Annotated in this window: 55 protein-coding genes, 1 tRNA gene, 1 pseudogene and 1 other annotated feature (1 of these 58 cut by a window edge); of the genes and pseudogenes, 22 read left to right on the top strand and 35 right to left on the bottom strand. The window is 56.3% G+C overall.

Annotated elements, in window-relative coordinates:
* The 9 genes from pfkA to DW724_RS02115 all read right to left on the bottom strand — a co-directional run.
* Positions 1-769: the 5' portion of a 6-phosphofructokinase gene (pfkA, locus tag DW724_RS02155; RefSeq protein ID WP_117751128.1), read on the bottom strand. Its footprint begins 206 nt before the window's first position; only the first 769 of its 975 coding nucleotides appear in the window; it begins with the start codon at positions 767-769; the stop codon falls past the left edge of the window.
* 130 nt (positions 770-899) lie between these two features.
* Positions 900-4418: a DNA polymerase III subunit alpha gene (locus tag DW724_RS02150; protein WP_118760488.1), complete on the bottom strand. Its 3519-nt coding sequence runs from the start codon at positions 4416-4418 to the stop codon at positions 900-902.
* Position 4419: 1 nt separating this feature from the next.
* On the bottom strand, positions 4420-5313 hold the full coding sequence (gene whiA / locus DW724_RS02145; RefSeq protein WP_118564269.1) for a DNA-binding protein WhiA: 894 nt from the start codon (positions 5311-5313) through the stop codon (positions 4420-4422).
* Between the two features lie 52 nt (positions 5314-5365).
* Positions 5366-6223: an RNase adapter RapZ gene (gene rapZ / locus DW724_RS02140; protein ID WP_118729577.1), complete on the bottom strand. Its 858-nt coding sequence runs from the start codon at positions 6221-6223 to the stop codon at positions 5366-5368.
* A gap of 60 nt (positions 6224-6283) precedes the next feature.
* Complete coding sequence (murB, locus tag DW724_RS02135) at positions 6284-7198, bottom strand: UDP-N-acetylmuramate dehydrogenase (protein WP_110437063.1); 915 nt, start codon at positions 7196-7198, stop codon at positions 6284-6286.
* Positions 7199-8442: 1244 nt separating this feature from the next.
* Positions 8443-9786: an AI-2E family transporter gene (locus DW724_RS02130; RefSeq protein WP_243105673.1), complete on the bottom strand. Its 1344-nt coding sequence runs from the start codon at positions 9784-9786 to the stop codon at positions 8443-8445.
* A gap of 54 nt (positions 9787-9840) precedes the next feature.
* Complete coding sequence (locus DW724_RS02125) at positions 9841-10146, bottom strand: hypothetical protein (RefSeq protein ID WP_116705103.1); 306 nt, start codon at positions 10144-10146, stop codon at positions 9841-9843.
* Positions 10143-10811 (bottom strand): 3'-5' exonuclease, encoded by a 669-nt coding sequence (locus DW724_RS02120; protein WP_118361488.1) that lies wholly within the window; start codon positions 10809-10811, stop codon positions 10143-10145. Before DW724_RS02120 ends, DW724_RS02125 begins: the two co-directional genes overlap by 4 nt.
* Positions 10808-11509, bottom strand: coding sequence for a DUF2461 domain-containing protein (locus tag DW724_RS02115; RefSeq protein WP_118760487.1), 702 nt, complete (start codon positions 11507-11509; stop codon positions 10808-10810). Before DW724_RS02115 ends, DW724_RS02120 begins: the two co-directional genes overlap by 4 nt.
* Positions 11510-11760: 251 nt before the next feature.
* On the opposite strand from DW724_RS02115, the gene pyrE reads away from it, so the two are divergent.
* On the top strand, positions 11761-12423 hold the full coding sequence (pyrE, locus tag DW724_RS02110; protein ID WP_116705106.1) for an orotate phosphoribosyltransferase: 663 nt from the start codon (positions 11761-11763) through the stop codon (positions 12421-12423).
* Positions 12424-12620: 197 nt separating this feature from the next.
* On the opposite strand, the gene DW724_RS02105 is transcribed toward pyrE, so the two are convergent.
* The 6 genes from DW724_RS02105 to ilvB all read right to left on the bottom strand — a co-directional run bounded on the left by DW724_RS02105 (position 12621) and on the right by ilvB (position 19690).
* Complete coding sequence (locus DW724_RS02105; protein ID WP_116705107.1) at positions 12621-13802, bottom strand: pyridoxal phosphate-dependent aminotransferase; 1182 nt, start codon at positions 13800-13802, stop codon at positions 12621-12623.
* Positions 13796-14284, bottom strand: coding sequence for an Lrp/AsnC family transcriptional regulator (locus tag DW724_RS02100; RefSeq protein WP_118361494.1), 489 nt, complete (start codon positions 14282-14284; stop codon positions 13796-13798). Before DW724_RS02100 ends, DW724_RS02105 begins: the two co-directional genes overlap by 7 nt.
* A gap of 154 nt (positions 14285-14438) precedes the next feature.
* A complete protein-coding gene (gene ilvD, locus DW724_RS02095; protein ID WP_256372131.1) occupies positions 14439-16100 on the bottom strand; it encodes a dihydroxy-acid dehydratase in 1662 nt (553 codons plus the stop codon).
* Positions 16101-16386: 286 nt separating this feature from the next.
* On the bottom strand, positions 16387-17382 hold the full coding sequence (gene ilvC / locus DW724_RS02090; protein WP_110437072.1) for a ketol-acid reductoisomerase: 996 nt from the start codon (positions 17380-17382) through the stop codon (positions 16387-16389).
* 153 nt (positions 17383-17535) lie between these two features.
* Positions 17536-18012, bottom strand: coding sequence for an acetolactate synthase small subunit (gene ilvN, locus DW724_RS02085; protein WP_118760486.1), 477 nt, complete (start codon positions 18010-18012; stop codon positions 17536-17538).
* A gap of 13 nt (positions 18013-18025) precedes the next feature.
* Positions 18026-19690, bottom strand: coding sequence for a biosynthetic-type acetolactate synthase large subunit (gene ilvB, locus DW724_RS02080; RefSeq protein WP_118760485.1), 1665 nt, complete (start codon positions 19688-19690; stop codon positions 18026-18028).
* 107 nt (positions 19691-19797) lie between these two features.
* Positions 19798-20047 (bottom strand) — a binding site (T-box leader).
* A gap of 185 nt (positions 20048-20232) precedes the next feature.
* Between ilvB and DW724_RS02075 the strand changes: the two genes are divergently transcribed.
* Both DW724_RS02075 and DW724_RS02070 read left to right on the top strand, forming a co-directional pair.
* Complete coding sequence (locus tag DW724_RS02075) at positions 20233-20910, top strand: DUF421 domain-containing protein (RefSeq protein WP_158574711.1); 678 nt, start codon at positions 20233-20235, stop codon at positions 20908-20910.
* Entirely contained in the window at positions 20907-21245 is a 339-nt protein-coding gene (locus DW724_RS02070; RefSeq protein ID WP_118760483.1) for a DUF4363 family protein, read from the top strand. Before DW724_RS02075 ends, DW724_RS02070 begins: the two co-directional genes overlap by 4 nt.
* On the opposite strand, the gene DW724_RS02065 is transcribed toward DW724_RS02070, so the two are convergent.
* Positions 21242-21601 carry a VOC family protein gene (locus DW724_RS02065; RefSeq protein WP_110437077.1) on the bottom strand — a complete coding sequence of 120 codons (360 nt, stop codon included), beginning with the start codon at positions 21599-21601 and terminating at the stop codon, positions 21242-21244. The two genes, DW724_RS02070 and DW724_RS02065, sit on opposite strands and share 4 nt — an antisense overlap.
* A gap of 298 nt (positions 21602-21899) precedes the next feature.
* On the opposite strand from DW724_RS02065, the gene DW724_RS02060 reads away from it, so the two are divergent.
* Together DW724_RS02060 and DW724_RS02055 are read left to right on the top strand one after the other, a co-directional pair.
* On the top strand, positions 21900-22325 hold the full coding sequence (locus DW724_RS02060; RefSeq protein WP_118760482.1) for a MarR family winged helix-turn-helix transcriptional regulator: 426 nt from the start codon (positions 21900-21902) through the stop codon (positions 22323-22325).
* Positions 22326-22403: 78 nt separating this feature from the next.
* Positions 22404-23741 carry an MATE family efflux transporter gene (locus DW724_RS02055; protein WP_243105672.1) on the top strand — a complete coding sequence of 446 codons (1338 nt, stop codon included), beginning with the start codon at positions 22404-22406 and terminating at the stop codon, positions 23739-23741.
* A gap of 305 nt (positions 23742-24046) precedes the next feature.
* Here DW724_RS02055 and DW724_RS02050 read toward each other — a convergent pair whose 3' ends face one another.
* On the bottom strand, positions 24047-24886 hold the full coding sequence (locus tag DW724_RS02050; RefSeq protein WP_118760480.1) for an undecaprenyl-diphosphate phosphatase: 840 nt from the start codon (positions 24884-24886) through the stop codon (positions 24047-24049).
* 195 nt (positions 24887-25081) lie between these two features.
* On the opposite strand from DW724_RS02050, the gene tsaE reads away from it, so the two are divergent.
* The 5 genes from tsaE to DW724_RS02025 all read left to right on the top strand — a co-directional run bounded on the left by tsaE (position 25082) and on the right by DW724_RS02025 (position 28325).
* Positions 25082-25507 carry a tRNA (adenosine(37)-N6)-threonylcarbamoyltransferase complex ATPase subunit type 1 TsaE gene (tsaE, locus tag DW724_RS02045; protein ID WP_110437081.1) on the top strand — a complete coding sequence of 142 codons (426 nt, stop codon included), beginning with the start codon at positions 25082-25084 and terminating at the stop codon, positions 25505-25507.
* The gene (tsaB, locus tag DW724_RS02040; protein ID WP_117487885.1) at positions 25504-26205 is read left to right on the top strand and encodes a tRNA (adenosine(37)-N6)-threonylcarbamoyltransferase complex dimerization subunit type 1 TsaB; all 702 of its coding nucleotides are present in this window, start codon (positions 25504-25506) and stop codon (positions 26203-26205) included. The genes tsaE and tsaB overlap by 4 nt, the downstream gene beginning before the upstream one ends.
* Before the next feature lie 234 nt (positions 26206-26439).
* Positions 26440-27069 (top strand): uracil phosphoribosyltransferase, encoded by a 630-nt coding sequence (upp, locus tag DW724_RS02035; RefSeq protein ID WP_118361519.1) that lies wholly within the window; start codon positions 26440-26442, stop codon positions 27067-27069.
* Positions 27070-27144: 75 nt separating this feature from the next.
* On the top strand, positions 27145-27510 hold the full coding sequence (locus DW724_RS02030) for a hypothetical protein (RefSeq protein WP_118760479.1): 366 nt from the start codon (positions 27145-27147) through the stop codon (positions 27508-27510).
* 230 nt (positions 27511-27740) lie between these two features.
* On the top strand, positions 27741-28325 hold the full coding sequence (locus tag DW724_RS02025) for a GNAT family N-acetyltransferase (protein ID WP_158580184.1): 585 nt from the start codon (positions 27741-27743) through the stop codon (positions 28323-28325).
* A gap of 276 nt (positions 28326-28601) precedes the next feature.
* On the opposite strand, the gene nrdG is transcribed toward DW724_RS02025, so the two are convergent.
* From nrdG to DW724_RS16210, 5 genes and pseudogenes are all read right to left on the bottom strand, one after another.
* Positions 28602-29111, bottom strand: coding sequence for an anaerobic ribonucleoside-triphosphate reductase activating protein (gene nrdG / locus DW724_RS02020; protein WP_118760477.1), 510 nt, complete (start codon positions 29109-29111; stop codon positions 28602-28604).
* Positions 29111-29251: pseudogene (gene nrdD, locus DW724_RS02015) on the bottom strand (anaerobic ribonucleoside-triphosphate reductase); the annotation flags it as partial. The gene nrdG and the pseudogene nrdD, both read right to left, overlap by 1 nt.
* Positions 29252-29326: 75 nt before the next feature.
* Complete coding sequence (locus tag DW724_RS02010) at positions 29327-31660, bottom strand: anaerobic ribonucleoside triphosphate reductase (RefSeq protein ID WP_117488118.1); 2334 nt, start codon at positions 31658-31660, stop codon at positions 29327-29329.
* Positions 31661-32076: 416 nt separating this feature from the next.
* Positions 32077-33045, bottom strand: a complete 969-nt coding sequence (gene fba / locus DW724_RS02005) for a class II fructose-1,6-bisphosphate aldolase (protein WP_117487900.1) — start codon at positions 33043-33045, stop codon at positions 32077-32079.
* Between the two features lie 55 nt (positions 33046-33100).
* On the bottom strand, positions 33101-33229 hold the full coding sequence (locus tag DW724_RS16210) for a hypothetical protein (protein ID WP_256372130.1): 129 nt from the start codon (positions 33227-33229) through the stop codon (positions 33101-33103).
* Positions 33230-33305: 76 nt separating this feature from the next.
* Here DW724_RS16210 and DW724_RS02000 point away from each other — a divergent pair, with 76 nt between their 5' ends.
* From DW724_RS02000 to DW724_RS01990, 3 genes are all read left to right on the top strand, one after another.
* On the top strand, positions 33306-34547 hold the full coding sequence (locus DW724_RS02000; protein WP_118760476.1) for a 6-phosphofructokinase: 1242 nt from the start codon (positions 33306-33308) through the stop codon (positions 34545-34547).
* 103 nt (positions 34548-34650) lie between these two features.
* A complete protein-coding gene (locus tag DW724_RS01995) occupies positions 34651-35331 on the top strand; it encodes a hypothetical protein (protein WP_118760475.1) in 681 nt (226 codons plus the stop codon).
* A gap of 17 nt (positions 35332-35348) precedes the next feature.
* A complete protein-coding gene (locus tag DW724_RS01990; protein ID WP_118760474.1) occupies positions 35349-36008 on the top strand; it encodes a hypothetical protein in 660 nt (219 codons plus the stop codon).
* A gap of 114 nt (positions 36009-36122) precedes the next feature.
* Here DW724_RS01990 and DW724_RS01985 read toward each other — a convergent pair whose 3' ends face one another.
* From DW724_RS01985 to DW724_RS01950, 8 genes are all read right to left on the bottom strand, one after another.
* Positions 36123-37781, bottom strand: coding sequence for a glutamine--tRNA ligase/YqeY domain fusion protein (locus DW724_RS01985; RefSeq protein ID WP_118760702.1), 1659 nt, complete (start codon positions 37779-37781; stop codon positions 36123-36125).
* A 167-nt stretch (positions 37782-37948) separates the two neighbouring features.
* Entirely contained in the window at positions 37949-39601 is a 1653-nt protein-coding gene (gene gltX / locus DW724_RS01980) for a glutamate--tRNA ligase (protein WP_118760473.1), read from the bottom strand.
* A 991-nt stretch (positions 39602-40592) separates the two neighbouring features.
* Positions 40593-40925 (bottom strand): hypothetical protein, encoded by a 333-nt coding sequence (locus tag DW724_RS01975; protein ID WP_118760472.1) that lies wholly within the window; start codon positions 40923-40925, stop codon positions 40593-40595.
* A gap of 50 nt (positions 40926-40975) precedes the next feature.
* Positions 40976-41491, bottom strand: a complete 516-nt coding sequence (locus DW724_RS01970; protein WP_118760471.1) for a Gx transporter family protein — start codon at positions 41489-41491, stop codon at positions 40976-40978.
* A 12-nt stretch (positions 41492-41503) separates the two neighbouring features.
* Positions 41504-41875 (bottom strand): NusG domain II-containing protein, encoded by a 372-nt coding sequence (locus tag DW724_RS01965; RefSeq protein ID WP_118760470.1) that lies wholly within the window; start codon positions 41873-41875, stop codon positions 41504-41506.
* The gene (locus DW724_RS01960; RefSeq protein ID WP_158580183.1) at positions 41865-42914 is read right to left on the bottom strand and encodes an FAD:protein FMN transferase; all 1050 of its coding nucleotides are present in this window, start codon (positions 42912-42914) and stop codon (positions 41865-41867) included. Before DW724_RS01960 ends, DW724_RS01965 begins: the two co-directional genes overlap by 11 nt.
* Before the next feature lie 374 nt (positions 42915-43288).
* A complete protein-coding gene (locus DW724_RS01955) occupies positions 43289-43729 on the bottom strand; it encodes an HIT family protein (RefSeq protein WP_227108968.1) in 441 nt (146 codons plus the stop codon).
* Positions 43730-43809: 80 nt separating this feature from the next.
* Positions 43810-44874 (bottom strand): FkbM family methyltransferase, encoded by a 1065-nt coding sequence (locus DW724_RS01950; protein WP_118760468.1) that lies wholly within the window; start codon positions 44872-44874, stop codon positions 43810-43812.
* 315 nt (positions 44875-45189) lie between these two features.
* On the opposite strand from DW724_RS01950, the gene DW724_RS01945 reads away from it, so the two are divergent.
* Together DW724_RS01945 and DW724_RS01940 are read left to right on the top strand one after the other, a co-directional pair.
* On the top strand, positions 45190-45663 hold the full coding sequence (locus DW724_RS01945; protein WP_117487925.1) for a hypothetical protein: 474 nt from the start codon (positions 45190-45192) through the stop codon (positions 45661-45663).
* Positions 45663-46520, top strand: coding sequence for a hypothetical protein (locus DW724_RS01940; RefSeq protein WP_118760467.1), 858 nt, complete (start codon positions 45663-45665; stop codon positions 46518-46520). The genes DW724_RS01945 and DW724_RS01940 overlap by 1 nt, the downstream gene beginning before the upstream one ends.
* An 82-nt stretch (positions 46521-46602) precedes the next feature.
* Here DW724_RS01940 and DW724_RS01935 read toward each other — a convergent pair whose 3' ends face one another.
* The 3 genes from DW724_RS01935 to DW724_RS01925 all read right to left on the bottom strand — a co-directional run bounded on the left by DW724_RS01935 (position 46603) and on the right by DW724_RS01925 (position 50123).
* Positions 46603-47580, bottom strand: a complete 978-nt coding sequence (locus DW724_RS01935) for a TPM domain-containing protein (protein WP_118760466.1) — start codon at positions 47578-47580, stop codon at positions 46603-46605.
* 13 nt (positions 47581-47593) lie between these two features.
* A complete protein-coding gene (locus DW724_RS01930) occupies positions 47594-48700 on the bottom strand; it encodes a hypothetical protein (protein ID WP_110437103.1) in 1107 nt (368 codons plus the stop codon).
* A gap of 163 nt (positions 48701-48863) precedes the next feature.
* Complete coding sequence (locus tag DW724_RS01925) at positions 48864-50123, bottom strand: SPFH domain-containing protein (RefSeq protein ID WP_118760465.1); 1260 nt, start codon at positions 50121-50123, stop codon at positions 48864-48866.
* 255 nt (positions 50124-50378) lie between these two features.
* On the opposite strand from DW724_RS01925, the gene DW724_RS01920 reads away from it, so the two are divergent.
* The 7 genes from DW724_RS01920 to DW724_RS01885 all read left to right on the top strand — a co-directional run bounded on the left by DW724_RS01920 (position 50379) and on the right by DW724_RS01885 (position 55816).
* Positions 50379-51092: a tetratricopeptide repeat protein gene (locus DW724_RS01920; RefSeq protein WP_118760464.1), complete on the top strand. Its 714-nt coding sequence runs from the start codon at positions 50379-50381 to the stop codon at positions 51090-51092.
* 102 nt (positions 51093-51194) lie between these two features.
* Positions 51195-51404 carry a hypothetical protein gene (locus tag DW724_RS15395; RefSeq protein ID WP_117752055.1) on the top strand — a complete coding sequence of 70 codons (210 nt, stop codon included), beginning with the start codon at positions 51195-51197 and terminating at the stop codon, positions 51402-51404.
* 255 nt (positions 51405-51659) lie between these two features.
* Positions 51660-52709 (top strand): FUSC family protein, encoded by a 1050-nt coding sequence (locus tag DW724_RS01910; protein WP_118760462.1) that lies wholly within the window; start codon positions 51660-51662, stop codon positions 52707-52709.
* A gap of 140 nt (positions 52710-52849) precedes the next feature.
* Complete coding sequence (locus DW724_RS01905) at positions 52850-53419, top strand: biotin transporter BioY (RefSeq protein ID WP_117487942.1); 570 nt, start codon at positions 52850-52852, stop codon at positions 53417-53419.
* A complete protein-coding gene (locus tag DW724_RS01900) occupies positions 53416-53805 on the top strand; it encodes a DUF1284 domain-containing protein (RefSeq protein WP_118760461.1) in 390 nt (129 codons plus the stop codon). The genes DW724_RS01905 and DW724_RS01900 overlap by 4 nt, the downstream gene beginning before the upstream one ends.
* A gap of 438 nt (positions 53806-54243) precedes the next feature.
* Positions 54244-54666, top strand: coding sequence for a BlaI/MecI/CopY family transcriptional regulator (locus tag DW724_RS01890; protein ID WP_118564293.1), 423 nt, complete (start codon positions 54244-54246; stop codon positions 54664-54666).
* Between the two features lie 52 nt (positions 54667-54718).
* A complete protein-coding gene (locus DW724_RS01885) occupies positions 54719-55816 on the top strand; it encodes a M56 family metallopeptidase (RefSeq protein WP_158580182.1) in 1098 nt (365 codons plus the stop codon).
* A gap of 136 nt (positions 55817-55952) precedes the next feature.
* Here the strand turns inward: DW724_RS01885 and DW724_RS01880 are convergent.
* Together DW724_RS01880 and efp are read right to left on the bottom strand one after the other, a co-directional pair.
* Positions 55953-56028: transfer RNA gene (locus DW724_RS01880), tRNA-Val, on the bottom strand.
* 42 nt (positions 56029-56070) lie between these two features.
* Positions 56071-56637: an elongation factor P gene (efp, locus tag DW724_RS01875; protein WP_110437112.1), complete on the bottom strand. Its 567-nt coding sequence runs from the start codon at positions 56635-56637 to the stop codon at positions 56071-56073.
* Positions 56638-57174: the final 537 nt, after the last annotated feature.

Raw genomic sequence — 57174 nt, 5'->3', positions numbered from 1 at the left:
GCTGGATGTGACCGAGGATCGTTACACGGGTGTCAATGCCGGTCGCCTCGTGGATCTGGTCTGCAACGTCCTGTGCGGAGCCATAGCCCTCGGCTACGATGATGATATGGTGGTTGCGGCCCTTGATACGGCCGATGCGCATTCTCTCTACGATCTCGGTGTCGAAATCCAGCTGACGCTCGGGCAGGCAGATCGCGGTCGCGCCGACTGCACAGCCAACCTGCAGTGCCAGATGACCTGCACGGCGGCCCATAACCTCTACAACAGAGCAGCGCTCGTGGGACTGCATGGTGTCACGCAGCTTATCAATGCACTCGATCGCGGTATTGCAGGCGGTGTCAAAACCGATGGTGTAATCCGAGCAGCCGATATCATTATCAATGGTACCCGGAACGCCGATGCACGGAACTCCCTTGCGGGAAAGCGCCTGTGCACCGCGGAATGTACCGTCACCGCCGCAGCAGATCAGGCCGTCAATGCCAAGGTAGCGGCAGGTGTCAGCCGCCTTCTGCAGACCTTCCTCAGTCAGCATTTCCTTGCAGCGTGCGGTGTACAGCATGGTGCCGCCCTTGCGGATAATGCCGTCTACACTGCGGGCACCCATCTCGATGATGTCACCGTTGATGAGACCGCTGTAGCCGCGGCGAATGCCAAGAACGGAAATATCGTGTGCGCTTGCGCTGCGGACTACCGAGCGAATAAGTGCGTTCATACCGGGTGCGTCGCCGCCGCTGGTAAGTACGCCGATTCTGCGAATTTGTTTATCCATGATAAAGCCTCCCTGTTGTCGGGTCTGTTTTCTTTCTTAGCGGCACAGTCGATGCCGCACTGACCTCTGTATTGCAGTTCTGTTTCCCTCTGCGGAAACCGTCTCTCTCCCTACGGATAAACACAGTCTCCTATTGTATTATAACATCTTCCTCGCGCAAGAGAAAGCGTAATTTTGTTAAAAATGCAATATCCGGTTTGCACCAGTACCGGCGGGCAGCGAGCGTCTTTTTCTTCGTGTCCATCGGGTAGAGATAGACCGGCGTATCGCCGGGCTGCGTGCGCAAAACCTCTTTAATCTGCGTCCATTCATCACCCTGCAGACTGGAAATACGCAGAAACAGCTTTTGCGGCGCCAGCTTTGCCGCCTGTGCATCGGTGTAGACCGATTTCTGCGTGCCCTTTTTCGGCTGCTGCAGGCTCTCCACCGCACTCTCGGTGAGCGGCTGCGCTTCGTTCAGCAGCACCTTGGGCGCCTCATCCTCCCGGGCGTCGATCTTACCGGTGAGCAGGACTGCGCTGTCCTCGGTGAGATATGCGCCGCACTGCTGCAGCGAACGCGGGAACACGACAAGCTCAATCGCCGCTGTGTCATCCTCTGCGGTGACATATGCCATCATCGAGCCGTTCTTGGTCGATTTCAGACGCACCGCCGTGATAACACAGGCAAGCCGTACGGTCATGCCGTCCTTGTAGACCGGCTGGCTGCTCTCGCCCGTCAGGTCGTCGATGATCTGCTTGACGGAGGCCGCCTGTGCCTTCTGCGTCAGGCTGCGGTACTCGTCCATCGGGTGACCGGAGAGGTACAGACCGGTGGTCTCCTTCTCCATCGCCAGCAGCTCCCGCTTGGGTACTTCCGGAATGTTCGGCATCGCAATCTGCGTGTCGCGCACCTCGTCGTTGCCCATGCCGAATAGGTCCATCTGCCCCTCGATGTTCTTCTTGCGGTTCTGGGCAATGGCATCTACCACGGGATTGACGATTTTCAAAAGCTGACTGCGGTAGTAGTGCATGGAATCGAACGAGCCTGCCTTGATGAGACTTTCAAGGGCTCTGCGATTGAGTTCGCGGTCGTACATGCGCTCGCAGAAATCCTGGAACGAGGTAAACAGGCCGTTCGCCTCTCGCTCCTCGACAAGCTGCTTCATAAACGAGCGTCCCACACCCTTGACGGCTGCCAGACCGAAGCGGATATTCTCGCCCGCAACCGAAAACTCATCGTAAGACTCGTTTACGTCCGGCGGGAGCACCGCGATGCCCATATCACGCGCCGCCTGAATATACTCGGAGATCTTGTCCGAAACATCCAGAACGCTCGTCAGCAGCGCCGCCAGATACTCGCGCGGGTAGTGGCATTTGAGGTACGCCGTGCGGAACGACACGACCGCGTAGCAAACCGCGTGTGCCTTGTTGAACGCATAGTTTGCAAAATCCATGATCTCGTCAAACAGACTTGCCGCAACTGCTTCGGGCACGCCGCGCTTGATAGCGCCGTCAATGCCCAGCTCCTCGTTGCCGTAGATGAAGTTAACGCGCTCCTTTTCCAGCTCCTTCATCTTCTTTTTACTCATGGCGCGGCGCACCATATCTGCCTTGCCGAGCGAATATCCCGCAAGGCTCTGGAACACCTGCATGACCTGTTCCTGATAGATCATACAGCCGTAGGTGACGCTTAAAATCGGCTCGAGCAGCGGATGCTTGTACGTCACCTTTTCCGGATGGTGGCGGCACTCAATGTAGCGCGGAATGGACTGCATCGGACCAGGTCGGTACAGTGCAACGACTGCGGTAATATCTTCGATGGACTGCGGGCGCAGACCGGTAACGACGTTGGTAATGCCCGCGCTTTCCAGCTGGAACACGCCCATGGTCGAGCCCTTGCCGAGCATCTCGTAAGTCGCGGGGTCGCTCATATCCACGTTCTCGATGGAAAAATCCGGCGTGTGACGGCGAATCAGCTTTTCCGCGTCCGCGATAACGGTCAGGTTGCGCAGGCCGAGGAAGTCCATCTTGAGCAGACCAAGTTCCTCGATGGTCACCATCGTAAACTGCGTTACCATCTGGTCGCCGTTGCGCGAAAGCGGAACGTAGGTGTCCACGGGGTTTTTGGTGATAACCACGCCTGCGGCATGCGTCGATGCATTGCGCGGCATGCCCTCGAGCGCACGCGCAGTGTCGATCAGCTCGCGCACCTGCGGCTGCTCGTCATACATTTTCTTGAGTTCCGCGTTGATGGTCAGCGCCTTGTCGATCGTAATGTGCAGTTCGTTCGGCACCTGCTTGGCAACCGCGTCAACGTCGTTGTACGGGATGTTGAGCGCACGGCCGACGTCGCGGATGGCACCGCGGGCAGCCATCGTGCCGAACGTGACAATCTGCGCCACGCGGTCCTTGCCGTACTTGCGGGTAACGTACTCGATAACCTCCGGACGGCGAACATAGCAGAAGTCCACGTCGATATCCGGCATGGAGACACGCTCCGGATTCAAAAATCGCTCGAAGTACAGCGAATAGTGAATCGGGTCAAGGTCGGTGATAGCGAGGCAGTACGACACGATCGAGCCTGCTGCCGAGCCGCGTCCGGGTCCGACAGGAATGCCCTGACTTTTCGCGTAGCCGATAAAGTCGGACACGATGAGGAAGTAATCGACAAAACCCATCTTGGCGATCATGTCGATCTCGTACTGCAGACGCTTGCGCACGGTGCCGTCGTCGTTCGGGTAGCGTCTTGCGAAGCCTTCATCGCACAGCTTCTGCAGATATTCGAGCGAGGTGTAGCCGTCCGGCACATCGAATTCCGGCAGGTGGTACTTGCCAAACTCAAACTCAACCTGACAGCGTTCCGCAATCTTTACCGTGTTGGCGAGTGCCTCCGGGTGCTCTGGAAATAGCGCCGCCATTTCGTCCGCGTCCTTGATGTAGAACTCCTGCGTCTCGAACTTCATGCGGGTCGGGTCATCCACGGTCTTACCCATCTGGATGGACATGAGCACGTCCTGAATGCGCGCATCCGCCTTAGTCAGATAATGCGCGTCGTTCGTTGCCACCAGACCGATATTCAGCTCTCTGGAAAGCTGGTACAGACCTTCATTGACTTTCTGCTGCAGCGGAATGCCGTGGTCCTGAATTTCAAGGTAGAAATGCTCCCGGTCAAAAATATCGAGGAACTGCTCGCAGAGGTCATACGCGCCGTCCATATCGCCGTCCGCCAGCGCACGCGGAATTGCGCCCGCCAGACACGCGGACAGACAAATCAAACCTTCGCTGTGCGCGCGCAGCAGCTCCATGTCGATACGCGGCTTCATATAGAAGCCCTCGGAGAAACCGCACGACACCATGTGGATGAGGTTGCGGTAGCCGGTCATGTTCTCGCACAGCAGGATGAGGTGCGTGTGCCACTCGCCGTTGATGTAGCTGCGGTCAAAGCGCGAATGCGGCGCCAGATACACCTCGCAGCCGATGACCGGATGGATACCCTTCGCCTTGCAAGCGCGGTAAAAGTCGATCACGCCGTACATGACGCCATGGTCGGTCAGCGCGCAAGAGGTCTGCCCCAGCTCTGCCACACGGTCCACCAGCTTTTCGATACGGCAGGCGCCGTCCAGCAGGCTGTATTCGCTGTGGACATGCAGATGTGCAAATGGTACCAATTTAGTCCTCCTTTTCCGCAAGCTCGATAATCTTTTTCAGGCGGTGGCTCAGTCCCGGTTTGGAGATGGGCGGATCGAACCGCTGCGCCAGCTCGGACAGGCTGTCCGTCGGGTATTCCAGACGCAGGCGCACAGTCTCCCACAGGTTGCCCGGAAATGCGTCCTCCCCCCGGCTGTCGATCAGCGCCTGAATCGCCGCAATCTGCCGTGCCGATGCATCGGCGGCCTTCATCATGTTCGCGGTCTCACAGTTGACCTGCCGGTTGATCGTGTTGCGCAGATTCTTCTCTACCTTGGCCTGCATCAGCTCCATCGCCGCGTGCGGCGCACCGATGCGCGTGAGGAAATCCTCCGCGCTTGCGCCGTCCTTGAAGTACAGCAGATACGCGCTGCCGCGCCGTGCCTGCTTGGGCGATAAACCTAAATCGAGCATCAGACTTGTCTCTTCACCTGACAGACTCTGGTGGGTGGTTTTCAACTCGAGATGGCTTTTCTTGTCCGGTCCCGCGACCGTGCCGCCCATGAGGAAGGCACCGCGCAGAAAAGACGCAATGCAGCAGTCCTCCTCGAGCAGATTGCGATTGATATGATAGGTGATATGGCTCTTGCAGTCGTAGCCGAGCGCATCAAACACGCGTCCGATCTGCGCCGGTTCGGTGAGCACAAGCTGCTGCTTGCGGCCTGCCTTCTGCGGCTCGCACTCGACAAAAAACGCGCGTTGCAGCAGTGCCTGCAGGCGGCGGACAACGGTCATGTTCTCCGCCGACAGCCGTATCTCCTTGTGCGAAAAAACCGAGGCATGGAGCAGTGCGCCGTAAATCTCGGCACGCGTGCAGCAGGTACGCTGCATGGATACCCGACACAGCTCGTTTTTTACCTCGGTTGAAAAAGACATATATTCTCTCCGTTCTGTACAGCACGCTTCGCCTGTCCGGAACGAAGCGGGTTTATCTTTGGTAATCGCGGTGCATGGTTACTACACCGTATTCCTGCCTGCGCAGGTGTTCGCTCAGCGCCTCGGTGATAGCGACCGAGCGGTGCTTGCCGCCGGTGCATCCGATGCTGATAATCAGATTCGCCTTGCCTTCCGCGATATAGCGCGGCAGCAGAAAGTCGATCATGCCCGTCAGGTAGCGCATCAGCACATCCGCCGTACCGCCACGGAACACATAATCGCGCACCTCCGGATCGGTGCCGTTGCGCTCGCGCAGGCTCATTTCGTAATAGGGATTGGGCAGGAAACGCACATCAAACACAAGGTCGCTCTCGGGCGGAATGCCGTACTTGAAGCCGAACGACTGTACGATGACCTCAAACACCTCTCCGCTCTCGGTGCCGGAAAACATCGTCAGCAGACGTTCGCGCAGACCGGCAGCAGACAGTCCGGTGGTGTCCACCACAAAGTCGGCACGGTCGCGCAGACCGGACAGCATTTCGCGCTCCTTTTCAATGGCGGCTGTCATGGACATGCCCTTTTCCATCAGCGGATGCTTGCGGCGCGTCTCCTTGTAGCGGCGGATGAGCGTCGGCGTGTCCGTGTTGAGGAACAGGATGCGGTAATCGCAGCCCATGCTCTTGATCGAATCCAACGAATCAAACAGCTGCTGGAAATCGCCGCCTGCACGCACATCGGTGACGAGCGCCACACGTTCATAGCGTTCGGTTGCCGCCAGACAGATCTCCGCGAAGCGCGGTATGAGGGAGATCGGCAGATTATCGACGCAGTAATAGCCTAAGTCCTCAAGCGTGGCGACCGCGCGGCTCTTGCCTGCGCCCGACATACCGGAAATGATCAAAAAATACATGTTACCTTTCCCCCTGCCCTGTGTTTCTGCTGTGATAACGCCGCCGAGCGGCGCTGCTGATTATTTTACGATGCGCACCTCGCACTCCAGCTCCACGCCGAACTGCTCGCGCACCCTGTTCTGCACCAGTTCGATCAGACGCAGCATGTCATCGCATGTTGCACCGCCGCGGTTGATGAGAAATCCCGCGTGCTTTTCCGAAACCTGTGCCGCGCCGACGCTCGTGCCCTTGAGACCGGCCTGCTCGATAAGCTGGCCCGCAAAGTGTCCCACGGGACGCTTAAATGTCGAGCCTGCCGACGGGAAGTTGAGCGGCTGCTTGTCGCGTCTGCGCTGCGCGAAATCGTTCATCTTATCCAGAATCGCCGCCGAATCGCCGTTCTGCAGCTGCATGGTCGAACGTAGCACCGTCCAGTCCGGATGCTTGCGGAACACGCTCGTACGGTAGTCAAAGCCGTGCTCATCGCCCTTGAGGGTGCAGATGTTGCCTTCGCCGTCTACAAATTCAGTCTCCTGCACAATGCCGGCCATCGTGCCGTCATACGCACCCGCATTCATGTAAACCGCGCCGCCCAGACTGCCCGGAATGCCGCCTGCAAACTCGGCTCCGGTCAGACCGGAACGCTGTGCGCGGCGGGCAATGCGGCTGAGCAGCGCACCCGCCTCGGCGGAGACAGTGTTATCCTCATTTACGCGGACTTCATCCAGCTCGGATGTGCAGACAACCGCACCGCGGATGCCCGCATCGGCCACCAGCATGTTGGAGCCGTTGCCGAGCAGCAGGAACGGAATATTGCGCTCGCGCAGTACGGCAAGTGCCGCGGTCAGTTCCCTGCGGGTCTTCGGCTGCACGAACAGGTCGGCCGGTCCGCCGATGGCGAACGTGGTATGGCGGCGCATGAGTTCGTTTTCTGCAATATCTATTTCAGGTGCGGCCTCTCGCAGTGCCGCGATGCAATCCTTAATATGCTCCATAAGGCGTTTAATCCTCCAAAAATCTATATAAAAAGTTTAAGTGGTATACCCTCGGAATTCCTGCCGCGTCATGCGGCGGCGCATCGAAGGTCCGGCACCGGGAGCAGGCTCCAGTTTGTCCTGCCGTGCCGTTTTGGTTTTTGCTTTACTGTTTATTATAACAAATACAAATGGGATAAGCAATCAGTCCAAGCGGGTTTCCGCAGATTTTTTCGGTTAAAAATCGGATTTTTCTCTATTCGGCACCGGCTGAGCGGGGTACACGAACCGCATAAGCGGTTCGCCCCTAACGGGCGGCAGCCTTTTTCTCTGCACCGGCTGACCGGGGTACTCGAACTGCCGCAGGCGTGTTCGCCCTGACGGGGCGGCTCCTTTTCTGCACCGGCTGAGCGGGGCACTCGAACTGCGTCAGCGTGTTCGCCCTATCCGGGCGGCTCCTTTTCTGCACCGGCTGAGCGGGGTACTCGAACTGCCGCTGGCGGGTTCGCCCTTTCCGGGCGGCAGTTTTTTCGCTGAACCTCAGCGGGGGGATTCGCCGTCTGCGGACGGCGGGAACGTTGCGGCGCCCGCCGCGGGGGCAAAAAGGAAGGGACACCTGCGGTTTCCCTTCCTCTTTGGACTCCTACCTTTCCCTTACTTCCTAATCTGGCGCAGATTGCCGACATGTGACCGCTTCGAAATAGGGGAACGGCAGTCGGGTTACCTCAGCGTGTCTTTCTCCGCCTTTTCGCAGTTCACAGACAGCTTACTGCTACACATACGGTTAAATCCACGCAAGCGCAACATACCCGTGTTGCGCAACTCTTTAACGCGTTATACCGCACGGCACCTGCGGATTAAGTATTTGGTACAATTTATCCTCGCAGGCCCTGTCTATCATAACGCGCTCACGAATTGCGCAACACGGGTATGTTGCGCCTGCGCAGGCCCTCCGACCTGTGTAGCAGAACGGTATCTGGCACTGCGTATAGGTTTCAGCATGGGAGCACACTGTGCTCCCCTACGGTAGAAAAAATCCTCTGCCGTTCCCCTATTTCGCAGCGGTCACATGTCGGTAATCTGCGCCAGACCATCCAAGGGAAAGGGGTGATTCACAAGAGGGTGGAAACCGAAGGTGTCTACCCTCTTGTGCGCCCGCGCGGCGTCAGCGCAGTTCCGTTCGCTTCACAAGCGACACTCTGCCGTTCTGCACCAGAACGCAAAAGAGGAACACTGCTGCCTCGCAGTGTCCCTCTTTGCACATATTACTGGTTTTTGTTTTCCTGATCTTTCTGCTGTGCTGCACGGCGGCGCTCTTTTGCGCTCACCGGAGGCATTGTCTCCCGCGCTTCAACGAACGCGTGTGTCTCCGGGTCGATGCGCTTATGCCCGCGATAGTCGTTCGTATCCACGGACAGGCCGCGCTTTTTCAGCAGATGATTGATCTTCTCGGTCAACACGCTGTACAGCACGGCAAACAGCGGCACGCCGATCACCATGCCCGCGAAGCCCATCACGCCGCCGAACAGCAGAATGGCGAACATGACCCAGAAGCTCGACAGTCCGGTGGCGTTGCCGAGGATTTTCGGTCCGAGGATATTGCCGTCAAACTGCTGCAGCAGCAGCACAAAAATGACGAAATACAGCGCCTGCACCGGACTGATGACCATGATCAAAATGGTGCTCGGAACCGCACCGATGAACGGCCCGAAAAACGGGATGATATTGGTCACGCCGATGATAACCGCAATCAGGAGCGCGTACGACGTCGGCATGGTCATCCAGCCGAACGAGATCATAAGACGCATACCGATAAAGCACAGCACACCGATGATCGACGAGTCCATCAGCTTGCCGGTGATGAAGCCGCCGAACACGCGGTGGATATGCGCCACACGAGCCATGATGGCATTCGCCTTTTCAACCGTGAAAAAGCTGTACGTCATCTTTTTCGCCTGTGCGCAGAAGGTGTCCTTGCTGTTGAGAATGTACAGCGCGATAATGACACCGATCAGCAGGTTCATCAGCACATTTACGGTCGTAACAACGCCGCTCATCATGCTGCCGAGCTGCGGCAGCAGGTCATTTTGCGCCCAGTTCATCATCTGTGCGGAGAACTGATCGTACAGGCGCATGAAGCTGTGCTCAAGTTCCGGGTTGTTGTGCAGCAGCGACGCTACCCAGCCGGATATCTCGTTCATATACAGGTCCATCGAATCCACCAGCGAGGTGATACTCGTGACCAGCTGCGGCAGCACCATCCACAGCAGCACGCCTACAACCGCCAGACCGAAGGCCAGCGTCAGCGCACTGCACAAACCCTTGGCAAGCCGTGTGCCGTTTTTAAATTTATGCGACATCGGCGGCTGCAGATTGCGGTACAGCATGTTGAACACCGGCATGAGCAGGTACGCCATCACAAAGCCGTAGATGAACGGGCTGAGGATGCTGAAAAATTTCTTGATTACGCCCCAGATTATTGTCATGCGGAACAGCACGAACACGACCAGCACGCAGGCTACAATGACACCTAACGCAGTCAGCCCCCACTCGATATAGTGCGGCTGCAGGTCAAACCGGGACTTTTTTTCCTGATTGGGATCTTCCAACAATAAACTCCTTCCTGTCAGCTGTCAGAGGATGAAAACGAAGATTGAATACGCTTAGTCCTCATCCTCATCAAAGAACACGCGCCACAGCAGGTACAGCCACGTTGCGGCAAACGCTGCGAAGATGATCGCGCGGAACTTCTTGAAAAATTTAGAGAAGCAGGTGCCCAGCCACAGACCGAACGACAGCAGGCAGGTCTCGTAGATGAAGAACTCGATGAGCGAGAAGCCGCGGATCTTTTCGGTCGTGGTGTTCATGAAGCGTCCTGCCTGATCGCAAGCGTTTCCTGCGGTGTGCAGCATCTGCTCGGCACGGCTGCGCAGTGCATCGCGGTCAATACTATCCAGATAGTTTTTCATAGCTTGTTCTCTCCCTTTCGTTTTACCGTATTACGCGGACGCGCTGTCCGCCTGTGCTCCCTGGGTTTGGGGTCCCCGGCGATGCTGCACGGCGTTTTCCCCATCGAGGAAATACGGCCGAGACGCATGCCGATTTTTTCTGCCAGTGCGTCGGCGTCCGCGCTGCCCGTCCTGCGCAGAGCCGCCTGCAGGATCAGTCCCGCAGCCCGCGCATCCGATCCGGCCTCGTGGTGGTTCAGGTCGATGTGCAGCGCGGCGGATACCGTATCCAGTTTATGATTTTCCAACTCAGGCCATACCCGCTTGGACACCTTTACCGTGCATAAGTACCGGCATTCGGGCATTTTCAGTCCGTAATGCGCCAGACAGCTGCAAAGCACATTCGTATCGAACATAGCGTTGTGACACACGATGACGCTGCCCTCCGCGATGTCGGCGAGCGGCTCCCACACCTCGGCGAACGACGGTGCGTCCGCGACCATCTTCTCCTTGATGTGGTTGACGCGAACATTGCCCCAGTGGAACTTGCCCACGCATTCCGGCGGACGGATGAGCGAGATTTTCTCATCCACCAGCTGATTATCCTCAAACACGCTTGCGCCGAGTGCGCACGCGCTCAGCGGCGAGGCGTTTCCGGTCTCGAAATCCAGTGCAAGATATCTCATTGCAGCGCCTCCCGTCCGGCCGCGTCTGCGCGTTCCTTCGCCGCGAGCAGCAGTCTGTACAGCGGCGCAAGCTGCCGCATGGTCTTCAGCATGAACGGAACAAACGTGCCGTCCAGCACCGGAGCAAAGTCCTCACCGTTCGTGTAATCCACGCCGATCTCCTTGCGGTTCAGCCAGTCCTGATATTCCGGCTTTGCGTCCGGGAATTTCGGGCGCTTGTACATCTCGCCCGCAAGGTGCACCTGCGGACAGCTGTTCACTGCACGAAAGGCGTCAAGGAACAGCCTGTCTTCTGCGAGGATCATTTCGCGCAGCGCTTCCATTTCGCCTCTGCCCCACGCGCCCCAGCAGCCGAAGGCCCAGTATTCGGGATGCAGTTCAAAATAGTATGCGGGAACGGATTCGCGTTCCCGTCGTGCTCTGCGGAAGAACAGCCACATGTTCGCCCGGTAGAGCGTTTTATCCTTGGTATATCGGGTATCACGCCGCACGCGGGATACCATGCGGGACGGCACGGTGACGAACTGCGGGTCAATCTTGACCATCTCCGGCGTCATTTCCGCGATCAGTTCGTGAAAGGGCCGGATGGATAACCGCTTGATCTCGTCCTTGTGTGCATCGTAAAATTCTTTGCTGTTTTGCAGGCGATTCAGTTGCAGAAGATCCACGCCTTCTGCGGAAAAACCGTGAAATGCCATTTGTGTTGTTAGCCACCTTTTTGTTTTTGACGATTGTAAATCGTCGTTCAGGCATAGAAATACCTAAGTATATTTTACCGCGTTTTTTCATTTTCTGCAACAGGAGTTTGACAGTTTTCCGTTCATAACACGTTAATCTCCCTGTGTATTTGTGCAATTTGTTGACCGCCGCTTGACAGAAAGGGTTGTTCCCTGCCGAAAATTCTGGTATACTGAAGATAAGTATATTGATAGAAAAAGGTGGAACGATCATGCTTACTGCTGCCAAAAAGGAATTTATCGAATTTATGATGAGTGCCGACGTACTGCGCTTCGGCGATTTTACAACCAAATCCGGCCGAAAGACCCCGTATTTCGTCAACACCGGCAACTACAAGACCGGTCTGCAGAACTCCCGTCTGGGTGAGTTTTACGCAGCTCTGGTCAAGGAAACCGTCGGTGATCAGTTCGACGCAATGTTCGGTCCGGCGTACAAGGGCATCCCGCTTGCTACCTCGGTTTCCGGTGCGCTGGCCCGCAATTACGGCATCGACAAGCCGTTCTTCTTCAACCGCAAGGAGGCCAAGGACCATGGCGAAGGCGGCAATATCGTCGGCTACAAGCCGCAGGACGGTGACCGCGTGATCATCATCGAGGATGTAATCACCGCAGGCACCGCTATCCGCGAGACCATGCCGGTGCTGCAGGCCTGCGCAGATGTGAAGGTTACCGATATGTTCATTTCGGTAAACCGCTGTGAGGTCGGCCAGAACCCGGGCAAGACCGCTGTTATGGAGGTCGGCGAGGAGTTCGGCATCAAGGTGCACGCACTTGTCACCGTGCAGGATATCCGCGAGTATCTTGCGGATAAGGAGGAGTATGCGCATCTGCTGCCGCTGATGGATGCTTATATGAAGCAGTATTGTGTATTTTAACTATCGCGGCATAATCGCATAAGAAAGCAAAAAGAACGCTCGAGAGCGTTCTTTTTGTTTGCCTTTTTCCCACTGCTGTGATATATTAGAACCACAATGGAATACGCCCGTCTGCATAACATTTCTATCCGTGAAGCGCATGAAAGCCTGCATAACGATTAAGCACCGCCCATTTCGGGCGGTGCTTTCATTTTATCTCACTTTTCCGCCTGCAAAGTCTGCAAAAACTTACGCATCCTGCGGCAAGCCTCGCGCAGATGGTTCATCGAGTACGAATACGAAATACGCACATGACCCTCACCGCTCTCACCAAAGGCGCTGCCCGGAATGACCGCGACCTCCTGCTCGTGCAGCAGTCTCTCGCAGAATTCGTCACTCGACAGGCCGGTAGACTCGATCGACGGGAACATATAGAACGCGCCCTGCGGCTCAAAGCACTCGAGGCCCATGCTTCGCAGCTCGCCGAGCAGGTAGCGGCGGCGCAGGTCATACTGCTCGCGCATGCGCTCGATATCGTCCTCGCCGGTGCGGATAGCCTCAATGCCCGCGAACTGCGCGGTCGTCGGCGCGGACATAATACCGAACTGATGAATCTTGCAGATGTGGCGCATCAGCTCCTTCGGACCCATTGCCCAGCCGAGACGCCAACCGGTCATCGCATAGGACTTGGAGAAACCGTCCACAACAATGGTGCGCTCCTTCATGCCGTCCAGCTCCGCAAAGCAGACGTGGCGATCCGGGCCGTAGGTCAGGCTGTTGTAAATCTCATCCGACAGCACGATGATGTTCGTGTCCTTGATAACCGTCGCAATCGCCTGCAGCTCATCGCGCGTCATGATCGCGCCGGTCGGGTTGTTCGGGTACGGCAGGATGAGCAGCTTGGTGCGCGGCGTAATAGCGGCGCGCAGACTGTCCGCCGTCAGCTTGAACTGGTCCTCCGCGCGGGTCGGCAGCGGCACCGGAACACCGCCCGCCATCTGCGTCAGCGGCTTGTAGCATACAAAACTCGGCTCCGGAATGAGCACCTCGTCACCCACGTTGACAATCGCACGGATGGTGTTGTCGATCGCCTCGGAGCCGCCGACCGTCACAAGGATCTCCTTGTCCGCATCGTAGCACAGGCGGTACTTGCGGCGCACGAGCGCGGCAATCTGATTGCGCAGCTCGGCAAGACCCCAGTTGGAGGTATAGAAGGTCTGTCCTTTTTCCAGAGACTGAATGCCGGCGCGGCGAATCTGCCACGGCGTTTCAAAATCCGGCTCGCCCACACCGAGCGAGATCGCGTGCGGCATTTTAGCCGCCAGTTCAAAAAAGCGGCGAATGCCGGAAGGCTGTACCTCTTTTACACGCGCAGAGAGAATCTGCTCGTAGTTCACCATGCCATGACCTCTCTCTTATCGCTGTCTGCCGGGTCAAATTCCACACTGTTGTCCTTGTATTTTTTGAGGATGAAATGCGTACCGGTGGACAGCACGTTCTCCATCGGCGCCAGCTGCTCGGAGACAAAGCGGGCAACCTCGCGCATGGTGCGTCCCTTGATGATAACGGTCAGATCGAAGCCGCCGCTCATCAGATACACGCTCTCCACCTGATGGTGCGAATAGATCTGACGGGCGATCTCATCAAAGCCCATACCCTTCTGCGGGGTGATCTTGACCTCGATGAGTGCGGTTACGCTCTCCTTGGATGTTTTATCCCAATCGACCACGGTCTTGTAGCCGAGGATCGTCGAATTCTTCTCATACGCGTTGATCGCAGCAGCCACGTCCTCCTCGGTCTCACCGAGCATCGCGGCCAGCTGTGCCGGAGTCAGACGCGCGTCCTGCGCCAGCAGATCAAGCAGCTTTTCAGGGTTTTTCATAATAAATGACCTCCCTTTTTCGTTTTTCAAGAATTACTTTATTATAGCACTGCGGTGCAGTTCTGTCTACGCTTGGAGCAGAAATTTTGCGATTGCGGAATGAAGAATTAAAAGAAGTCCGAAAAATTTTCGGACTTCTTTCATTACGCAAAAATCAACGAACCACAGCGCCCTGATCTGCAGAGGTGACCAAACGCGAATAGCGGTACAGCCAGCCGGACTTGACATTCGGCTCACGCGGAACGTACTTGGCACGGCGTGCCTCCAGCTCCTCGTCGGAAACATTGACATTTACCTTGCTGTTCGGAATATCGATGGAGATGATATCGCCTTCCTGCACCAGACCGATCTCGCCGCCGGAAGCAGCCTCCGGCGAAACGTGGCCGATGGATGCGCCACGGGACGCACCGGAGAAACGGCCGTCGGTGATGAGCGCAACCGTGGTATCCAGCTTCATGCCGGCCAGCGCAGAGGTCGGGTTGAGCATCTCGCGCATGCCCGGACCGCCCTTCGGGCCTTCGTAGCGGATGACAACAACATCACCCGGCACGATCTTGCCATTGTAAATGGCGGAAATTGCGTCCTCCTCGCAGTCGAACACGCGTGCCGGACCTTCGTGCACCATCATTTCCGGTGCAACTGCCGAACGCTTGACAACGCAGCCGTTCTTTGCGATGTTGCCCCACAGAACAGCGATGCCGCCGGTCTGCGAATACGGATTCTCGAGCGGACGAACGACCTCGGGGTTCTTGTTGACAACGCCCTCAAGGTTCTCGCCGACCGTCTTGCCGGTGCAGGTGATGAGCGACAGGTCGAGGAAATCGCGCTTGGTCAGCTCCTTCATGATGGCCGGAACGCCGCCTGCCATGTAAAGCTGCTCAATGTGATGCGGGCCTGCCGGAGCCAGATGGCAGATATTCGGCACCTTGCCGGACAGTTCGTTCAGGGTCTCAAGCTCGAGCGGAACGCCTGCTTCGTTTGCGATAGCCAGCAGGTGCAGAACCGAGTTGGTCGAGCAGCCGATCGCCATCTCGCAGGTCAGCGCGTTGCGGAATGCTGCCGGCGTGAGGATGTCGCGCGGCTTGATGTCCTTCTCGATCAGCTCCATGATCTTCATGCCGGCGTGCTTTGCCAGATGAATACGGGCAGCCGATACCGCCGGGGTCGTGCCGTTGCCCGGCAGCGCCATGCCGATGGCTTCAGACAGGCAGTTCATCGAGTTTGCGGTGTACATGCCTGCGCACGATCCGCAGCCCGGGCAGGAATTGCACTCGGCTTCGTAGAAGGTCTCCTCGTCCATCATGCCGGCCTTGTAGGCGCCAACCGCCTCGAAGGTCTTGGACAGGGATACCTCCTCACCGCCGAAATGGCCTGCAAGCATCGGGCCGCCGGAAACCAGGATGGACGGAATGTTCAGACGAGCGGCAGCCATCAGCATGCCGGGCACGATCTTGTCGCAGTTCGGGATGAGCACCAGACCGTCCAGCTGGTGCGCCTGTGCCAGCGTCTCTACGCTGTCCGCGATCAGCTCACGGCTTGCCAGCGAATACTTCATGCCGATGTGACCCATGGCAATGCCGTCGCATACGCCGATAGCCGGAACGAGCACCGGCGTACCGCCTGCCATGCGAACGCCTGCCTTAACCGCATCCGCGATCTTATCGAGGTTGATGTGGCCCGGAATGATCTCGGAATACGCCGAAACCACGCCGATGATCGGCTGCCTGATCTCCTCATCGGTCATACCGCAGGCGCGCAGCAGCGAACGGTTCGGCATGCGCTCGGGTCCTGCAGTGATGTTATCACTTCTTCTCACGGGGATTTTCCTCCTTTGAAAGCAGTCCAACAGACTGCCTGATAGAAAAAACGGGCGGACGGGAAAATCCGTCCGCCCGTTCGGGGTAGCTTTTTATACGCGCCTGCGGCGCGCATTCAATCGGATTGCATCGCAATCCGTAAAAACCGGGAGCATGTATCTCGGTTTTTACACAAGGGAGTAAATCAGTGTGCCGCGCAGCGACGCGCTGATTTGCTCACAGGATATGTCCGAGCGCAGCTCGGCATATCCCCTCGTTTGAAATCGTGATTTCAAACGAAGAAGATTACTTCTTCAGCCAGCTCATCATGCCGCGCAGCTTCTTGCCGGTCTTCTCGAGCTCGGTGTCTGCTTCCAGAGCACGGGTAGCGAGGAACTTGGCACGGCCGCCTGCACGGTTCTCCTGAATCCACTCGGTAGCGAAGGTACCGTCCTGGATCTCGCGCAGGATCTTCTTCATCTCCTTGCGGGTCTCCTCGGTGATGATGCGCTTGCCGGTGCGGTAATCGCCGTACTCAGCGGTGTCGGAGATGGAGTAACGCATCTTAGCGAAGCCGCCCTCGTTGATCAGGTCAACGATCAGCTTCATCTCGTGAACGCACTCGAAGTAAGCGTTCTCCGGAGCGTAACCAGCCTCAACCAGAGTCTCAAAGCCAGCCTTCATCAGCTCGCAAACGCCGCCGCAGAGGACAGCCTGCTCACCGAACAGGTCGGTCTCGGTCTCGGTCTTGAAGGTGGACTCGATGATGCCGGCACGGCCGCCGCCGATACCGCAAGCGTATGCCAGAGCGATGTCCATAGCCTTGCCGGAAGCGTCCTGATATACGCAAGCCAGATCCGGTACACCCTGACCCTCTTCGTATGTACGGCGAACGATGTGACCCGGGCCCTTCGGAGCAATCATGATAACGTCAACGTCAGCCGGCGGAACGATCTGCTTGAAGTGGATGTTGAAGCCGTGAGCGAAAGCCAGTACGTTGCCCGGCTTCAGGTTCGGCTCGATAACGTCCTTGTAGATGTCAGCCTGCTTCTCGTCCGGGGTCAGCATCATGATGATGTCGCCTGCTGCTGCAGCCTCAGCCGGAGTCATAACCTCCAGGCCGTAGTCCTTAGCCTTCTTCTCGTGCTTGGAGCCCGGGCGCAGACCTACTACAACGTGTACACCGGAGTCCTTCAGGTTCATTGCGTGAGCATGACCCTGGGAACCAAAGCCGATGATTGCAACGGTCTTGCCGTCGAGCAGAGACAGGTTGCAGTCTGCGTCATAAAACATCTTTACCATTTTTATTTCCTCCTAAAAATTTATAAAGAGTCAATTATATGAATCAGCAGTCAGTAATCAGTGATTGCAAGGTGCTTCCTCCCCGGTTATGAAACATTTCTCCGGCGCGGCAGCGCTTTTCATTCCCAATTTCTAACTCCTAATTAACCAAAATTATTTTTCAATTGCCGTAACACCCGAACGGCTCATCTCGAGGATCTTAAAGTTCGAGATGACGTCGAGGAAGGCATCGATGCGGCTCGGCACTTCGGACAGCTCGATGATGATCTCGCTCTCCTGCGTTTCTACGACCCGTGCGCCGTACAGGTCGCACAACTGCCGGATATCATTTCGAACGCTCACGTCCGGCGTATGCAGCTTGACAAACACCAGCTCACTGCAGCACGAGCTGTCCTCCTCGAGGTGGACAACGTGCATGACCTCTTCCAGCTTTGCCAGCTGCTTCATAATCTGCTCAAGCACCATATGGTCGCCTTGCACGATGATAGACATGCAGGAAACCTTCGGATCAGTCGTGGCCGAAACGGTCAGTGAGTCGATGTTGTAGCCGCGGCGGCCAAACAGGCTGGATACGCGGGCCAGAACACCGGCGTTGTTCTGTACGGTGACAGAAAGGATATACTTTTCCATAATTTCTCCTTCCTTATTCCGTTACAAGATCGTCAACCGTGCCGCCTGCCGGGATCATCGGCAGGACGCGCTCGTCCTTGTCGATCTGTGCGTCGATCAGCACAGGACCGGTACGCTTCATCGCTTCCCGCAGCGCGTCGCGCAGCTCGGCGATATTGGAAACACGGAAGCCGCGTGCGCCGAAGGCGTCGGCCAGCTTGACGTAATCTGTCTTGCGGTGCGGGTCGGTCTGCGAGTAGCGGCTGCCATAGAACATGGTCTGCCACTGACGCACGTTGCCGAGCACGCGGTTATTCATAATGATCGTGATCACCGGCAGGTTATAGGAAACCGCGGTGCAGATCTCGTTAAGGTTCATGTGGAACGAGCCGTCGCCCGTGATGTGGACAACCGTTCTGTCCGGGAAGGCCACCTGCGCACCGAGAGCCGCGCCGTAGCCGAAGCCCATCGTACCCAGACCGCCGGACGTCAGGAACTGGCGAACGTGCTTGCGGCCGTTGTACTGTGCACTCCAAAGCTGGTGCTGACCAACGTCGGTTGCGATAATGGTGTCCTCCGGGGTCTCCTCCGCAACCGTGCGGAGCAGCTGGTGCGGATGGATAACGCTCTCATCGTCCTTCGGCACATAGTCGAGCTTTGTCTGCCATTCGGTAATCTGCGCGCGCCATGCGTCGTGCTTTGCCTCCTTGATATACGGCATAACCTTTTCGAGGAAGGTCTCCGCATCGGAAACAATGGCATAGTCAACGCCGATGTTCTTATTGATCTCTGCGTTGTCAATGTCAACGTGGATAACCTTCGCCGACGGTGCAAAACGCTTGGTGTTGGTCGCAACGCGGTCGGAGAAGCGGGCGCCGATGCAGACCAGCAGGTCACAGCGCTCAACCGCCCATGCGGCAGAAACCGTACCGTGCATGCCGATCATGCCGAGGCTGAGCGGCTCGGTATCCGGGATGCAGCCGATGGCCATCATGGTGTGCGCCGACGGAATATCCGCCTTGCGCTGCAGCTGCAGCAGCATGTCGCCTGCGTCAGAGGTTTCAACACCGCCGCCGTAATAGATCATCGGACGCTCGGAGGCGGCAATCATATCCGCTACGGTCTGCAGCTCCTCGTCCGAAATCTCGTAGGTCTCGTTGATCTCGACCTTGCCCTTCGGGATAAACTCGCACTGTGCCGAGGTAATATCCTTCGGGATGTCGATCAGCACCGGACCCGGACGTCCGGAAGCAGCAATGCGGAACGCATCGCGCACGGTGTCAGCGAGTTCGTCAACATCACGGACAACGAAATTGTGCTTGGTGATTGGCATGGTGATACCGGCAATGTAAACCTCCTGAAAGGAGTCGCGGCCGATGAGGCTGGTGCCGACGTTGCCGGTAATGGCAACCATCGGGATGGAATCCATATACGCGGTAGCAATACCGGTTACGAGGTTGGTCGCACCCGGTCCGCTCGTTGCCAGGCAGACACCTACCTTGCCGGTCACACGGGCGTAGCCGTCCGCTGCGTGTGCCGCGCCCTGTTCGTGCGCGGTCAGGATATGTCGAATGCGGTCGCTGTTTTTGTAAAGTGCGTCATAGATGTTCAAAACCGCACCGCCGGGATAACCGAAAATGGTATCAACTCCCTGCTCTACAAGTGCGTCGATCAGAATCTCTGCGCCGTTCTTTACCATTGCGAATCCGCCTCCTTTCTCTCATTTCAACATAACATACATACTTATGCAGCAGCCGGATAACGATTGCCGCAAGATACCGTATAAATAAAAAAGCCCTTGTCTCACAAAGAGACAAAGACCAAAAACTCTGCGGTACCACTCTTTTTGCCACACTGCCCTATTCGGCGGCATGACCACTCACCCGATCGTTTAACGCAGATCATGCGGGATAACTTACACTGAACCCTGTTTCATTTCATTTCAGCAATCCGGCTCCCGGAGGACTTTCGCACTTTCCGTTTCCCACTGTCTTACACCAGCCGACAGCTCTCTATCATGGGTTCGGGACGCTACTTTTCCGTTCGCAGCCTGTATCTTTTTGAATGTAGTTTATATTATAAAGGCGTTTTCTCAGAATGTCAACGTCTTTCCGACTGCAAATATGCGAAAACTGTCGTGCATATTTCTTTGTTTTTTCGCCATACTACACAATGCCAAACATATACAGTTTTTACTCCGGTAAACTGTGCGATTTTCATAAGCAAAGGAGGTGCGGGCGTATGGCAGTGCCGCTGCTGCGCACGCTGATTTTATACTGCGCGGTCATCTGCGCCGTGCGGCTGATGGGCAAACGGCAGATCGGCGAACTGGACCCGTCCGAGCTGGTCGTTACCATTCTGGTATCCGATCTGGCGGCTGTGCCCATGCAGGATTTAGGGATTCCTCTGCTCTCCGGTCTGGTGCCGATCGCTACGCTCGTGGTGCTCGAGATTTTCCTCAGCTTCGCCGCACTCAAAAGCCGCAGATTCCGGCGGCTGCTGAACGGTCAGCCGGCCATCATCATCCGCAAGGGACAGCTCGATATTGACAAGCTGCGGCAAATGCGGCTGACGACCGACGAGGTGATAGAGACACTCCGCAAACAGAACGTTGCAGCCGTGTCCGATGTGAAATACGGCGTCATCGAGCCGGACGGCACGCTGACGGTTATCCTCAAGCAGCCGCAGCAGCCGGTCACGGCGGAAATGCTCGGCATTACGCCCAAGGATACCGGTCTGCCGCTTGTAGTCGTGTCGGACGGCAAGGTGGTTCCGCGCTCGCTCGAGCTGCTGCACCTCTCCCCTGCAGATATCGAGCGGCGGCTGAAAAACCAGAGTATCGCGGTCGAGGACGTGTTCCTGATGACGCTTGACGACTGCGGCAACACGTTCCTGCAGAAAAAGGAGGGCCGCGCATGAAGCGATTGCTGACGGCTGCCGTGCTGTGTGCCGTGCTCATTCTCGGCAGTGTGTGGAGCGTAAAAGCCGTGGATAACACGGCACAGGCGGTCGCCCTCGACGTAGAGAACGACCGCCTGAACGAAGCGCGGGAGACATGGGACGCAGCACAGACCCTGCTCGGCGCTCTGCTGCTGCACAGCGAGATTGATCAGGCTGACCGGCTGTTTGACCGCGTGCTTGCCGCGCAGCAAAACGGCTTGACGGACGAATTGGCGCTCGACCGTGCTGAGCTGCTCGCTCAACTGAGACATTTGCCGGAGGTGCAGCGTCCGACGCTTAAAAATCTGTTTTAGCGGTATTCACGCACCTGCACTGACAGACCGTCCGGATCGTAAACGTAGAAATAGCGCGCGTCCGGCTCCGGCTGACGGATATCGGACGGATTCATGCCATGCAGGACGGCACGCTCATGTGCGCTGGCGATATCCTCCGTACCGAAGCAGAGGAACATACCGGACGCCTTGACGGTCTCGCCCTCCGGCATGCCGATCAGCTCCAGCTGGGTTTCGCCGGAGGCGTTCTGCAGGTAGGCAATGCTGCCGCCGTTCGCGGAGAACTGCGTGTGGATCTTGAGTTCGGTGAGCGTCTGGTAAAAATGCAGCGATTTTTCGAAATCGCGCACGCGGAGCGCTAAATGGTGGATGTGCATAGCAGGCACCTCGTTTCGTTGTTTTGTTTTATTGTATAAAACTCTGCGACAGGCTGTCAATAGGAAAGTTTCTGCTGAAATGGTGATTTGTGGCTTACGAAGCAAGCGGAGTCCTGCCTGCCCGTCAGAGCGAACCCGCCTACGGCAGTTCGTGTTCCCCAGTCATCCGATGCAGGAAAAAGGAGCCGTCCGGACGGCTCCCATATCCCCGGACAAGCAGTAAAATTCCCTCTTGACATTCCGCAATCACCGACTACAATATTACTTAGGAAACGAAGTAATTAAACGAGGTGATTTCATGGATACCGGGCGGCTTATCAACAAGCTATCCAACTGCCTGCGCCGCCGATCAGCGGAAACGCAAAAGCGCATTCATATCAGCGGCACCAAAGGTCAGATTCTCAACTATATTTTGATAGAAAGTCAAAAACACCCGCTCGTACAGCGCGACGTCGAGCAGGAATTTGGCCTACGGCCTTCCACCGCAACCGAAATGCTGCAGGCCCTGCAGGCCGCCGATCTCATCCGCCGCGAACCCGATCCTGCGGACGCACGGCGCAAGTGCATTGTCTGCACCGCAAAAGCCGAAGCCTTCCGTCCCGCCTGCCTGCAGGAGATTACGGAGACCGAAGCCATGCTGCTCCGCGGCATCTCGCCCGAGGAGCGGGACACATTCATGCGGATCGGGCTGAAAATGCTTTCAAATTTTGAAAAAACCGATTAACCCTTACCGCAGGGCGGGCTGCCCTGCCGCTTCGATGGAAACAATCGTTAAATTTCCAAAGCAAGGAACGTGAACAATTTGGATAATGATACTCTTCTCGGCAAAGCGCCGATACCTCGTGCAGTAGCCGCAATGGCGATTCCAAGCGTCATCAGCAGCCTTGTCACCGTGGTGTACAACATGGCGGACACCTTTTTCGTCGGACAGACCGGCGATGCCCTGCAGGTAGCCGCCGTCAGCCTGACCAACCCGATCTTCATCTTGCTGATGGCGTTCGCCAACATGTTCGGCATGGGCGGCAGTGCGATCATCTCGGTCGCGCTCGGCGAGAACAATCACCAAAGCGTGAAGAAAACCTCCTCGTTCATCTCATGGGCGAGCTTGGTCATCGGCGCAGCGTTTGCCGCCGTACTGCTGTGCTTCACCGCGCCCATCCTGCACCTGTTCGGCGCGGATGCAAGCACATTTGAGTTTGCCCGCGGCTACACGGTTTACATCGCGTTCGGCGCACCGTTCGTCATCTGGTCGGCGGCAGCCAGCTTCGTTGTGCGTGCGGAAGGCGCGAGCAAGGAGGCCATGATCGGCAGCATGATCGGCACAATTGCGAACATCGTACTCGACCCGGTTTTCGTCTCCGGTCTGGAACAGGGCGCGGCAGGCGCAGCCATTGCAACCACCATCGGCAATATGCTTGCGGCGCTGTACTACCTGTGGTATTTTCTCAAAAAGTCGCGGCGGTTTTCGCTTGCGCCGAAGGACGCGCTCTGCGGCACGCACATTGCCGTGCGCGTGTGCTCTGCCGGCTTCCCGACCGCCATTTTCTCCGCGCTGATGTGTGTTTCAACCATTGTACTCAACCTGATTCTGGTCGCCTACGGCAACGCGCCGGTTGCGGCGATCGGCATCGTGTTCAAAGCGAATATGTTCATCACCTTCCTGCAAATGGGCCTTGCAAACGGTGTACAGCCGATTTTCGGTTACAGCTACGGTGCGGGTGATATCAAGCGTTTTGCCGATACCGAGCGTTTTACCAAGCTGTGCTGCTTTGTTGTCGGATTGGCGGCAACCGCGCTCTATTTCTTCCTGCGCAAGCCGATCATCGGCCTGTTCGTGGACGACAGCGGCGTTATTACATACGGCGTGCAGATGCTGATTTCCTACATGCTGTCCGGCCCGTTCATCGGCTTTCTGTTCGTCAATATGAACTGCATGCAGTCGGTCGGACGCGCCCTTCCTGCTACCGTGCTGTCCGTGCTGCGGCAGGGTCTGCTGCTCATTCCCCTGCTGTATCTGCTGAATGTCATTGCAGGTCTGAATGGCGTTATTTACGGACAATCCATCACGGATTATATCACCATCATCCTGTCGTGCGTGGTTTGGCGAAGGATTCGGTGTGGATTGGAACAGCGTACCTAATAGAAAACCATACAACAAAAGAGGTCTGCAATGCAGACCTCTTTTCAGTTTGTCAAAAAAGTATTATTTTAATTTTTACGCTTCGTACGGCAGCACGCATAAAATAGAATTTGCGAAGCAAATTCATAAAAAGTCGGGGCGTGTACCTGACTTTTTATACAAGGGAAGAAAAAATGTGCCCGTCAGGGCGCGGTTTTTCTTCAGTATTCACTCGAAAGCGTGGTTTCGAGCGAGAGGCTGCTCGGAAAACGATAGTTTTTCGACAGCCTCAAAAAGAGGTCTGCCCCGCAGACCTCTTTTCCTATTTACTTCGCCAGCATAAAATGTGCCAGCACGGCGATACCGAGGATAATCCGATACCAGCCGAACACCTTGAAATCGTGCTTCTTGACGAAGCCCATCAGGAAACGGATGATGAGCAGTGAGGACACGAACGCGGTGATTGTACCGATGCCGAGGATCATCAGCTCGGTGGATGTAAATGCAAAGCCGAACTTGAGAATCTTGAGCAGGCTTGCGCCGAACATGACCGGAATAGCCAGGAAGAACGTAAACTCCGCAGCCACGGTACGCGACACGCCGAGCAGCAGTGCGCCGACGATGGTCGCACCGGAGCGCGAGGTGCCCGGGAACACAGCTGCGATCAGCTGAAACATGCCAATCATAAACACGGTCGGGTAAGTAAGCTCAGTGAGTGCGTTGATGCGCGCCGGCTTGCCCTTGTGCGCGTTCTCCACCAGAATGAACGCTACGCCGAACACAATCAGCGCGATGGAAACCGTTTGGTAATTATAGAACAGTTCTTCAAACAGGTCATTCCACTTGAGGCCGACGATTGCCGCCGGAACACAAGCTACCAGAATTTTGATCCACAGCTTGACGGTGTCCATATTCAGCACGATGGATGCGCCGCCGTGACGGCCCTTTCGCCGTTCAAACGGGAAAATCTGCCCCCAGAACAGGACAACGACCGCGAGTATCGCACCGAGCTGAATAACCACCTCGAACATGCTGTAAAATGCTTCCGACACGTCCAGCTTTACAAACTCATTGAGCAGAATCATGTGTCCGGTACTGCTGATCGGCAGCCACTCGGTGATGCCCTCTACAATGCCAAACAGAAATGCTTTGAGCAATTCTATCACAGGGTTTTCCTCCTTAAAATTTTTGTTCAGTTTTTCTTATGTTATTTTATACCTTACCACAACTTATGCCATCCCGCAAGCAAACAGGCGGAAATGTCATAAAAAAGTTATACTTTGCAGCGGGCTGACTTGCCATTCCGAGTGTACCGTGGTATATTATAAATGTATAGTTATGATTGACAGAAAGGTGTTTTCATGGAATATATCACCCACTCACCCGAGGAGACCGAAGCACTCGGCGCAGAATACGCAAAAAGCCTCAAAGCAGGCGATGTTGTTGCGTTCTCCGGCGACCTCGGTGCCGGCAAGACCGCATTCACGCGCGGCGTGCTGCACGGACTCGGCTACGAGGGCCGCGTCACCAGCCCGACCTTTGCCATTGCAAACGAATACGAAACGCCGACGGTCAAGGTCGCGCACTTCGACCTGTACCGCATTCTCGACAGCGAAGCGCTGTTCGAGATCGGCTTTGACGAATATCTCGACGGCAGCCGCATTGTGCTCATCGAATGGAGCGAAAACGCCGCAGACGTTCTGCCGGAAGCCTACAAAACCGTCCATATTGCCTACGGCGATGCGGACAACGACCGCCGCATTACGATTGGAGAAGTGACTGTATGAAAATTCTTGCACTGGAATCCTCGGCGGTCAGCGCGTCTGTCGCACTCACCGAGGACGAAAAACTGGTGGCGCAGTCCTTTCAGAACTGCGGCCTGACGCACTCGCGCACGCTGCTGCCGATGGTGGAAAACCTGCTGGCAAACTGCGGCGTATCGCTCGCTGACGTGGACGCGATCGCTGTCGCGCACGGCCCCGGCTCGTTTACCGGTGTGCGCATCGGTGTGGCCACGGTCAAGGGTCTGGCGCTCGGTGCGGACAAGCCGTGCCTCGGTGTCTCCACGCTCGAGGCGATGGCATGGGGCGCCCGCGCACTCGGCGGCGACCTGTGCTGCGTGATGGATGCGCGTGCGGGTCAGGTTTACAATGCGCTTTTCACCGTAGAGGACGGCAGGGTACGCCGTCTGTGCGATGACCGTGCGATCAAGCTGACCGAGCTTGCCGAAGAAATCGGAGAAGCGCCGTATTTTCTGGTTGGAGATGGCGCGGATCTGTGTTATAATACTATCAAAGAGAACTGCACCGGTCTGCGGCTCGCACCCGCCGAGCTGCGGTTTGCGACCGGATTTGGTGTTGCCGCCGCCGCACTCCCCCTGTTCCGCGAGGGCAAAGCCTGCTCCCCCCAGGAGTTGGACGCCTTCTATCTGCGTCGTCCACAGGCAGAGCGCGAGCGCATGGCGCGTCTGGCACAGACCAAATAGCAGACATCACCGCACAATGAAAGCTGCGGCTTCTTGCGCAGGCTCCGGTCGCGCTGCCGCGGCGCTTTGCGGAAATTTTGTATCCTGACTTCGTTCCGATTTCACGGTAATACACAAAGTATTACTGCAAAACCGCGCCTTGTCAGTGCGCAAAACCCACTCGCAAATCGCTCTTGTTCAATTATGCGATATTACCTGAAGCAAAAAAGTTTTAGGATAAAGGAGATTTTTATTATGGCAACCGTACATGAAATGGACCACCCGCTGATCAAGCACAAGCTGGCGCTGATGCGCGACAAGACCACCGGCGTTAAGGAATTCCGCGAGGCTGCTGCTGAGATTGCAATGCTGATGTGCTACGAGGCTACCCGCGATCTGCCGCTCAAGGAGATCACCATCGAGACTCCGGTCTCTGATGCGCGCGTACAGGTTATTTCCGGCAAGAAGATTGCGCTCGTGCCGATCCTGCGTGCAGGTCTGGGCATGGTTGAGGGCATTCTGGAGATGATTCCGGCAGCTAAGGTCGGCCACATTGGTCTGTACCGCAACCCGGAAACCCTGCAGCCGATCGAGTATTACTGCAAGCTGCCGAATGACATCGAGGATCGCGACGTACTGCTGCTCGACCCGATGCTGGCTACCGGCGGTTCCGCTATCGCTGCCATCGACGGCCTCAAGCGCCGCGGCGTAAAGCACATCAAGCTGATGAACCTCATCGCTGCTCCGGAAGGCGTTGCCGCTGTTCAGAAGGCACATCCGGACGTTGAGATCTTCGTTGCCGGTATCGACGAGAAGCTGAACGACCACGGCTATATCGTTCCGGGTCTGGGTGACGCCGGCGACCGTATCTTCGGCACCAAGTAAGCAATATACCGCTGAATTTTCGGTATCTGCAGTACAATTTCACACCGACCGTTCCTGCAGAGGAGGGTGAACCGTATGACATTTGATGGCATCAAACGCTTTTCTCCATACTGGAATTTTGTCCTTTGCTATGGTCTTGTGACGGCGGTCGGGCTGATCCCCAGTCTGCTGTACGGCAACGAAATGGGGTACTGGCTGCTCGGCTTCTGGCTGATCCTGCCGTTTTCGGCGTTGCTGTGCACGTTTCGGGCGGCATACCGCGCTCTGCCGTGGTACGGTCTGATGCCCGTGTTCGTCGGCCTGTGGGCGATTGTTCTGCCGTTTGCCACGTTCCGCTCGACCGAGATGCAAAGCCTGTTTTACGGGCTTGTTCCCTCGCTGGTCGGCTTAACGTTGGGCGTACTGGTGCGCAAATTTGTATTCTGGTACCAAAACAGATAGAGACACTTTTAAGGACACTTTTGCGGTGCGGCTTATAGCAATCCGAATAGATAATGCGACAAAAGTAGCGCATACAGCGCGTGAATAGCAAGGAGATTTTACGCAGCTATGCTGACGCATAGCAAGTGAAAGCGACGCTGCTATGCGCGTGCTGTATGCGCGCACTTGTTGCAGTATTTGTTTGGATTGCTATAAAAGCCGCACCGTTTTGTTGGGAGAAAATTGAACCTATGCAATTTTACGAACTAAACTCCAGCCGCATGGACTACCGCGAGCTGAGCGCGGACGACCTCGACCTGCTGACGCCGCTCCTGCGCAGTGAGGAAACCATGCAGACGCTCGGCGGCGCACTCTCCTACGAGCAGACACTGGACTGGCTAGTGGATACGCTGCGCCGCTATCAGACCGAAGGCTGCGGCTGGCAGCTCGCACTTGATAAGCCGACCGGCGTTCCCGCGGCTCTGTGCGGCCTGACTTACGAGCAGGTCGGCGCAGAACGCGTGCTGACCGCGAACTGCATCGTCCGGCATGAGCTGCGCGGCATCGGCGTCGGCCGCGAGTGCATCGCTGCGTGCCTGCTGTACGCGTTCGAATCCATGCACGCCGACGAGGTCAGCGCCTTCGTGCAGAAGGATGATCTCGTAGGACTGCATACTGCCGTTGCCTGCCGTATGCAGCCGACCGAAAAGGTCAGCCATACCGCCTTCGGCAAGACCGCACCGTGTGTAAGATGCGTTGTCCGGAATCCGCACCTCGCAGAGAAGGCAGAAGCGGAAAATGAACCGTCGGAAGATGAAAAAAGCACCGAAACGTAAGTTTCGGTGCTTTTTTGTTGTCATTTTCGTGTCAATCGCGTTGTTTATAAATCAATGCAGACGGTTTATACGGTAAAATCCGTCAATAAGTGAAATTCGCAGGTGCCGTCCGTAGCAACGTGCAAACGCCTTATTCCGAAGCGGTCACCGGTCTCCGGTCTGTGCCAGATCAGGAATAACGGAAACGAGATTCACAAGGGTGGAAACCTTGGTGTCCATCCTTGTGCGCCCGCGCGGCGTCAGCGCAGATTCCGCTCGCTTCGCAAGCGACCAGCCTCACCGATACTGCTCCGCCCAGACAGCCTCATTCGCCTCCAGCGACTTCGGTACATCCAACACCCGCTGGTTCGCGCTGCCGCGAAACCGCAGCTCGATGTTCTTCTCCGCCATGAGAAACGGCCCGTCTACCAGTAAATCCAGCTGCCCGAGCAGCTTTTTCACAAACGGATCGCTCAACTCCAACAGCTGCTCAAACGTGTACCCCGAATACGCCATCAGGTGCTTGCCCTTGCGCTTCAGCTCCACCGCAAGATAATACAGCGGCTCCGCCTTACAAAACGGCTCGCCACCCGAGAACGTCACACCCTTGATGAACGGATTGCGGCACATATCCTTCAGCAGCGTGTCCAGCTCAATATCCTGCCCGCCCTCAAAGTCGTGCGTCTGCGGATTGTGGCAGCCCGGACAGCCATGCGGACAGCCCTGCACAAACAGCGTATAGCGGAAGCCGGGGCCGTCCACAATGGACTCCCCGACTGTACCTGCAATGCGAATTTTACCTTCCATCAGGCGGTGTGCTCCTGACGCATGGAGCAGCAGCTCGGAACACTGTGCTTTACGCGGTCGTGCTCCTCCGCGCGCTTGCCGTTGTTGAAGCGGTCGAGCGTACCTACCAGATAACCCGTAATGCGGCGGATACGTTCAAATCCTACACCTTCACCAATCATCGGCTCCTGTGCAGCGATATTCTTAGTTTCCATGATAGAATTCTCCCTTTCCTGTCACTTTTTGACGATTTTCAATGTATTCGGCTGACGGTCGGCTTCTTCGGCAGGGTCGCCGTGATAGCCGATCGTGGTGCTGTTGTAATTTTTATATAGTCCCAGCTTCTGCAGCTTGGACAGCGGAACGCCTTCGCCCTCTCGGCGGCCGCAGCGCGGACATACTTCGCCAATAATGCCGGTATAGCCGCAGACCGGATCGCGGTCGATCGGGTGGTTGATCGCACCGTAGCCGATGCCGGCTTCCTTCATCGCCCGAACGACAGCCTCAAACGCTTCGAGGTTCTGCGTCGGGTCGCCGTCCAGCTCAATGTAGCTGATATGACCGCCGTTGGTCAGCTCGTGATACGGCGCCTCGCGGGCGATCTTCTCAAACGCCGAAATCGGATAGTAAACCGGCACATGGAAGGAGTTGGTGTAGTAATCACGGTCGGTAACGCCCGGAATCTTGCCGTATTTCTCACGGTCGATCTTGACAAATCGGCCGGACAGACCCTCTGCCGGGGTAGCGATCAGCGAGAAGTTGAGGTGGTATTTCTCGGTTGCCTCGTCCATGCGCTGACGCATGTGACCAACGATTTCCAGACCAAGGTTCTGCGCCTCGTCGCTCTCGCCGTGGTGTACGCCGATGAGCGCCTTGAGGCACTCCGCCAGACCGATGAAACCGAGCGTCAGTGTGCCGTGCTTAAGCACCTCGCCAACCTCGTCATCCGGACCCAGCTTTTCGGAATCCATCCATACGCCCTCGCCCATCAGGAACGGGTAGTTGCGCACGCGCTTGCCGCACTGGATGCGGAAACGGTCGAGCAGCTGGTCGATTACGAGGTCGATCTTGCGGTCGAGGTCCTCAAAGAACCAGTCCAGATCGCCGTGGCTGCGGATTGCAATGCGCGGCAGGTTGACCGACGTGAACGACAGGTTGCCGCGGCCGTAGGTGATCTCACGGGTCGGATCGCACACATTGGACATAACACGCGTGCGGCAACCCATGTAGCCGACCTCGGTCTCCGGATGACCCGGCTTGTAATACTGCAGGTTAAACGGCGCATCGAGGAACGAGAAATTCGGGAACATACGCTTCGCGGAAACGCGGCATGCCAGCTTGAACAGGTCGTAGTTCGGGTCGCCCTCGTTGTAGTTGACGCCTTCCTTGACCTTGAAAATGTGGATCGGGAAAATCGGGGTCTCACCGTTGCCCAGACCGGCCTCGGTCGCAAGCAGCAGCTGCTCCATGACCAGACGGCCCTCCGGAGAGGTATCCGTGCCGTAGTTGAGCGACGAGAACGGAATCTGTGCACCTGCACGCGAGTGCATAGTGTTCAGATTGTGAACCAGCGCTTCCATCGCCTGATAGGTGCCCTTGCGGGTCTCCTTATCCGCGTACTTGCGAGCAAACTTCATGCACTTTGCAACCGTCTTTTCGTCAAGCGTCTCGGAAAGTGCCTTAGCCATCGCCTCGTCATAGCCGTTGCCGCCTGCCAGACAAGCCCACTTGCCGGTCTCCTGCTCGACACGCTCGGTCAGCGCACGCGCATCTACCTCGTTGTTGTCGTCCTCGCCGAACACCTCGAGGGCCTTGGCGAGATTGTCGCGGAACAGCTTGCGGAAGGTCTTGCGCACACCCGGCGCCATCGAGTAATCGAAGTTCGGCACGCTCTGACCGCCATGCTGGTCATTCTGATTAGACTGGATAGCAATGCATGCCAGCGCAGAGTACGAACGGATGTCGTTCGGCTCGCGCAGGAAGCCGTGGCCGGTGGAAAAACCGTCGCGGAACAGCTTCAGCAGGTCAATCTGACAGCAGGTGGTGGTCAGCGTCAGAAAATCCAGATCGTGGATGTGGATATCACCCTCGCGGTGTGCCTTGGCGTGTGCCGGATCGAGGATGAACATCTCGTAGAACTGCTTGGCACCCTCGGAGCCGTACTTGAGCATGGTTCCCATCGCGGTATCACCGTCGATATTGGCGTTCTCGCGCTTGACGTCGTTCTCGAGCGAGGACTTGAACGTCAGATCCTCGTACACCTTCATCAGACGGGTGTTCATCTCACGCACGCGGGTGCGCTCGTTGCGGTACAGGATGTACTTCTTGGCCGTGCGGGCATGTCCGCTTTCGATCAGAACCTTCTCAACAGTGTCCTGCACCTGTTCAACGGTGGGAGTTTCGGTTCCAGCAGTCTCCTCCAGCGTTTTTTCGACCTGCTCTGCCAGCTCCTGCGCCATATCGTGGTCCTGGCCGCCGGAGGCCTGTGCTGCGCCGAAAATTGCATTTGTGATCTTGTCGATCTCAAAGGGAGCCATGCGCCCGTCCCGCTTGACGATCTGCTGAATCATAAAGAAAAATCCCTCTCTCATACAAAAACCGCCTAACGGCGATTTCTTGATTATTTACTAAATTATGTAGTGGTGCATTCAATATCGCACAACATCTTGTGTCTGCTTATCTCTTGCTTATATATTCTACCGCCGAAACACCGCCCTGTCAAGGCGCTAAATTCTTTTTGGCACATTTGCAAGAAAAGCACTATTTTTATTGGAGCATTCTCTAAACTTTTCCTCTTGACTCGAAAAATTTATCAAAAAAGCGCGACAAATTCCACAAAGTTTCTCCTTTATTTTCTCTGTGGTAATTTCTCCCGCAAAAAAGCGGATACACTATATATGGTATCCGTTCTATTCCCCATCGCAAGACGAAAAAAGAACCCCGGAACAGGATTCCGAGGTTCTTTGGTTTCGATCAGAAAATGATCTTATGCCTTGCCGTTGCAGCCCAGAACATTGATCAGCTTGTGGGTAACCATGTCCTTGACAGCCTGACGAGCCGGCTTCAGGTACTGGCGCGGGTCGAAGTGATCCGGATGCTCAGCGAAGTGCTCGCGGATAGAAGCGGTGATAGCCAGACGAATATCGGAGTCGATATTGATCTTGCAGACGGACAGCTGTGCAGCGTGACGCAGCTCTTCCTCCGGAATGCCGATTGCATCCGGCATCTTGCCGCCGAACTTGTTGATCTTGTCAACAAACTCACGCGGTACAGAAGAGGAACCGTGCAGTACGATCGGGAAGCCCGGCAGACGCTTGGAAACTTCCTCGAGTACGTCGAAACGCAGCGGAGGCGGAACCAGAATGCCCTGCTCGTTGCGGGTGCACTGATCCGGGGTGAACTTGTAAGCGCCGTGAGAGGTGCCGATTGCGATAGCCAGAGAGTCACAGCCGGTGCGGGTTACGAACTCCTCAACCTCTTCCGGATGGGTGTAGGAGGAATCCTCAGCGGAAACCTTAACGTCATCCTCTACGCCAGCCAGGGTGCCGAGCTCAGCCTCGACAACAACGCCGTGAGCGTGAGCGTACTCTACGACCTTCTTGGTCTCCTCGACGTTCTCGTCGAACGGACGGGAGGAGCAGTCGATCATAACGGAGGTGAATCCGCCGTCGATGCAGGCCTTGCAGGTCTCGAAGTCCGGGCCGTGGTCCAGATGCAGAGCGATCGGAATGTCCGGGCACTCCTTAACAGCAGCCTCTACCATCTTAACGAGGTAGGTGTGGTTTGCGTAAGCGCGTGCGCCCTTGGATACCTGCAGGACTACCGGAGCGTGCTGCTCCTGGCAAGCCTCGGTGATACCCTGAACGATCTCCATGTTGTTCACGTTGAAAGCGCCAACAGCGTAGCCGCCGTCGTAAGCCTTCTTGAACATCTCAGTAGTAGTAACTAAAGGCATGGGAATACTTCCTTTCTGATAAAAACTGAATCTTAAAAATTCTGCTTTTATTCTATCAGTTAAGCATGCTAAAATCAAGTCCATATCCAAAAAATCCTGTCATTTTTTCGCCGAATTCCTGCGGCAACTTTGCCAAAATTGCCAAACCTGCCGAAAACGCAGGATTTTCATTGATTTTTTTCATATTATATGATACTCTTTATGAGTAAGAAAATGCATGGCACAGCTCTGCGTTTTAATTTGCTTAGGAGGTTTTATCAATGAGTGAACTGAAAGGCGCTTGCGTCATCGGTCAGTCGGGCGGCCCGACTTCCGTAATCAACTCTTCTGTTCTGGGTGCGCTGGAGGCAGCACTGGACAATCCGTCCATCACCCGCGTATTCGGCATGGCACACGGCATCAAGGGCCTGCTGAACGACGACCTGTATGATATCGACAAGGAAGACCGCGACGAGCTGGCTCTTCTGCGCTACACCCCGTCCTCTGCACTGGGCTCCTGCCGCTACAAGCTGGCTGATCCGGATGTTGATGACACCGATTACAAGCGCATCCTCGAGATCTTCAAGAAGTACGACATCCGTTACTTCTTCTACAACGGCGGCAACGACTCCATGGATACCTGCAACAAGGTTTCCAAGTATATGATGAAGTCCGGCTACGAGTGCCGCGTAATGGGCATTCCGAAGACCATCGACAATGACCTGTTCGGCACCGACCACTGCCCGGGCTTTGCTTCCGCTGCTAAGTATATCGCTACTTCCTGCATGGAGATCTATCAGGACGCTCGCGTATACGACACCGGCATGGTCTGCATCGTAGAGATCATGGGCCGTCACGCTGGCTGGCTGGCCGGTGCTGCCGGTCTGGCTACCGCTATGGGCGCTGGCCCGGATCTGGTTTACCTGCCGGAGACCGACTTCGACATGAAGAAGTTCCTGGCTGACGTAAAGCGCATCTATGACGAGAAGGGCAACTGCCTGGTAGCTGTTTCCGAGGGTATCCACTACGCTGACGGCTCCTTCGTATCCGAGGCTAAGACCTCTGCTACCGACGGCTTCGGCCATGCACAGCTCGGCGGTCTGGCTTCCATGCTGGCTGACACCGTTAAGAACGAGCTGGACTGCAAGGTTCGCGGCATCGAGCTGAGCCTGCTGCAGCGCTGCGCTGCTCACTGCGCTTCCAAGACCGACGTTGACGAGTCCTATATGTCCGGCAAGGCTGCTGTTGAGAACGCAGTTGCAGGCAAGACCGACTACATGCCGGGCTTCAAGTGCACCCGTGACGAGAACGGCTACAAGTGCGAGATCGAGCTGCTGCCGCTCTCCGAGGTTGCCAACACCGAGAAGAAGGTTCCGCGCGAGTGGATCAACGAGGAAGGCAACGGCGTAACGCAGGAGTTCGTTGACTACGCTCTGCCGCTCATCAACGGCGAGAACGTTGGCCCGAAGGTATCCGGTCTGCCGCGCTTCGCTAACCTGAAGAAGATCAAGGCTGAGGCTTGATTTTCCGCGCAAACTGAATATTCTGCGCCTTGCGGCGTGTGAACGCAAAAACGGGTAGAGCCGCAAGGCTCTGCCCGTTTGCTTTTTAAGAGGAATTTCCTGTATGAATCTTTTTCGATCCAAGAAAAATCTGCTGCTGCTTGCGGCTTCCGTCATCGTCTGGCTGGGCACCTGCCTGCTCGCCACGCACTGGAACACCGTGTATGACGGTGCCGTCGGCGGCTTCCCCGCCTATCTGTGGGTATTTGCGCCGGTTGCGCTCATCTTCAACATTTTTATGAACAGCAGACCCAGTAATCCCGACGGCAGGGACCACAGCCGCTGGGCACAGGCGCTGCTCGTCTTTCTGGTGGCGCTGATGCTGTTTATTGCCCTGCTGTCCGGCATGAACCCGCTGTATGAGATCAGCTTCTGGTGGATTGCGGCGCTGATCGTGCTGTCCTTCATCGGCCTGCTGATCGGCAAGTGCATGAACCACCCTCTGCAGGAGGCTTCGCTGCGGCAGTCCGCCTATACCATCTTCCTGCTGTACCTGTCCTACGCCATCGCGCAGCTCGGCATGATCGCCGTGCTGCATCCGGTGTCCGTTGACGAAATTATCCGCACCGGACAAGCGGCTGGCGGTGCAAGCGGTGAATATGTCGGCCGCCTGACCAGCGATACCGCAGAGCACCCCCTCGGCGTGTATTTCTTCACCAGCGTGGATAAATCGCAGTGGTACTACTACGATGTGCTGACCGGCGAAGCCGCTGCCGATTATCACAGTTCCTACGAACCCGCTTAACAAATCGAGGTGCTCTTATGCTTGAAATCATCAAGGACCCGACCTTTGCCGAGCGCAATATTCCGCTCGGTATCCTCGAAGTCACCTATCCCGACCGTTCTGCATGGGATATAACGAAATTTTACGACCTTGTTCACGCAGAACTGGATGCCCTGCGCGGAAAGTATGCCGACTACGACCGCAAGGCTGTTTTCGGTGAAAATCCGTATTTTCGCTTCTTCAAGAAGTTTAAGAAAACCTATCCGGTCATGCAGCAGTTTGAATCCGTGCTGTTCAAGGGACGTCCGTTCCCGGAGGAGGACCCGGTGATGGGGGTTCCCTTCCTGCTGGAGCTGACCACGTTCGTACTGTCCGGCACGCATGACATCGACCGCATGGACGGCCCGCTGACCATCTTCACGCCAAGCGAAAAGCTGCCGTTCCTGGGTATGCGCGCCGCAAGCACGCATACCTACCCGAAGGACATCTGCGGACGCGATAACTCGGGTATCATTTTCAGCATGATCGCCGGTGCGGACGACCGAACCTGCATCCATCCGGACAGCCGCCATGTGTTCCATCCCGTATTCGGCACGCCGGATACCGATAAGGCGGTTATCGAGAACGCACTCCGGCGGCTCGAGTTCTTCGTGAAGGTTCTGGCGCCGAATGCGGTCGCAGAAAGCACAATTCTGTAACGAATTTACACTCAGGTTTTCGTAGGGCGGGGTGCCCTCAGAATAGTTTAACCCCTAACTGCAAAACAAAAAAAGCTCTCTGAACAAAGTTCAGAGAGCTTTTCTTATCTGTGCTTACTTTTTCAGCGTTTTTGCAAAGCTGTCCTTGAGGGTAACAATGCGGTTGAATCGGCCGCTCTCGCGGTCCTTGCAGTAATAACCCATGCGGACAAACTGGAAGCGTTCGCCTTCCTTGGCATCAGCCAGCGACGGCTCGAGCTTGCAGCCGGTCAGCTTCTTGAGCGAATCCGGATTGAGGTAATCCAGATAATCCGTGCCCTCCGGTACGTCATTAACGTTCTCGAGGGTGAACAGATTATCGTACAGATACAGATCCGCGTCGATGGCGTGCTCGGCAGATACCCAGTGAATGGTGCCCTTGACCTTGCGGCCGTCCACCGGCATACCGTTGCGAGTCTCAAGATCAGCCGTGCAGCGGATTTCCACGATCTCGCCGTTATCGTCCTTGACGATCTCGTTGCACTTGACGATATACGCGCCCATCAGACGAACCTCGCCGTCCGGCTTGAGACGCTGGAACTTCGGAGGCGGAACCTCCGCGAAATCGCTCTTTTCGATATACAGCTCACGGGTGAACGGAACCTTGCGGCTGCCTGCTTCCTCGTTGCGCGGATTGTTCGGCACTTCGAACTCCTCGCACTTGTCCTCCGGGTAGTTGGTGATAACCAGCTTGACCGGCTCGGTGACTGCCATGCGGCGCAGCGCGGTCTCGTTCAGCTCCTCGCGGATGCAGTGCTCGAGCAGCTTGATGTCAACCAGCGAGTTGGCCTTTGCGATGCCGGCGCGCTGTACAAAATCGAGGATAGCGCTCGGCGTGTAGCCGCGGCGACGCAGCGCACACAGCGTAGGCATACGCGGGTCGTCCCAGCCCTCAACGTGCTTTTCAAATACCAGCTGGCGCAGGTAACGCTTGGACATAACGGTGTGCGTTACGTTCAGGCGGGCAAACTCGCGCTGCTTGGGATGATGCGGCAGCGGGCAGTTATCAACCACCCACTCGTACAGCGGACGGTGGTTCTCGAACTCAATCGAGCACATGGAGTGCGTGATGCCCTCAAGTGCGTCCTGAATCGGGTGTGCAAAGTCGTATAGCGGATAGATACACCACTTATCGCCCTGACGGTGATGATGTGCACGCACGATGCGGTAAATCGCCGGGTCGCGCAGGTTCATGTTCGGACTTGCCATGTCGATCTTGGCACGCAGCGTCTTAGAGCCGTCGGCAAACTTGCCGTCGCGCATGTCCTGGAACAGCTGGAGGTTCTCCTCAACCGAACGGTCACGGTACGGACTCGGCTTGCCCGGCTCGGTCAGAGAGCCGCGGTACTGGCGCATTTCCTCCTGCGTCAGATCGTCAACATACGCCTTGCCGTCCTTGATCAGCTGTACCGCGCAGTTAAAGCAGGTTTCAAAGTAGTCCGAGCCGTAGTACACACCGCCGCTCGGCTCCTCGCCGGTCAGCCACTTGATGTCCTCCCAGATGGAGTCTACATACTCGGTATCCTCCTTGACCGGGTTTGTGTCGTCATAGCGCAGATTGAACAGGCCGTTGTATTTTTTTGCGATAGACCAGTTGATGAAGATCGCCTTTGCCGAGCCGATATGCAGATAACCGTTCGGCTCCGGCGGAAAGCGGGTGTGGATGCGCTCGGAAAGACCGTTCGCAATATCCTCATCAATAATTTCGGTCAGAAAGTTATTTACGTTTTCCATCATAATTATTTCCCCTTGATTCAATCAGGAATTCGTTTTATTGCAGGGCGGGACACTCCGGAGCGGCTTCTCTTGCGGCTATGCCGCAATTCACCTTCTGCCCTTCACCCCGCCCTACGGTAAGCGTTTCATCATTACGGAAGTAATTCCCGATTGCAATTTACAAATCAAAGTGCCTCAGCGCACTTGGACAGACGCTCGAGCACCTTTTCCTTACCCAGAATACCCATTACGGTCTGGAGATCCGGTGCGTTCTGGCGGCCCGCCACTGCTACGCGGACAACCATGGACACATCACCGACGGCGCCCTTATAGGCGGACGGGTCAGCCTTATACGCCTTGGTATCGGCTGCATAGCCGTGTGCAGAAGCGATCTGCTTCATCTTGTCGAAGAAGCCGTCCGGCGTATCGTTCTCGTCGAACATGCCTGCAAAATCGCTCAGAATTGCCTTGGCGTCCTCAGCGGAGACGCGCTCCGGCATGGTGTAATCCGGCTGGAACAGCTCGTCGAACATGAAGTCCATGTAGCCCTTGGCATCCGACCACAGCGCAAGGTCCTTGCGCGGCTTTTTGCCGCCGCGGCCGATGGCGAGGTACGCCTTGGAGAATGCCGGGTCACGGGTCAGCAGTGCGTTAAATTCCTTGTCGTTGACAGCAGACCACTCGGCAACAAAGTCGTAAACCTGCTCTGCCGTCATACGCGAAATAACGTTCTTGGAAACGTCGCGCAGCTTTTCAATGTCAAACAGCGCGCCCGAGCCGCTCATCTTCTTGGTGGTAAACTGGAAATCGTTCATCGGCAGATCGGGATTTGCGCGGCGCCACTCCTCGAAGTTGGAGTTGAGGAGCGTCATCAGGTACTCGAGAACCGCCGGTACCGGATAGCCCTCCTGCGCGTAGAACGTCAGCGCCAGTTCCGGGTCCTTGCGCTTGGACAGCTTGCGCTTGCCGCCGGTCTCCGGGTCGATCTTCATCAGCTGGGCGGTGTGTGCGTACTTGGGCGCCTTCCAGCCCATCGCGCGGAACAGCTGCAGGTGTACCGGCAGCGTTGCCAGCCACTCCTCGCCGCGGACAACGACGGTCGTGCCCATCAGATGGTCGTCCACAACGTGCGCAAAGTGGTAGGTCGGGATGCCGTCGGACTTGAGGATAACCACGTCCTGATCGTTCTCGGTGACTTCCATCTTGCCCTTGACGAGATCCTCGTGGCGGATCTTGTGCTCAATGCTGCCCTCCGAGCGGAAACGGACAACATACGGCGTGCCCTTGGCAAGCTCTGCCTCGATGTCCTCCATCGGACGGTCGCGCCATACGGCGTACTTGCCGTAGTAGCCGAAGTTTTCCTTGTTCTTCTCCTGCTGCTCGTGTGCAGCGGAGAGCTCCTCCTCGGTGCAGAAGCACGGGTACGCCATGCCGCGCTGCACGAGGGACTTGACGAAGGTCTGGTAGATCTCGGCACGCTGGCTCTGTCGGTACGGACCGTAGATGCCGGTCTCACCGTCAGTCGTTGCACCCTCGTCGAACGGCAGGCCGAACGACTTGAACGCGTCGATGATCATCTGCACGCCGCCCTCTACCTCACGCTTGCGGTCGGTATCCTCAATACGCAGATAAAATACACCCTTGGACTGGTGCGCCAGGCGCTCATCCACCAGTGCACCGTACAGGTTGCCGAGGTGCATGAAGCCGGTCGGGCTCGGGCCCATACGGGTTACCTTTGCGCCCTCGGGCAGCTCACGCTTGGGATAGCGGGCCTCCATCTCCTCCGGCGTGGTATTGATATGCGGAAACAGCAGTTCCGCCAAACGGTTGTAATCCATTTATTTCTCACTCCAACTCGTTAGACTGCGCGGAGACGCGGTTTGTGCGCTCCACGAGTGTTTTTCCCATAATAGTATTATTTTAGCACAATGCAGCCTTGTACGCAAGATATAAAGCCAGTTTTAATCGCTTGTTTTGCCGCTTGCGAAGCGAACGGAAATTGCGCTGACGCCGCGCGGGCGCACAAGAGGGTAGACACCTGCGGTTTCCACCCTCTTGTGAATCACCCCTTTCCCTTGGAGGGTCTGGCGCAGATTGCCGACATGTGACCGCTGCGAAATACGGGGAACGGCAGAGGATTTTTTCTCTGCTGCGGACGAACTACCTTCGGAGTCCGTCCTCTTGAGCAACCTGTTCGCAGTGTCAGATACCGTTCTGCTACACAGGTCGGCTACTTCCAGCAGGCGCGGCATAGCAGTGCCGCGCAACTCGTAAGTCTGGAGTTTGCGGACAGCACCTACGGATTAGGCGTTCGGTGCAATTTATTCTCGCAGGTGCCGTGCGTTACAACGTGCCAAGGATTCGCGCGACACGGGCATGTCGCGCCTGCGTAGAGTAAACCGTATGTGTAGCAGTACGCTGTCTGTGAACTGCGAAAAGGCGGAGAAAGACACGCTGAGGTAACCCGACTGCCGTTCCCCTATTTCGAAGCGGTCGCCGCTCTCCGATTTTCGCCAGGATAAGAAATAAGGGAAAGGTAGGAGTTCAAAGAGGAAGGGAAACCGCAGGTGTCCCTTCCTTTTTGCCCCCTGCGGCGGGCGCCGCAGTCTCCCGCGCTCCGCAGAGCGCAACTCTCCGCTGAGGTTCAGCGAAAACCTCCCCGCCCGTTAGGGGCGAACACGCTGACGCAGTTCGCGCACCCCGCTCAGCCGGTGCTGAAAAAACTCCCGCCCGGACAGAGCGTATTGCTGACGCAACTCGTGTGCCCCAGTGCGTCGGTGCAGAAGAAACAAAGAAAAACGGCACAGCTTACGCCATGCCGTTTCTGTTTTACGGATTCTCCGCCGGAGCATTCGTACCGTTCGCCGTATTCGGCCGCTTCGCCGCGTTATTGTTATCTCCGGTCACGGCGTCTGCACCGTCGCGGATGGCGTTGCCTGCCTCATCCATCGCGTCTCCGACGGCGTTGCCTGCATCGTCCACGCCGTTGCGAACATCATCACCGACGGTATTCGTGTTGGTGTCGTGCCGCTCATCAACAGCGTTGTTGGTGCCGTTGTTGGTGCCATTGCCGTTGTCTGTGCCGTTATCCTTGCTGTTGCTGCCGCAGCCGCAGACGAACAGCATCGTCAGCGCCGCCAGCAGGGCGATCAGCTTTTTCATAGCAGTCCCTCCTAATCTGTTTTCGTTAGTATGAGGCTGCTTTTTCAAATTTATGCACCGAAATCAATTTTTTTAAGATGATGTAATACGACCGAGCAGGTCAGCCCCGTCACCAGTCCGAGCGGCACGCTCATCACGAGCAGGAACGGCAAATATGCGATCACGGCCCAGTTTTTCAGCCAGATCACAGCCGCTGCCATCTGCCCGATATTATGCGCCGCGGCGCCGCCTACGCTCACGCCGAACAGTGAGCAGAATCTGCCTTCGGCTTTGAGCAGGATTCCCATCACGATGAGCGACAGCAGGCCGCCGAACAGCGAGAACAGGAACGCCGACACGCTGCCCATCAGCAGCGAGGAAATGGCAACGCGCGTTACCACGATGGCGAATGCGTCTCTCGCGCTCAGCCGCGTGAGCGCAAACAGCGTCACCACGTTCGCTAGCCCTAATTTGACGCCGGGCACGGGCACGATGGCATCCAGCGGGAACATACGCTCAACCAGCGAGAGCACAACAGCCATCGCCGCCAGCATACCGCAGAGCGTCAATCGTTTTGCATTTTTCATGTGCTGCACCCCTTACGATGCCACAGCGTCGATGCCGCTGTCATTCACGCCGACCAGCTTGAGCACCACGCGGTGAGGCAGACAGACCGCCGCCTGTCCGGCATGGGTAAGTGTACCGGTGCGCACGCACACCTGATCCCGACAGTCCGCGTCCGCCATTTTCGCTGTTTTGCCCGAGAGCACAATGGTGTTGCCGTCCAGCTTGATCGTGCGGTCGGTCGCATCGGTCAGCTGCACCCGCTCGATGAGCGTATCGTTCTGCCAGACCTCGGCGTACAGCTTGTCGCCGGAGCTGTGGAACGCCAGCGCTGCCGCCAGTGCGCCTGCCATCACCAGAACCACGCCAATGATGATAAAATCACCGAATTTCAGCTTATTCCGCATAGGTGTATCCCTTTTTCTCGCCGAGAAACTCAAACGTGCAGTCCCCTGTCTTGGATGTGGTGTACACCTGCTTGTCCGAGGTGATGAACACGGCCGCAATCTTGTTTTCCTCGCAGAATTTCATGCCCTTATCCAGACCCATGACGAACAGCGCCGTTGTCAGCGCATCCGCCTTGGTCGAGCAGGGATCAATGACGGTCACGCCGCGCAGGCCGCTGTCCGCCGGATACCCTGTTGCGGGGTCAAAAATGTGGTGGTAGCGTTTGCCGTCCTTTTCAAAAAAGCGCTCGTAATCACCCGAGGTAACAACCGAGCCGTCCCGCAGCGACACCACCGCAATCGAGTCCGTGTTGTCGTCCGGATCGGCAATGCCGATGTTCCAGTTGTCCGTGCCGCTGTCTGCGGTTTTGCCGCCGTACATCTCGACATTGCCGCTCAGCCGCGCCAGAACGTGCCACTGATCCGAGGTGTCGCTCTCCACCATTTCGTGCACGATGTCGCCTGCGTAACCCTTGCCGATACCGCCCAGATCGACCTGTGCGCCATTCAGCAGCTGCACCTGATTGTTGCCGAGCAGCTTGACGTTCTGATAGCCGACATGCGTCAGCGCTTCATCAATCTCGCTCTGCGCGGGCACACGCGCGTTGTCCGTGCCGATGCCCCAGAGGTCGGTCAGCGGCGCCATCGTCGGGTCAAACGCACCGTTTGTCATCTCGGCGTACTCGAGCGCCTTCTCAAGCGCGGTGTAGGTGTCATCGCTCACCTCGGTCGGCTGACCGTTCGCGTGGTTCAGCTTGTAGAGATCGCCCGCCTGCTGCGTGCGCGAGAGCGCCGCGTCCAGCTGATTGACGCGCTGCTCGATCTTAATCGCCATGTCCTCTGCCGCGCTTTCGCTCTTTTCGCTCGACACATCGACCGACATATAGGTGTCCATCGCAAAAAAGTCCTCGGTGGTAGTATAAAGCTGTGCACTGCTGCCGCTTGAGCCGCAGCCGGACAGCGCAAGCAGCAGCATCGCCGCTGCAAAATAGCGTTTCATAGCATTGCTCCTTTGTTTATACAATACGAAATCACTGTACATTATACCGCACGTTCCCGCAGCGCGCAAGTATCATATAAGACAAAAAACAGCACCGAACCGTCGGCTGTCGCGAAACTACAGTTTCGCCGACAAGCAGGAACGGACCGTGGGCCGTTCCAAAGTCGTCCGAAAGTTCCTATACAGAAACTTTCTCCCTCCAGAAGTTCCAAAAGGGTGATACATGCTCCCCCTTTTTGAGCATTTGCAGAGCAAATGCTATTTCATGCGCGCTGCCGCGCGATACCTGAAACAACAAATTCTAAACTTTAGGTATAAAAAACAGCACCGAACCGCAAAGTTCGATGCTGTTTGTGACTTATGCAGCCAAAGGATTAAAGGCCAAGCTCCTTCTGGAGAGCCTCGATCATTTCCTTGTACTCCTCGTCCTTCAGGATAACCGGCTCCGGATTGGTGATGGCAAAGCTGCCGCCGAACTCAAAGCCGCCCTCGTACTTCGGTACGATGTGGAAATGCAGGTGCGGATTGCTGTCGCCGAACGAACCGAGGTTGATCTTGGTGCAGCCCCACAGCTTCTTAATAGCGCCGGAAGCAGCAGCCAGATCTGCACAGTAATCGTTGCGCTCCTGCTCGTCGCACTCGCACAGCTCCTTCTTATGGCTCTTGAGCGCCAGTGCGCAGCGGCCCTTGTGTGCCTGATCCTTGAACAGGTACAGGGTACCTGCCTTCATGTCGCCAACCTTAAACATGATTGCTTCGCGGCCCTCATGGTGCTCATCACAGTAAAAACAGCCCATTGTTATGATCTCCTTCATGTATAAATTCTCCGGCAGGTCACACCCTGCCGTAATCTATCTTTATTATACAACGGCCCGACCGGGATTTCCACTGTTTTTTATATTGCGTACAAATTCGTATCCCAAGCCGGAACATAAGGATGGTGACGCAGATACAGCCGGTAGTTCGGCTGCAGCGCATGGATGAGCAGCGGCAGCTGAAAGAAATCCTCACTGCGGTGATAGGCAGCAACGTTCAGCTTGGGTGCGTACTGCCGAATGGTTTTCTCGGCGCCGGCGATGGCTTCGCGCTCTGCGCCCTCCACGTCCATTTTAAGATAGGTGCACGGGCGGCCGGACAGCACGCTGTCGAGCGCACGCATCTGCGTCTCTTTGCCCTGCCCCGCTACGCGGGACTGGCGGCCTGCCTGATCGGTGAAGCATTTGACCGTGTCCTCGTTCCACGCGCCCGCCTGCACGAGCGTAACATCGCCCGTGATATTGGCACTCGCCCACTCATTCAGCTTGCGGAAGCTGCGGCGATCGGGTTCGAGGGCGGTAACGGACGCAAACTTGCCGTCCGTGTAGTGCAGCAGCTCGCGGATGGTGTCGCCGTTGTATGCGCCGAGGTCGGAGAAATGCTCCTCTGCGGTCGGGCGCAGAAGATTATGAAATACCTCATCCTTGTCGGATTCGCTGTGGCGCAGGTATTCCATTTTGCCGGACAGCTTGAAGCGCACCGTATCGAGGAAAACCTCACGCGACAAATCATCCGCCAGAAGATCATACGCCCGCTGCATCTCGTCCTGATGCACGCGCACGAAATCCTCATCGAACAGCGGTCCCTCGACCACCGGAACATCCGGCGCCACCACGTCGTATTTGTCCTCGAGGGCATACATCAGCTGCAGCACCTCGGGTCTCTGGCTGGCGAACGCAATCACGATTACAATGTCCTCGCCAAGCTCGGCTACCGTGTCCGACAGCTTGCGCACGCAGAACCCGTGGAACAGGTTGCCGCGGGCAAATTCGTCGCTCGCAAACACCGCGGATGCGCGAATGCCCAGACGGTCAAACTGCGCGAGTATCTTGTCTGCGCCGTCGCCCATGCCGTACAGCGCGATCGGGCGCGTTTCCTGCTGCAATCGGCGCCAGACCGACTGCTCTAACGATAAAAAATCCATAATTTCTCCCATTCTATATACAAATGACATTTATCTAACTTTTACCGTAGGGCGGGTGCCTCACGGTAGTTGTTTAATCCAATCCGCAGAATTGATATTGCGCTAACCGGATAAAACGGACGCGCAATGCGCGCCCCTACAATATTTTACATGGTACAGCATAATAAACCGACCGGAACACCGTATCTGTTTTCTCCCTACTATTATACGAAAACCGCCTGCGGATTGTAAAGCCAAAATTTTGCTTGTTTGCGGTTGCGGATTGCGCTCCCTTCATATATAATTATAATTAGTGAATGAGAGGTGTGTGGTGTTATGTCCAAGCCGAACGGTATTGTGGCAATGAATCCGGAAAAATACCGCGAGATCGACGGCGTTGTGTTCGATGAAGCCAGCTATGCGCGGCATTGCCAGCCAAAAACCGAAGAAGCACCTGCACCCGAGACCGCACCCGAAGCAAGCGAGCCGGCACAGTCTGCCGCACCAGCACCTGTTTTCGCGGTGGACCCCTACCCGGAGGGCTGGTATCCGGCCGATGACGAGCGCCCGCCGGTGCCCATCATGGGCGGCGCTGTCCCCTCGACAGCAGGTGAGGAAACCGCTGTCTCCGCATCCGGCGAAACCACCGTTATACAGACCGTTTGCGTGCCGTGCGGCTCAGGCTCCGGCTCGTATGTGACCTCGTACACCACCTCTTACCGCACCAGTTATTCCGGTTCCGGATCGGGTTCGTTCCGGTTCGGTTCCGGCTCGTGCCCGGTCGGCGGCTACGGATTGGAGCTGATCTGATGCAGGCGTTCCACTCCAACTGGACAAGACCATTTTTCATCCGCAATCCCCATATGGAATACCGAATCGAGCCGTTTGAACTGCTCACGACCGCGCTTTCCGCGCTCGAGTGGCGCAGAGAGAACGGTTCGATCCGCATGATCTGCGACACACCTGCCAAGCGTTATTATGAATCGCTCGGGCTTTGTTTTTTGTGGGATGACGGCGTGTATCCCCTGTTGGACACCATGCCCGAGGACATAAACGCCACAGCCTTCTGGGCGGCCGGCAAGCTGTACGCGCTCTCCGCTGTGCCATCGCCGTGCGTGATGCTTGATACAGATTTCATCTGCTGGAAATCCATCAGTAATCTGCTCGACGGACCGGACACCGCAGCCATCCATCGTGAGGACATTACGCCGTCCATCTATCCGGATCAAACGGCATTCGCCAAAACCGAAGGCTTCCCGCTTGATTCATTTGACTGGACGGTACAGCCGTTCAATACCGCGCTCGCCTATTTCGGCAATGACGAGTTCCGACGGTACTACACGGACACCGCCATTCGGTTCATGCGCTGCTCACCGGATGCCGATGACGCACTCACTTACATGGTGTTCGCCGAGCAGCGGCTGCTTGCCATGTGCGCCGAGAAAAAGCACGCGCACGCGGCTGCTCTCAGCGACCTGCCTGCGCTGTTCGGCGGTGCGCAGAACGGATATTTTACCCATATCTGGGGCTTCAAGCAGCAAATGCGGGAGAATCCCGAGTTGTATGAGGATTTCTGCAGACGGTGTGCCGCAAGGCTGCAGAAGGACTTCCCGGAGGAATCCAAAACGATTGCGAAAATCGCGGAATTATCTCCGTTTTTTGCATAAAAAAAGACAGCCTGTCGGCTGTCTTTTGCTTTTTGTTTACGGAAAATGCAGCTATGTTCATTCTCCATTTTCCATTCTTCATTCAGAATTTACCGCTTCTCCCATGTCCGCCGCTGCTGGTATGGCTGACGCTGCCGGAAAATCCGGCTCCGCCGTGACCGCCGCCGGTCGGGTTGTTATTATTGTCATTCCGCGGAATCTGCCGCCGCTTCTGCGAGGTATAACGGTAAATATCGCGGCTGAGCGTCAGATTGAGACCGCCGTTTCCCACATACTGGTTTGCGGTCGTCTGTGTACGCACGGATTTCATCTGCGAACGGAACACCATGCACACGATCAGCGCCGCCACGCACGAAATGAGCAGCGACAGGCCGAATGCACCGCCGAGCGAAAACGAATCGTCCGCTGTGTCTTCCTGCGTACTGTCCGAAATCTCGACCTCATTATGCACCGGCACACCGGCTTCGCCGCCTTCGGCGACATGCTGCAAATACCACTCACAGCCGGAAACGAAGTCCGAAAAGCCGCCGTACCAGTCGTCGTTTCCGAAATTATCCAGGAAATACGACTCCAAATCCTGCTGGACCGCATCGCTGAAAATCTCTTCGGCTTTCGCACCGTGCGCATAGGTCGCAAAATCGCGGTCATCCAGACTGATGAGCAGCGCCACGCCGTCGCCGTCCTCGCTCGCACCCAGATCAAGCTCGTTGTAGAGCTGCTCCGCCGCGTCGTAAGCGCCGTCGCCGTACGGCGTGTAATCGTCAATCGTGATGATGCCGACGCCGATGCTGTACTTCTCCGCGATCGCTCTGGTCTTTTCCTCGAGCGTGTCAATCTGGGTCTGCGTCAGCACCTCTTCATAGTCGAACACGCGCGGCTTATCTGCCGACGGGTCAATCGAATCCGTGCCGCCGAGCTGTGCGGTCTGGTCAGTTTCCTCCGTCTGGGTGGTCGAGGTGTCGCTCTCATCCGTTATATCGTCCTCAACCGCAAAGGCCGGAAATAGCAGCAACAGCACTGCCAAGAGCGCAGCCAGACGCAGTTTTCTCTTGTTTTTCATCTACGCCGCCTCCTTACAGAAAATACAGCAGCGCCGTCAGCACCGCAGTCATAGGCGCGGCAACGGCGGCAAACAGACCCCAGAACCGCTTTCTGTCCACCGGCAGGTCACCGACCATGCGTCCGGTCTGACCGTTCATCGCAAACATGTAATTCTTGCCGTTCCAGCGGGTATTCAGCATCCAGACCGGCAGCAGCGCGTAATGCACGCCGGTGCGTTTGAGGTGAATGTCCTCGCCGGTCGGCATGACCGAGGTATACGGACGGCCGTTTCGCGCAGTTCCCTGCAGCGCATCCGACAGCGACTGCCGACAGCGTTTGTCCGCGCGGCTGCTGCTCTCCTCGATGGAAACATCGAACTTATCCGCGAAAAATCCGGGCAGATAGGCGGTCGAAAACGGCTTCAGGCCGGCATAATCAAACGGCTCGATGGAATCCATATAATCATCCGGCATCTTGCGCGATGCATCCACCGGCACGCGGCTGAACGGCAGCGTGCCCGCGCGCTGAACCTCGTAAAAGCTGGTCTCGGTGATTTCCGTGTCTCCGTGACGGAACACGCGCGTGGTCGTCGCCATGTAATTCGCGCTGCCTTCGGCTTCGCCGTCAAACAGCCAGAACGGCACATAAATGCCGCGCAGCTCCTCGATATGGTTATTATCGCGGAACAGCTTGGGCAGCAGCAGCTTTCCCTTGTAATGCTGCTTGAGCGCGGAAACCGCATCCTCCTTGCTCAGCTTGAACGGCAGTATGTAGTCCGGCTTGAGAATGCCGCTGAACTGCTCGGGAATGACGGTCGGGTTGCCGCAGTACGGGCACGAGGTCGCCGCCGTGGTCTCCTCGCAGATCAGTTGCGCACCGCAGGACGGACAGCTGTATACGCGCATCTTGTCTGCATCCGTACCCCAGTCCTCATCTGCGGAGGACTGCCATTCGCCGGTGTCGCTCCCCGTCTCCGGCTGAGAAGCGGCCTGCTGTTCCTTTTCGGCGTACAGCTTTTCGATCTCTGCCGGGTCAAATGACGAGCCGCAGTAGTCGCATTGCAGCCGTCCTGCGGCGCCGTCGTAGTGCAGCGGTCCCGTACAGGACGGGCATTGGTAGTTTGTTGCTTTGTCTGACATTTCTATCCTCCTTCGGAGAATCAGGAATTAGTAATTATTTTATGGTGAACGTGTTCCGTAGGGGCGGCCAGCGGCCGCCCGTGTAAACCATCTGCATACCGTTTGATTTCGGGCGCACAATGTGCGCCCCTACGTTTCATTACTAATTTCTCGTTTCTAATTACTAATTTCTTGCTTTTCCGCACTCCGAGCAAAACTTTCCCTGATTGACTGCGCCGCACGAGCACGTCCAGGTCGTATTCTCCGGTCGGGGCTTTCCGCACTCGGAGCAGAATTTTCCGGTATTGACCGTACCGCAAACGCATTTCCAGCTGTTCTGCTCGGGCTTGGGCCTGCCGCAGCCCATGCAGAATTTTCCGGTATTGCCGGTCTGTCCGCACGAGCACGTCCACTCGCCTGCCGCCTGCGCCTGCTGCTGACCCATTGCGTACAGATTCTGCACGCTGGCGCCGCCTGCCTGACCGGCCATATTCATGCCCATGAACGCCATCGCCGGACCTGCGTTCGCATTCGCTGCCGCAGACTTCATCGCCTCGGCCTGCGCGTGCACGAGCGAGCCTGCCGCACGGGTCGGATCACGGTAGGCAGCCTCGCGCTGCATTTCCTTGATGGTCTTTTCGTCCTCCTCGTCTGCCTTGACCGAGTTGACGCCGAACGACACGATCTCGATGCCGCGCAGCTCACGCCACTTGGACGAAAGCTGTTCGTTGAGCGCGTCCGCAATCTCCATCGTATGCGCGGGCAGCGCCGAGTAGCGCACACCGTTTGCACCAATGCGCGCAAAGGCGGGCTGCAGCGCGGTCAGCAGCTCGCTTTTGAGCTGGCTGTCCAGATTTTCCCGGCGGTATTCCTCCGCCATGTTGCCGCACACGTTGGTATAGAACAGCATGGGATTGACAATCTTGTAGCTGTACTCGCCGAAGCACCGCAGACCAATGTCCATGTCGATGCCCGCCCGCTCATCGAGCACGCGGAACGGCACCGGAGACGCGGTTCCGTACTTGTTGCCGGTCAGCTCCTTGGTGTTGAAATAGTAGACGCGCTGCGTGCGCGGCGCTTCTCCGCCGAACGTGAAGCGCTTGGCCATGTTGGCGAACATTTTGCACACGCTGTCACCGAACGAACCGGCGAAAATAGTCGGCTCGGCGGACGAATCGTAGACGAACTCGCCCGGCTCGAACGCGGCTTCCACGACCTTGCCCTGATCGACGATCATCATCGCCTGTCCGTCCGCCACCGCGATGACCGAACCGCTTGTGATGATATCCTCGTCACCCTTGGTGTTGCTCGACCGCTTGGTGACCTTTTTGCGGCCCTTGACCGCGAGCACATCCGCGTTTATCGCATCACAGTAAAAATATTCCTTCCACTGGTCAGCCAACACACCGCCGCCCGCGCCTGCTGCTGCTTTAATAAGTCCCATTTGACATTCTCCTTTTATCTGATAGAGTGCCGTTGTTTTACAATCTATACCTTAGTTCAAGAAATCCTATTTCCAGTTTACGTTTTTTCAGCGCAAAGCGCAAGTCCATTCACACACATTTCACATTTTTGTCAAGATACGGTTGTGCCATGCTATTTCTTTCGCTTTTTCGTAGACTTTCGACGTGCGGTGTGATAAAATAAGATATCTGCATACCGCATATTTCGGAGGCGGTACTGTTTGGAGGAGTAAACAATGGAAGCGAACAAGGAAAATCAGCAGAGCATTGAACAGGCGTTCAATCAGGCTCTGGACGCATATAAGGCAGGCAATTTTGCTGAAGCGGCCGGTCAGTGGCTGGCTCTTGCGGAGGACGGCTGCGCACCGGCGCAGCGTGCGCTCGGCTCGCTGTATGAGCGCGGACAGGGCGTGGAAAAGAATACCGAAAATGCCTTTGAATGGACAAAAAAGGCGGCTGAGCAAAACGATCCGGTTGCTATGTTCAATCTGGCGTGCTACCATGACAAGGGCTTCGGCGCGGAAAAGAACCAGCAGACCGCGCTCACCTGGTACCGCAAGGCCGCTGAATACGGTCATCCGGAGGCTGCGGCACTGATCGCCAGCCTGATCGAGACGGGCGACCGCGGTTTGGAGAAGGACATGGACGAGGCTGTCCGCTGGTACCAGATTGCCGCAAACCGCGGCAACGTACTGGCGATGGGCCGTCTGGCATGGCTGTACAGCACCGGTACCGGCGTTCCGCAGGATGCGACCTTCGCCTTCCAGTATTTTCTCAAGGCCGCTCAGGGCGGCAATGCAGCGTGCATGATGAACACCGCCATCCTGTACGCACGCGGCGAAGGCACACCGCATGACGCGCACGAGGCGCTCTACTGGGCCGAGCAAGCCAAGAAGCATGGCGCTCCACAGGCCGAGCGGCTCATCAATGCCATCAAGAAGAACGGATAAGATCGAAAACCGGCGTTTTTACGTCGGTTTTTCTTTTTTGCAGGTCAGATCAAGCGGCACAGCTCATTTTCCTGTATCATGCAGGGACAAGGAGGGATTTTCATGCAAAACTGGCACGACAATGTTCTGCGGCTGATTGCCGAGATTGACCGCTGTATCCGTGCGCGCGAGGGCGAAACGCTGACACTCGCGCATTTAGCCCGACTGCTTGACTGTTCGCAGTCGCAGGTTTCGCACACATTCGCAACTACGAGAGCATCGGTTACTGGGATTTTATGCAAAAGCAGGCTCGCATTCCCGGAGCGGATTTAGAAACGGTCAACGCCTTCCTGCGGCAGCTTGCCCCCCGAAGCCGAGCAGCAGATGGCGTTCGTGAACGAGCCGAGCGGCCGCCGGCTGCTGCCTGGATACCGCATCCGGTCGTGTGTTCTATTTTGTGCACGATTGTGTACGTTTCTGGAAGTATATCCGGCCTGTTGTTCGATTTTGAAAAAAACAGTTGAAATTCCTTCTCGATGGTGATATAGTTATACAGTTACTCATTTTCACCGATTGGAAAGGAATTTCATGACATTTTATCAGGAATTACAGGTCAATCAGGCAGGCTCAAAGAAAATCATCCGCGAGAGTGCGTCACAGCGCGAAAAGCTGTACCATATTGCCGTATACTTGACCAAAATTGCGATAACCGTCGCATTCTGCTTTATTTTCGTTTCACTTTACAGTCTGGGCTTCGGCGCGGACAACAGCATTGTCGGCGTAGTCGTGCTGCTGTATCTGCTCGTATTCCGCAGCGCACATCTGTGCATTCGCACAGGACAGTCCACGCTGCTGCTCGCCGGATTTTTCGGCATTATGGCCGTCGGACCGCATGCAGCCAATCTGGCCGGCCCGGTCGGCGGATTGTTCATCAATGCTGCTGCGATTGCCCTGCTCATTCTGTTCGGCTGCCACGAGCCGAGAATGTTCAATCAGTCCACACTCGTGCTCGGCTATCTGCTGTTGTATGGTTACGATGTGAGCGGGCACGCCTATCAAATGCGCCTGTTTGGACTTGCTGCCGGTGCGCTTCTGGTCTGCGCGGTATTCTATGGCAACCATCGCGGCAATGCCTATGAGCTCTGTGCAGGAGATATCCTTCCTGCTTTCGATCTGCGCCATCCGCGCTCCAAATGGCAGCTTTGCCAGATCATCTGCGTTCCGCTCGTGCTTTTCCTCGCAGAGCTGAGCGGCATGCCGCGTGCGATGTGGGCGGGCATTGCCGCCATGAGCGCAATCCTTCCCGCGATGGACGATATGCGCTACCGCGTTCGCTGGCGTATCATCGGAAATATCGCAGGTGTTTGCTGCTTTTTAGTGCTGTATTTTCTGCTTCCGTCCTCGATTTACGCCTATATCGGCGTGATTGGCGGCATCGGTGTCGGTTTTTCTGCGAAATACGGCTGGCAGGCCGTGTTCAACACGTTCGGTGCGCTCGCTATTGCAACCAGCGCGTACGGACTCAAAAGCGCGGTCGGTCTGCGTGTCGCGCAGAATATGTTCGGCGTGGCGTTCGCGCTGCTGTTCTGCCTGATCCTCCACCGCATTTTCGCCCGCTGGGAGCGCTCTGCGAGCTGAGCAAACAGCCGTTCTGTGCAAATGCACGGAACGGCTGTTTCTTTTTTGCGCATACCGTCAACCATTTTTCTAAAATCAGTTGACATTGCAGTAAATCTGTGGTTTAATGCAATAAGCAAAACAACGAGGAGGAACTCCCAATGAGTGACATTTCCAGCAAGCCCGCACAGCGCAGCGCGTTTTCCGTGCGCGACATCTGCTATTCCGGACTGTTCGCGGCGGTCATCGCGATCATGGCGCAGATTTCCATTCCGATGCCCGGCGGCGTACCGATGACCATGCAGACGTTCGCAATCACACTGGCGGCTGTCGTACTCGGCGCCAAGCTGAGCACAGTTTCATGCGTAATTTATCTGCTGCTCGGTGCCGTCGGCGTACCGGTGCTCGCGAACTTTTCCGGCGGTTTTGACAAGTTTATCGGTCCTACCGGCGGTTTTCTGATCTCCTTCCCGCTGATGGCGTTTATCATCGGCTGGGGCGCCGATCACCGTCATGCATTCCGCGGCGCGTATGTCATCGCGCTGATCGTCGGCACGATTGCCAACTATGTTGTCGGCACGGTGATGTTCTGCGTACTCATGAACAGCTCGATCGCCGCAGGCGTGACCGCATGCGTGCTGCCGTTCATCCCGACCGCTGTCATCAAGGCTGTTCTTGCAACCGTGATCGGCTTTCTCGTTCGCAAGCGCATCCCGGGGCTCAAGGCATGATCCGGCTGCGCCCGCATCATCTGCTTTGCACACAAGGCTACTCCGGCAAGGGCTACAGCACAGAATTTGTGCAAAATATGAGTGCGATTGTGCATTCTCTGCGAAATGTACCGGGAACCCGAATCCGGCTTGTCTTTGGCTCGGATTCTCTGTGCGCGCACTGCCCGCATCACACCGCTGACGACCTGTGCGAAGCACAGGAAAAGGTCTCTCGCTTTGACCGAAAGACGGTCGAATACTTTAATTTGCACGAGGGCGTGTATGTTTATCAGGACCTGATCCGTGCAATCGACACACAAATGACACCGGCCATGCTGGAGGATATTTGTCGCGGATGTGCGTGGTACCCCGTCAGCGCCTGCAAAAAGAATATCTGCGGAAAATGAAATGAGGCACACCGAAAGGTGTGCCTCAGCTTGTCGAAAAAGTCAGATTTCTATTTTGTGCTTTGTGCGACAGCACGTATAAAATAGAATTTGCGCAGCAAATTCATAAAAACCGGGGGCATGTACCTCGGTTTTTATACAAGGGAAGAAAAAATGTGTCCGGAGGACGCGGTTTTTCTTCAGCATTCGATCGAAAGCGTGGTTTCGATCGAGAGGCTGCCCGAAAAACGATAGTTTTTCGACAGCCTCAGGCACACCGAAAGGTGTGCCTCTCCCCCTGTCGTCCGAAAACATGTTGTCACTTCTCACAATTTATCATGTCCAGTTTCAGACATTCCTACAAATTTCCATCAAGATATTGACAACCACCTTCAAGGTGGTTATTCTTATCTTATAACAAACACCTTATAGGTGATTATCAAAACAGAGGTGAGGCCAATGAAGCGCTTTAAGCTGTCCAACTCCGAGGAAATTCTGATGGACACCTTATGGCGGGAAAACCGTCCGCTCACAACACTGCAGCTTGCCGAAAAAATTACGGAAGCCAGCTGGAACACCAATTATATCGACAAACTGCTCGGTCAGCTTGTCAAAAAAGGCATGGTGCAGGTTAGCGGCCTGCTGCAGAACGGACGCTATCAGTCGCGGCAGTTCGTCCCCTGCTACACCAAGGACGAATTTCTGGCGAACATGCTCGAGGAGCAAGGCGTGAATCAGGCACTGTTTGCCCGAATCGCCGTGGCGTTGTTCAAAAAACCTGCCAAATCAAACGAATCCGAGCAGGAAGAAAAGCTGATTGCCGAGCTGGAAAAAATGGTCGATCAGTACGAAGCTGCGCTGCAGAACAAAGAAGATAAATAATATGCAAATAACCCTGTTTTCCTTTATATCTGCGCTTTTGTGGAGCAGTTTGTTGATTATTGTAATCTATCTTGTGCGGCGCACACGCTTCCGGCCGCATTTCGGCGTGCTGACTATGGTGCTGCTTTACCTGTTCTGCGCCGCGCGTCTGCTGCTGCCGCTCGAGTTTCCGCACGCAGTGATTGTGAGCGACAGCGTCGTGTATCCGCGCATTTACAGCTTTCTGGCGCGCAAGCCCGATTCGGTCACGCACCTGCCGGTCGGACTGCTTTTGTGTGCAATCTGGCTGCTCGGCACAGTTTTTCTGCTGATTCGTTACGCGCTGCAGTATCGCAAAGCCATCCACGCTGCGCGACAAGCCAAGCCATGGGACAGCCGCACGGCTTTCCTGCTGAGCGAAATCCGGCGGCAGACCGGCCGCACCATCAAAGTTCGCGGACGTACAGCCGCGAATATCGAATCCGCCTTTGGCGTAGGTGTGATGCGCCGGTACATCATTCTGCCGGACAAGACGTACACAGATGCCGAGCTGCACTACATTCTGCTGCACGAGTACACGCATTTTCTCAACCATGATACGGCTGTCAAGCTGCTCGTAACGCTGTACTGCATCATTTTCTGGTGGAATCCGGTCGTATACCTGCTGCATAAGGATTTGGAACAAACGCTCGAGCTTAAGTGTGACCGTGCGATTGCACAGACGCTGAATGCACAGGAACGCACAGCCTATCTGCGCGCCATCCTCGCCGCAATGAAGCAAGGCTGCACACAGCAGCCGGTGCCGCAGCCGTCCACGGCCCTGTTTCGCGCCGAGGCGGACAAGGCCATGCGGGAGCGGTTCACCGCCGTGCTCGCCTGCGCGGAGCAGCCGAACGACCGAACCGCAAGTGCCGTACTCATCGGCAGCTTTGCTGTCCTGCTGGCACTGTCGTATGCGGTGCTGCCGCAGCCAGCATTCGAGCCGCCGGCCGAGCCCGACAGCAGCTCGACCGTCTATTTTGACGACGAGAATGCCTATCTCAAGCAAAGTGCGGACGGACGATACTGGCTGTGCATTGACGGCCACAAGCCGTATGAGCTGACAGAAGGTGACGTGCAATTTTATCTGGAGCACTCGGTTTTCAAATATATCCGCGAGACCGAGCAATAAAAGGCAGCTGCCGAAGGATAGCGGCAGCACAGAGAGTAAAAGCAAAATGTGGGACGAAATAGAAGCAGCTGAGATGTGGGGTCTCAGCTGCTTTTGTGCAGACAAAAGAAAAAGCCACTCAAAATGAGTGGCTTGGTGGTGGACATTAACGGGTTCGAACCGCTGACCTTCCGCACGTCAAGCGGATGCTCTTCCAGCTGAGCTAAATGTCCAAATCAGGGATGGCGGCTGCCATCCCTGTTGGCTGCAAATTTTTACTTGGTCTTGCTGCGGCCCAGATACTCACCGGTACGGGTGTCGATCTGGATGCGCTCACCCTGCTCGATAAAGATCGGAACCTTAACAACAGCACCGGTCTCAACGGTAGCGGGCTTGAGTACGTTAGTAGCAGTGTTGCCCTTAACGCCCGGCTCGGTCTCAGTGATCTCGAGCTCAACGAACAGCGGCGGCTCAACTGCGAAAACGCTGCCCTTGTAGGAAAGAACCTTAACGTTCTCGTTCTCCTTCACGAAGCGGAAATCGTCGCCCAGAGTATCCTTGCTGATCGGAATCTGCTCGTAGGTCTCGTTGTCCATGAAGTAGTACAGGTCACCTTCATTGTACAGATACTGCATCTCGCGGCGCTCTACGAAAGCCTCCTCGAACTTAGCAGTCGGGTTGAAGGAGGTCTCAGTAACCGCACCGGTTACGACGTTCTTCATCTTGACACGAACAAAAGCAGCGCCCTTGCCCGGCTTTACATGCTGGAACTCAATAACCTGCTGTACCTGACCGTCCATTTCAAAAGTTACGCCGTTACGAAATTCACCTGCGGTCATAATCGCTATGCCTCCAAATAATAGTATTTTTTACATCATTAAGCATCATTCGACTGTTCATACAAAACAGTGCTTGTATATAATACCCTATTTTCGCGTATTTTGCAAGAGGGTAACGCATATTTTCTTGAAAATTTTTATCGCGGTGGAACTCGGCGCTTTCCTGCACTGGTTGACCGGGGCATACGAACTGCCGCAGGCGGGTTCGGCCTAACGGGGCGGCTCCTTTTCCTGCACCGGCGGACCGGGGTACTCGAACTGCGTCAGCGGGTTCGCCCTGACGGGGCGGCTCCTTTTTCTGCACCGGCTGACCGGGGTGCTCGAACTGCGTCAGCGGGTTCGCCCTGACGGGGCGGCTCCTTTTTCTGCACCGGCTGACCGGGGTGCTCGAACTGCGTCAGCGGGTTCGCCCCTAACGGGCGGAGAGTTTTTCGCTGAACCTCAGCGGGGGGATTCGCCGCCGCTGCGGCGGGAGCGTGCCGCGCCCCGCGGCGGAGACGACGCCGTACCCACGGCGGTGGGCAAAAAGGAAGGACAACC

This window comes from Butyricicoccus sp. AM27-36, assembly GCF_003480945.1.
Lineage (GTDB): Bacteria > Bacillota > Clostridia > Oscillospirales > Butyricicoccaceae > Agathobaculum > Agathobaculum butyriciproducens.
This window is presented reverse-complemented; position numbering and strand designations above follow the sequence as displayed.

Coding starts and splice junctions, on each gene's coding strand:
- whiA (WP_118564269.1), bottom strand. CDS start 5,313: ATGTCTTTTTCAACCGAGGTAAAAAACGAGCTGTGTCGGGTATCCATG.
- rapZ (WP_118729577.1), bottom strand. CDS start 6,223: ATGTATTTTTTGATCATTTCCGGTATGTCGGGCGCAGGCAAGAGCCGC.
- murB (WP_110437063.1), bottom strand. CDS start 7,198: ATGGAGCATATTAAGGATTGCATCGCGGCACTGCGAGAGGCCGCACCT.
- DW724_RS02125 (WP_116705103.1), bottom strand. CDS start 10,146: ATGAAAAACTATCTGGATAGTATTGACCGCGATGCACTGCGCAGCCGT.
- DW724_RS02120 (WP_118361488.1), bottom strand. CDS start 10,811: ATGAGATATCTTGCACTGGATTTCGAGACCGGAAACGCCTCGCCGCTG.
- DW724_RS02115 (WP_118760487.1), bottom strand. CDS start 11,509: ATGGCATTTCACGGTTTTTCCGCAGAAGGCGTGGATCTTCTGCAACTG.
- pyrE (WP_116705106.1), top strand. CDS start 11,761: ATGCTTACTGCTGCCAAAAAGGAATTTATCGAATTTATGATGAGTGCC.
- DW724_RS02105 (WP_116705107.1), bottom strand. CDS start 13,802: ATGGTGAACTACGAGCAGATTCTCTCTGCGCGTGTAAAAGAGGTACAG.
- DW724_RS02100 (WP_118361494.1), bottom strand. CDS start 14,284: ATGAAAAACCCTGAAAAGCTGCTTGATCTGCTGGCGCAGGACGCGCGT.
- ilvC (WP_110437072.1), bottom strand. CDS start 17,382: ATGGTAAAGATGTTTTATGACGCAGACTGCAACCTGTCTCTGCTCGAC.
- ilvN (WP_118760486.1), bottom strand. CDS start 18,012: ATGGAAAAGTATATCCTTTCTGTCACCGTACAGAACAACGCCGGTGTT.
- ilvB (WP_118760485.1), bottom strand. CDS start 19,690: ATGGTAAAGAACGGCGCAGAGATTCTGATCGACGCACTTGTAGAGCAG.
- DW724_RS02075 (WP_158574711.1), top strand. CDS start 20,233: ATGGCAGTGCCGCTGCTGCGCACGCTGATTTTATACTGCGCGGTCATC.
- DW724_RS02070 (WP_118760483.1), top strand. CDS start 20,907: ATGAAGCGATTGCTGACGGCTGCCGTGCTGTGTGCCGTGCTCATTCTC.
- DW724_RS02065 (WP_110437077.1), bottom strand. CDS start 21,601: ATGCACATCCACCATTTAGCGCTCCGCGTGCGCGATTTCGAAAAATCG.
- DW724_RS02060 (WP_118760482.1), top strand. CDS start 21,900: ATGGATACCGGGCGGCTTATCAACAAGCTATCCAACTGCCTGCGCCGC.
- tsaE (WP_110437081.1), top strand. CDS start 25,082: ATGGAATATATCACCCACTCACCCGAGGAGACCGAAGCACTCGGCGCA.
- tsaB (WP_117487885.1), top strand. CDS start 25,504: ATGAAAATTCTTGCACTGGAATCCTCGGCGGTCAGCGCGTCTGTCGCA.
- upp (WP_118361519.1), top strand. CDS start 26,440: ATGGCAACCGTACATGAAATGGACCACCCGCTGATCAAGCACAAGCTG.
- DW724_RS02030 (WP_118760479.1), top strand. CDS start 27,145: ATGACATTTGATGGCATCAAACGCTTTTCTCCATACTGGAATTTTGTC.
- DW724_RS02025 (WP_158580184.1), top strand. CDS start 27,741: ATGCAATTTTACGAACTAAACTCCAGCCGCATGGACTACCGCGAGCTG.
- nrdG (WP_118760477.1), bottom strand. CDS start 29,111: ATGGAAGGTAAAATTCGCATTGCAGGTACAGTCGGGGAGTCCATTGTG.
- DW724_RS02010 (WP_117488118.1), bottom strand. CDS start 31,660: ATGATTCAGCAGATCGTCAAGCGGGACGGGCGCATGGCTCCCTTTGAG.
- fba (WP_117487900.1), bottom strand. CDS start 33,045: ATGCCTTTAGTTACTACTACTGAGATGTTCAAGAAGGCTTACGACGGC.
- DW724_RS16210 (WP_256372130.1), bottom strand. CDS start 33,229: ATGAAAAAAATCAATGAAAATCCTGCGTTTTCGGCAGGTTTGGCAATT.
- DW724_RS02000 (WP_118760476.1), top strand. CDS start 33,306: ATGAGTGAACTGAAAGGCGCTTGCGTCATCGGTCAGTCGGGCGGCCCG.
- DW724_RS01995 (WP_118760475.1), top strand. CDS start 34,651: ATGAATCTTTTTCGATCCAAGAAAAATCTGCTGCTGCTTGCGGCTTCC.
- DW724_RS01990 (WP_118760474.1), top strand. CDS start 35,349: ATGCTTGAAATCATCAAGGACCCGACCTTTGCCGAGCGCAATATTCCG.
- DW724_RS01985 (WP_118760702.1), bottom strand. CDS start 37,781: ATGGAAAACGTAAATAACTTTCTGACCGAAATTATTGATGAGGATATT.
- gltX (WP_118760473.1), bottom strand. CDS start 39,601: ATGGATTACAACCGTTTGGCGGAACTGCTGTTTCCGCATATCAATACC.
- DW724_RS01975 (WP_118760472.1), bottom strand. CDS start 40,925: ATGAAAAAGCTGATCGCCCTGCTGGCGGCGCTGACGATGCTGTTCGTC.
- DW724_RS01970 (WP_118760471.1), bottom strand. CDS start 41,491: ATGAAAAATGCAAAACGATTGACGCTCTGCGGTATGCTGGCGGCGATG.
- DW724_RS01965 (WP_118760470.1), bottom strand. CDS start 41,875: ATGCGGAATAAGCTGAAATTCGGTGATTTTATCATCATTGGCGTGGTT.
- DW724_RS01960 (WP_158580183.1), bottom strand. CDS start 42,914: ATGAAACGCTATTTTGCAGCGGCGATGCTGCTGCTTGCGCTGTCCGGC.
- DW724_RS01955 (WP_227108968.1), bottom strand. CDS start 43,729: ATGAAGGAGATCATAACAATGGGCTGTTTTTACTGTGATGAGCACCAT.
- DW724_RS01950 (WP_118760468.1), bottom strand. CDS start 44,874: ATGGATTTTTTATCGTTAGAGCAGTCGGTCTGGCGCCGATTGCAGCAG.
- DW724_RS01945 (WP_117487925.1), top strand. CDS start 45,190: ATGTCCAAGCCGAACGGTATTGTGGCAATGAATCCGGAAAAATACCGC.
- DW724_RS01940 (WP_118760467.1), top strand. CDS start 45,663: ATGCAGGCGTTCCACTCCAACTGGACAAGACCATTTTTCATCCGCAAT.
- DW724_RS01935 (WP_118760466.1), bottom strand. CDS start 47,580: ATGAAAAACAAGAGAAAACTGCGTCTGGCTGCGCTCTTGGCAGTGCTG.
- DW724_RS01930 (WP_110437103.1), bottom strand. CDS start 48,700: ATGTCAGACAAAGCAACAAACTACCAATGCCCGTCCTGTACGGGACCG.
- DW724_RS01925 (WP_118760465.1), bottom strand. CDS start 50,123: ATGGGACTTATTAAAGCAGCAGCAGGCGCGGGCGGCGGTGTGTTGGCT.
- DW724_RS01920 (WP_118760464.1), top strand. CDS start 50,379: ATGGAAGCGAACAAGGAAAATCAGCAGAGCATTGAACAGGCGTTCAAT.
- DW724_RS15395 (WP_117752055.1), top strand. CDS start 51,195: ATGCAAAACTGGCACGACAATGTTCTGCGGCTGATTGCCGAGATTGAC.
- DW724_RS01910 (WP_118760462.1), top strand. CDS start 51,660: ATGACATTTTATCAGGAATTACAGGTCAATCAGGCAGGCTCAAAGAAA.
- DW724_RS01905 (WP_117487942.1), top strand. CDS start 52,850: ATGAGTGACATTTCCAGCAAGCCCGCACAGCGCAGCGCGTTTTCCGTG.
- DW724_RS01900 (WP_118760461.1), top strand. CDS start 53,416: ATGATCCGGCTGCGCCCGCATCATCTGCTTTGCACACAAGGCTACTCC.
- DW724_RS01890 (WP_118564293.1), top strand. CDS start 54,244: ATGAAGCGCTTTAAGCTGTCCAACTCCGAGGAAATTCTGATGGACACC.